This is a genomic window from Stenotrophomonas sp. 82F1, from assembly GCF_056861525.1.
The window spans coordinates 57106-98086 of record NZ_JBSPUD010000020.1; the positions used below are offsets into that span (position 1 = coordinate 57106).

Annotated in this window: 37 protein-coding genes; 14 read left to right on the forward strand and 23 right to left on the reverse strand. The window is 67.4% G+C overall.

Features of this window, described 5'->3' with window-relative positions:
• Positions 1–92: 92 nt before the first annotated feature.
• Positions 93–359, reverse strand: a complete 267-nt coding sequence (locus tag AC13GI_RS17120) for a DksA/TraR family C4-type zinc finger protein (protein WP_025879161.1) — start codon at positions 357–359, stop codon at positions 93–95.
• A 106-nt stretch (positions 360–465) separates the two neighbouring features.
• Positions 466–1023, reverse strand: a complete 558-nt coding sequence (locus tag AC13GI_RS17125) for a DUF2058 domain-containing protein (protein ID WP_375069744.1) — start codon at positions 1021–1023, stop codon at positions 466–468.
• A gap of 61 nt (positions 1024–1084) precedes the next feature.
• Here AC13GI_RS17125 and AC13GI_RS17130 point away from each other — a divergent pair, with 61 nt between their 5' ends.
• The 3 genes from AC13GI_RS17130 to AC13GI_RS17140 all read left to right on the forward strand — a co-directional run bounded on the left by AC13GI_RS17130 (position 1085) and on the right by AC13GI_RS17140 (position 3980).
• Positions 1085–1585, forward strand: a complete 501-nt coding sequence (locus AC13GI_RS17130; RefSeq protein ID WP_059064772.1) for a M48 family metallopeptidase — start codon at positions 1085–1087, stop codon at positions 1583–1585.
• Positions 1586–1631: 46 nt separating this feature from the next.
• Positions 1632–2330, forward strand: coding sequence for an RNA pseudouridine synthase (locus AC13GI_RS17135; protein ID WP_025879164.1), 699 nt, complete (start codon positions 1632–1634; stop codon positions 2328–2330).
• Positions 2331–2411: 81 nt separating this feature from the next.
• Positions 2412–3980: a phospholipase D family protein gene (locus AC13GI_RS17140; RefSeq protein WP_482996908.1), complete on the forward strand. Its 1569-nt coding sequence runs from the start codon at positions 2412–2414 to the stop codon at positions 3978–3980.
• A 3-nt stretch (positions 3981–3983) separates the two neighbouring features.
• On the opposite strand, the gene AC13GI_RS17145 is transcribed toward AC13GI_RS17140, so the two are convergent.
• The gene (locus AC13GI_RS17145) at positions 3984–5063 is read right to left on the reverse strand and encodes an HDOD domain-containing protein (RefSeq protein WP_099818952.1); all 1080 of its coding nucleotides are present in this window, start codon (positions 5061–5063) and stop codon (positions 3984–3986) included.
• 269 nt (positions 5064–5332) lie between these two features.
• On the opposite strand from AC13GI_RS17145, the gene AC13GI_RS17150 reads away from it, so the two are divergent.
• Positions 5333–6430, forward strand: coding sequence for a Glu/Leu/Phe/Val dehydrogenase dimerization domain-containing protein (locus tag AC13GI_RS17150; RefSeq protein ID WP_099818951.1), 1098 nt, complete (start codon positions 5333–5335; stop codon positions 6428–6430).
• An 82-nt stretch (positions 6431–6512) separates the two neighbouring features.
• On the opposite strand, the gene AC13GI_RS17155 is transcribed toward AC13GI_RS17150, so the two are convergent.
• Entirely contained in the window at positions 6513–9350 is a 2838-nt protein-coding gene (locus tag AC13GI_RS17155) for a S8 family serine peptidase (RefSeq protein WP_482996909.1), read from the reverse strand.
• Positions 9351–9531: 181 nt separating this feature from the next.
• Between AC13GI_RS17155 and AC13GI_RS17160 the strand changes: the two genes are divergently transcribed.
• The 3 genes from AC13GI_RS17160 (at position 9532) to AC13GI_RS17170 (ending at position 11733) form a co-directional block, all read left to right on the forward strand.
• Positions 9532–10707, forward strand: coding sequence for a thiolase family protein (locus tag AC13GI_RS17160; RefSeq protein WP_099818949.1), 1176 nt, complete (start codon positions 9532–9534; stop codon positions 10705–10707).
• A gap of 124 nt (positions 10708–10831) precedes the next feature.
• The gene (locus tag AC13GI_RS17165; RefSeq protein WP_089236409.1) at positions 10832–11173 is read left to right on the forward strand and encodes a hypothetical protein; all 342 of its coding nucleotides are present in this window, start codon (positions 10832–10834) and stop codon (positions 11171–11173) included.
• 149 nt (positions 11174–11322) lie between these two features.
• Positions 11323–11733 (forward strand): hypothetical protein, encoded by a 411-nt coding sequence (locus AC13GI_RS17170; protein ID WP_380658205.1) that lies wholly within the window; start codon positions 11323–11325, stop codon positions 11731–11733.
• 321 nt (positions 11734–12054) lie between these two features.
• On the opposite strand, the gene AC13GI_RS17175 is transcribed toward AC13GI_RS17170, so the two are convergent.
• Complete coding sequence (locus AC13GI_RS17175; protein ID WP_482996910.1) at positions 12055–13692, reverse strand: acyl-CoA dehydrogenase family protein; 1638 nt, start codon at positions 13690–13692, stop codon at positions 12055–12057.
• 114 nt (positions 13693–13806) lie between these two features.
• Here AC13GI_RS17175 and AC13GI_RS17180 point away from each other — a divergent pair, with 114 nt between their 5' ends.
• The 4 genes from AC13GI_RS17180 to pdeM are packed head-to-tail and all read left to right on the forward strand — an operon-like array spanning position 13807 to position 19496.
• Positions 13807–14805 carry a ligase-associated DNA damage response exonuclease gene (locus AC13GI_RS17180; protein WP_099818946.1) on the forward strand — a complete coding sequence of 333 codons (999 nt, stop codon included), beginning with the start codon at positions 13807–13809 and terminating at the stop codon, positions 14803–14805.
• A complete protein-coding gene (locus tag AC13GI_RS17185; protein ID WP_482996911.1) occupies positions 14802–16409 on the forward strand; it encodes an ATP-dependent DNA ligase in 1608 nt (535 codons plus the stop codon). The genes AC13GI_RS17180 and AC13GI_RS17185 overlap by 4 nt, the downstream gene beginning before the upstream one ends.
• Entirely contained in the window at positions 16406–18865 is a 2460-nt protein-coding gene (locus AC13GI_RS17190) for a ligase-associated DNA damage response DEXH box helicase (RefSeq protein ID WP_482996912.1), read from the forward strand. Before AC13GI_RS17185 ends, AC13GI_RS17190 begins: the two co-directional genes overlap by 4 nt.
• Complete coding sequence (gene pdeM, locus AC13GI_RS17195; RefSeq protein WP_482996913.1) at positions 18855–19496, forward strand: ligase-associated DNA damage response endonuclease PdeM; 642 nt, start codon at positions 18855–18857, stop codon at positions 19494–19496. The genes AC13GI_RS17190 and pdeM overlap by 11 nt, the downstream gene beginning before the upstream one ends.
• A gap of 33 nt (positions 19497–19529) precedes the next feature.
• Here the strand turns inward: pdeM and AC13GI_RS17200 are convergent, their stop codons facing one another.
• The 8 genes from AC13GI_RS17200 to AC13GI_RS17235 form a co-directional block, all read right to left on the reverse strand.
• A complete protein-coding gene (locus tag AC13GI_RS17200; protein WP_099819111.1) occupies positions 19530–19799 on the reverse strand; it encodes a hypothetical protein in 270 nt (89 codons plus the stop codon).
• 174 nt (positions 19800–19973) lie between these two features.
• Positions 19974–21242 (reverse strand): FAD-dependent oxidoreductase, encoded by a 1269-nt coding sequence (locus AC13GI_RS17205; RefSeq protein ID WP_099819110.1) that lies wholly within the window; start codon positions 21240–21242, stop codon positions 19974–19976.
• Between the two features lie 378 nt (positions 21243–21620).
• Positions 21621–21827: a transcription antiterminator/RNA stability regulator CspE gene (gene cspE, locus AC13GI_RS17210; RefSeq protein ID WP_019183439.1), complete on the reverse strand. Its 207-nt coding sequence runs from the start codon at positions 21825–21827 to the stop codon at positions 21621–21623.
• 88 nt (positions 21828–21915) lie between these two features.
• The gene (locus AC13GI_RS17215) at positions 21916–22662 is read right to left on the reverse strand and encodes an S-methyl-5'-thioinosine phosphorylase (RefSeq protein ID WP_099818943.1); all 747 of its coding nucleotides are present in this window, start codon (positions 22660–22662) and stop codon (positions 21916–21918) included.
• 81 nt (positions 22663–22743) lie between these two features.
• Complete coding sequence (locus AC13GI_RS17220; RefSeq protein ID WP_025879180.1) at positions 22744–23298, reverse strand: hypoxanthine-guanine phosphoribosyltransferase; 555 nt, start codon at positions 23296–23298, stop codon at positions 22744–22746.
• Positions 23298–24305, reverse strand: a complete 1008-nt coding sequence (gene nagZ / locus AC13GI_RS17225) for a beta-N-acetylhexosaminidase (RefSeq protein WP_099818942.1) — start codon at positions 24303–24305, stop codon at positions 23298–23300. The genes AC13GI_RS17220 and nagZ overlap by 1 nt, the downstream gene beginning before the upstream one ends.
• A 162-nt stretch (positions 24306–24467) precedes the next feature.
• Positions 24468–25175 (reverse strand): DsbA family oxidoreductase, encoded by a 708-nt coding sequence (locus AC13GI_RS17230; RefSeq protein WP_482996914.1) that lies wholly within the window; start codon positions 25173–25175, stop codon positions 24468–24470.
• A gap of 84 nt (positions 25176–25259) precedes the next feature.
• Positions 25260–25745: a CYTH domain-containing protein gene (locus tag AC13GI_RS17235; RefSeq protein ID WP_099818940.1), complete on the reverse strand. Its 486-nt coding sequence runs from the start codon at positions 25743–25745 to the stop codon at positions 25260–25262.
• A gap of 93 nt (positions 25746–25838) precedes the next feature.
• Between AC13GI_RS17235 and AC13GI_RS17240 the strand changes: the two genes are divergently transcribed.
• Positions 25839–26459 carry a hypothetical protein gene (locus AC13GI_RS17240; RefSeq protein ID WP_482996915.1) on the forward strand — a complete coding sequence of 207 codons (621 nt, stop codon included), beginning with the start codon at positions 25839–25841 and terminating at the stop codon, positions 26457–26459.
• Between the two features lie 60 nt (positions 26460–26519).
• On the opposite strand, the gene rlmD is transcribed toward AC13GI_RS17240, so the two are convergent.
• Positions 26520–27854 (reverse strand): 23S rRNA (uracil(1939)-C(5))-methyltransferase RlmD, encoded by a 1335-nt coding sequence (rlmD, locus tag AC13GI_RS17245; RefSeq protein WP_099818938.1) that lies wholly within the window; start codon positions 27852–27854, stop codon positions 26520–26522.
• Positions 27855–27982: 128 nt separating this feature from the next.
• Here rlmD and AC13GI_RS17250 point away from each other — a divergent pair, with 128 nt between their 5' ends.
• Positions 27983–28705 (forward strand): Hpt domain-containing response regulator, encoded by a 723-nt coding sequence (locus tag AC13GI_RS17250; RefSeq protein ID WP_099819109.1) that lies wholly within the window; start codon positions 27983–27985, stop codon positions 28703–28705.
• Positions 28706–29845: 1140 nt separating this feature from the next.
• Here AC13GI_RS17250 and recO read toward each other — a convergent pair.
• From recO to rpoE, 9 genes are all read right to left on the reverse strand, one after another.
• Complete coding sequence (gene recO, locus AC13GI_RS17255) at positions 29846–30565, reverse strand: DNA repair protein RecO (RefSeq protein ID WP_099818937.1); 720 nt, start codon at positions 30563–30565, stop codon at positions 29846–29848.
• A gap of 18 nt (positions 30566–30583) precedes the next feature.
• The gene (era, locus tag AC13GI_RS17260) at positions 30584–31480 is read right to left on the reverse strand and encodes a GTPase Era (RefSeq protein ID WP_025877117.1); all 897 of its coding nucleotides are present in this window, start codon (positions 31478–31480) and stop codon (positions 30584–30586) included.
• Positions 31477–32157 (reverse strand): ribonuclease III, encoded by a 681-nt coding sequence (gene rnc / locus AC13GI_RS17265; RefSeq protein ID WP_099818936.1) that lies wholly within the window; start codon positions 32155–32157, stop codon positions 31477–31479. Before rnc ends, era begins: the two co-directional genes overlap by 4 nt.
• On the reverse strand, positions 32147–32530 hold the full coding sequence (locus AC13GI_RS17270) for a DUF4845 domain-containing protein (RefSeq protein ID WP_025877113.1): 384 nt from the start codon (positions 32528–32530) through the stop codon (positions 32147–32149). Before AC13GI_RS17270 ends, rnc begins: the two co-directional genes overlap by 11 nt.
• Positions 32531–32564: 34 nt before the next feature.
• The gene (gene lepB / locus AC13GI_RS17275; protein WP_059064781.1) at positions 32565–33359 is read right to left on the reverse strand and encodes a signal peptidase I; all 795 of its coding nucleotides are present in this window, start codon (positions 33357–33359) and stop codon (positions 32565–32567) included.
• Between the two features lie 54 nt (positions 33360–33413).
• A complete protein-coding gene (gene lepA / locus AC13GI_RS17280) occupies positions 33414–35207 on the reverse strand; it encodes a translation elongation factor 4 (protein WP_162291979.1) in 1794 nt (597 codons plus the stop codon).
• 185 nt (positions 35208–35392) lie between these two features.
• A complete protein-coding gene (locus AC13GI_RS17285; protein ID WP_482996916.1) occupies positions 35393–36931 on the reverse strand; it encodes a DegQ family serine endoprotease in 1539 nt (512 codons plus the stop codon).
• Between the two features lie 76 nt (positions 36932–37007).
• Positions 37008–37886 carry a sigma-E factor negative regulatory protein gene (locus AC13GI_RS17290; protein ID WP_482996917.1) on the reverse strand — a complete coding sequence of 293 codons (879 nt, stop codon included), beginning with the start codon at positions 37884–37886 and terminating at the stop codon, positions 37008–37010.
• Complete coding sequence (gene rpoE, locus AC13GI_RS17295; RefSeq protein ID WP_025877103.1) at positions 37883–38503, reverse strand: RNA polymerase sigma factor RpoE; 621 nt, start codon at positions 38501–38503, stop codon at positions 37883–37885. The genes AC13GI_RS17290 and rpoE overlap by 4 nt, the downstream gene beginning before the upstream one ends.
• Before the next feature lie 235 nt (positions 38504–38738).
• Here rpoE and AC13GI_RS17300 point away from each other — a divergent pair, with 235 nt between their 5' ends.
• On the forward strand, positions 38739–40802 hold the full coding sequence (locus AC13GI_RS17300) for a 3-hydroxyacyl-CoA dehydrogenase NAD-binding domain-containing protein (RefSeq protein WP_482996918.1): 2064 nt from the start codon (positions 38739–38741) through the stop codon (positions 40800–40802).
• Positions 40803–40981 lie beyond the last annotated feature (179 nt).

Below are 40981 nucleotides of genomic sequence, written 5' to 3' on the forward strand. Positions count from 1 at the left end.
CCCCACCACCCCACGGAATGCCAGCTTTTGCTGTTGCCTTTGCCTTGGCTTGAAGCATCTGCAGGTGCAGGGCGCAGCCCTGCCGAACCCCCTTACCGCAACTGGCTGTCCTTGCTGCCGCGCCGGTTGTAGCCACTCTGCGCCTGTTCCTCTTCGTCGTGCGCTTGCTGGCAGTTCACGCACAGCCGAACCCCAGGCACTGCCTGACGCCGCGCCAACGGAATCGGCGCGTCGCATTCCTCACAGTGTTCCAGACCTGGGCCCTGGCGCAGCTGGCGCCGCGCGCGGGCAATCGCATCGTCGACGGTGGCGTCGATCTGGTCCTGGACCGCGCCATCTCCGGCCCAACCGGTAGCCATGGCCATCCTCCGCAGGGGTGTCGCCTGATATGGGGACAATACACCCCGCCGCAATCGGCAGCGCCGGGCCATGCCCGGCGGACGCTGCGGCCGGTTCAGCGCCGCCTTACCAGACCAGGTCGTCGGGAACCTGGAACTGGGCGTAGTAGGCGTCGTCCTCGGCGTTGCCGGTGGAAATCTCGGCGCTGGAGCCGGGCGTTCCATGGTCGACAACAATCGCTTCCGGGGCGCGCTCACGCACTTTTTCAGCCGCCGCGCGCGGCAGCACCGCGTAGCCGTCGCCGTGGGCCACGATGACCAGCACGCCCACCGACAGCGCCTTGCGCAGCTTGGTATCGATCAACAGGGTGCGGATCACCGCGCCATCGCTGAAGCGGTACTCGTCCTCGCCTTTGTGCGGCACGGCGTGGGCCGCGATGATCTGTTTCGCCTGCGCCTTCTGTTCAGCCAGCTTGGCCTGCGCGTTGCGTTCGGCGGCCAGCGCGCGGTCGCGCTCGACCTTCTCGGCGCGAGCGCGTTCAGCTTCACGCTGGACTTCCGCCGACGTCGATTCGGCCTTGCCCTGGCGGGCCTTGGCCTGTTCACGCGCGGCGGCGCTGGCCTGCGACTTCTTGGCCAGGCCGGCCTTGAGCAATTGTTCCTGCAGCGCGTTGGGCTTTGCCATGGTCGATACGTACCGCGTGTAATCTGGATGCCCCATTCTACCGACGCGCCGACGCCCCTGCATGGCTGTACTGAAGTACCTCACCGGCTACCCCGAACCCCTGGTCGCCCAGGTCAGCGACCTGCTGGCACAGGGCAAGCTCGGCCCGTGGCTGCAGCAGCGCTACCCCGACCCGCATGAGGTGCGCAGCGACCGCCAGCTGTACGACTACACCCAGGACATGAAGGACCGCTACCTGCGCAAGTCGGTACCGCTCAACAAGGTCTGCTACGACAACACGCTGGAGGTCATCAAGCACGCCCTGGGCACCCACACCGCCATTTCCCGGGTGCACGGTGGCCGGCTCAAGGCCAGCCGCGAGATCCGCATCGCTACCGTGTTCCGGCAGGCGCCAGCCGCCTTCCTGCGCATGATCGTGGTGCATGAACTGGCCCATCTGAAGGAGGCCGACCACAACAAGGCCTTCTACCAGCTGTGCCAGCACATGGAGCCCGATTACCTGCAGCTGGAGTTCGATACCCGGCTGTACCTGACCGAGCTGGCCAACCGTGGCCAGCGCTGAGCCGGCGTAGCGGCTACACTGCGCGCCCCCTGCCCGACCTTTCGCCATGGAACCGACCCGACTCGACAAACGCCTGTCCGCCCTGCTCGGCATCCCGCGTGGTGAAGCGCGGCGCTATATCGAGGGCGGCTGGGTCAGCGTCGATGGCGAGGTGGTGGAACAGCCGCAACGCCCGGTGGACGAGAGCGCCAGCATCGTGGTGGCCGAGCAGGCCAGCGACAGCAAGGCCGAGCGCGCCAGCATGCTGCTGCACAAACCGGCAGGCGTACCGGCCGACGCCCTGTGCGCGCTGATCCGCACCGAGACCCGCAGCGAGCTGGACGCCAGTGACATCCGTCCGCTGCAGCGGCACTTCCATGGCCTGCAGCTGGCCTCCTCGCTGCCGGCCGACGACAACGGGCTGGTGGTGGTCAGCCAGGATCCGGCGGTGCTCGCGCACCTGCAGCGCAACCTGGGCCGCACCGAACAGGAGTATCTGGTCGAAGTGGCTGAAGGCGGCCCGGAACGTGGCCCATGGCTGATGGCCCGGCTGCAGCATGAAGCCGGCGGCCCCAAGGTCAGCTGGCAGAGCGAGCAGCGCCTGCGCTTTGCAGGCAAGGGGCTGACTGCGAAGGGGCTGAGGACTGCGGTGACGGCTGCCGGCCTGCAGGTTGTGGCGGTGCGCCGCCTGCGCATTGGCCGTGTGGCGCTGGGTCCGCTGGCCGTGGGCCAGTGGCGCTACCTGGGCAGCGACGAGCGGTTCTGAGTCACGGCGCTTCATCCACGCATGGCGTGGATCTACTGATGGTGTTTCATCCACGCATGGCGTGGATCTACCATCGACGTCATGAGTCTGCGCAAACCCCTATGGCGACGCCTGCTGCGCGTCGCCGCGATCATCATCGCCGCCCTGCTTCTGCTGGTCCTGTCCGGCCTGCTGCTGGCCGACCACCTGACCCCACAGGCGCGCGGTGAAGCGTCGCAGGTCCTGCCACTGCAGCCTGCGCAGACGCCCATCGATCGACAGATCATGCCGCTGCAGGCTGCCCATCCGGGGCAGTCGGGCGTGGCCTTCCTCAGCGATGGCATGGATGCGTTCGCCGCCCGCGCGATGATCACCGAACATGCCGGCCGCAGCCTGGACCTGCAGTACTACATCTGGCACGACGACCTGATCGGCCACCTGATGGCCAAGGCGCTGTACGACGCTGCCGAACGTGGCGTGCGCGTGCGCATCCTGCTCGATGACATGAACGCCAAGGACAAGGATGCGCTGATGATGGCGCTCGATGCGCATCCCAACATCGAGCTTCGCCTGTACAACCCGTTCCGCAACCGCAGCGGCATCGCCCGCACGCTGGAGCTGGTGCAGCGCGCCTTCAGCGTGAACCACCGCATGCACAACAAGAGCTGGATCGCCGATGGACGCATCGCCATCGTGGGGGGCCGCAACATCGGTGAGGAATATTTCAGCGCGCGCAGCGACGTGAATTTCCAGGACCTGGACCTGGTGGTGGCCGGCCCGGCCGTGCAGCAGGCCAACCAGATCTTCGACGACTACTGGAACAGCGACGCGGCGATTCCGATCTCGGCGCTGGCGACCTACACCGATGCGCAGCTGCGCCAGCTGGTACGCCAGTCCGATCTGGACGCGCTGCATGCGCAGGCGCAACCGTACCTGCAGCGCGTGGCCGAGTCGCGCCAGCGCCAGCGCGCCAGCCCCGAGCCGCTGCACTGGAGCACGCAGGTACGGATCGTGTCCGATCCGCCGATGAAGCACCACGGCGATGCGCACGACGACTGGCTGGTCACCGAGCTGGTCCGGCAGCTGCAGTCGACGCGCTACAAGGCCCTGTTGATCTCGCCGTACTTCGTGCCGGGCAGCGAAGGGGTGGACGGCCTTTCGGCGATGGCCGGCCGTGGCGCCCAGGTCGGCGTGGTGACCAACTCACTGGCGGCCAACGATGTGGCCGCCGTGCACGGTGGCTACATGGGCTACCGGGTGCCGCTGCTGAAGGCCGGCGTGCAGCTGTACGAACTGAAGGCGAGCGGCCAGAGCGGTGACGGCAGCCTGTTCGGCAGCAGTGGCGCCAGCCTGCACACCAAGGCATTGCTGGTCGACGACCAACGCGGCTTCGTCGGATCGTTCAACCTCGATCCGCGGTCGGCCTATCTCAACACCGAGATGGGCGTGTTGTTCGACGACCCGGTACTGGGTGCGCAGCTGCGCGCGGAATACCTGCGCCTGGCCAGCCCGGAACACAGCTGGTGGCTGGCACTGGGCGCTGATGACGAACTGCGCTGGCTGCAGCGCGAGCCACCACCGCACTGGGTCGAAGCCGAGCCCGGCAGCAGCCTCGGCAAGCGCTGGACGGCGCGGGTGATCAGTTGGTTGCCGCTGGAATCCCAGCTGTAACGATCAGCGGGCGGGCCCTTCGCCATCGCCGTGCAGGCTCTCGTCCAGGGTCTCCACATTGCGCCCGTGCAGGCGCCGCCAGATCCAGCGCAGCGCGTGCGGCGGCGCTGCCGGCAACTGCTCCAGCAAGGCCAGCATGCGGCCTTGGCTGGCATGCCCGTGCCGGCACAGCAGGCTGGCCGCCGCAGCGGCACTGGCCAGGCGCAGGCTGTCGGCCAGCGCACCGTCAGCGTCAGGCGCCAGGGCCTGATGCACCGGTTCGGGCAGTTCCCAGGCGGCAGCCACCCGCTGTGCCAGCGGTAGTGACCATTGCTGCAGCAACTGCAGGGCCAGCGCGGGCTCCACCTCTTCGCCGCGCGCCTGCGCTTCCTGCAGCAGTTGCCGCATCACCAGCGCCGCGCCCAGGCCCTGCACCAGGCCCAGCCATTGCGCAGCGAAGGCATCGCCGAAGGTGACCGTGCGCGCGTGGTCGGCGGCCGCGCGCGAAGCCAGCAGCGCGTGCTCCCAGATGATCGAACTGAACTGCGGGAACACCTCGCACTGCACCTGCATCACCGGCTGCACCAGCACTGCGCTGATGATCTGCCGCACGCCTTCGGTGCCGACCAGGGTCACCGCCCGCTGCAGGCTTTCCACGGGCCGCTCGTGCACCTTGTAGGCCGGGCTGTTGGCGATCCGCAGCAGGTTGCCGGTCAGCACCGGATCCTGGCCGATGATCGCCGCCATCACCCGCGCCGATGCAACGTCGTCATTGACCGTCTGGATCAGCTGCGGCAGCAGTTGCGGGCGCCGTGGCAGCTGCCGGGTGGCCCAGTCGCGGTCCTGCAGCGCGCGGTCCACCGCCTCGGCCAGACCCGATGCGCTGACCTCGGCGGGCTCGCCGGCCAAGCGCGGATACAGGGCCAGCGCATGCAGTCCGCGCTGCAGGTGAGCGGCAACCTCGGCCGCGGGCAAGGCGTCACCCTGCAGGCTGGCCGCCGCCGCAGCCACGGCCTGGCGGGGGGCTGCGGCCAGGCGTGCCGGGGCCTGCCCGCTCAGCCGCGACAGCCAACGGAGCACGGATCGCCACCACGCTGCGGTCATCGCCGCCCATCCTGTCGTTGTCCTGCTGCTGCCACTGCCTGCGCCTTCATCACATCCGGCCACCTGCCGTCGTCGCAGCATCGGCCGCACTTTCATCTTCTTTAACCCGGGCGCCTCCGGTGTCGACGGCATATCCCGGGCGAATGGACTAGAATGGCGCCGCGCGACCCGTCCCCCTGTACCGACGACGTCGCTTTTTTTGTTTTCGGACCCTACCGTTCATTGGCAGTTCGCCGCAGTTCACCGCAGATCGCGCCATCGGAGACCCCATGCTATTCGAAACCCTCGCAACCACCGGCCACGAACAGGTGGTGTTCTGCCACAACCAGGATGCCGGCCTGCGGGCGATCATCGCCATCCACAACACCACCCTGGGCCCCGCCCTGGGCGGGGTGCGCATGCGCCCCTACGCCAGCACCGACGATGCGCTGGCCGATGTGCTGCGGCTGAGCCGCACGATGACCTACAAGAATGCGCTGGCCGGTCTCAATGTCGGTGGCGGCAAGGCGGTGATCATCGGCGACCCCAAGGTCGACAAGACCGAAGTGCTGTTCCGCGCCTTCGGCCGCTATGTCGATTCGCTGGGCGGTCGCTACATCACCGCCGAGGATGTCGGTACCGACGTCAACGACATGGAGAACATCTACCTGGAGAGCCAGTTCGTCACCGGCGTGCACCAGGTCCATGGCGGCTCGGGAGATCCGGCCCCGTTCACCGCCTATGGCGCGCTGCAGGCGCTGATGGCCTCGATGCGCTTCAAGTTCGGCCATGAGGAAGTGGGCAAGACCAGCATCGCGGTGCAGGGTCTGGGCCATATCGGCATGGAACTGGTGAAGCTGCTGCGCGACCGTGGCGCCAAGCTGTATGTCACCGATCTGGACAGCGCGCTGGTGGATCGTGCGGTCAGCGATTTCGGCGCCGAGGCCGTCAAGCCGGACGAGATCCACGAAGTGAACGCCGATGTGTTCGCGCCGTGCGCGCTGGAAGGCGCGATCAACGCCGACACCCTGCCGCGGATCAAGGCGAAGATCATCTGTGGCACCGCCAACAACCAGCTGTCCAGCCTGGAGATCGGCGACGAGCTGCATGCGCGCGGCATCCTGTATGCGCCGGACTACGCGGTCAACGCCGGTGGCGTGATGAACGTGTCGCTGGAAATCGACGGTTACAACCGCGAGCGCGCGATGCGGCTGATCCGCAGCATCTACCACAACCTGACGCGCATCTTCGAACTGTCGCAGCGCGAGAACATCGCCCCGCAGCGCGCCGCCGACCGGATCGCCGAAGCGCGCATCCTGTCGATCGGCAAGCTGAAGATGCCACTGGGCCGCAGCACGCCGCGCCTGGGCAATCTGCGCGGCGGCTGATCGCCGCCCTGGCGGACCGGGCGCGTGCCGACCGTGGGTCGGCACCGCCGGATAGACGCGCCGGGCAAGCCCGGCGCCATGATCAGAAGCCCGTGCTGTAGCGCAGCGCCGCCTGCCGGGCATCATTGCCACCCACGCGCTGGTCGATACCCAGGCTCAGGCGGCCATTGCGGCCCCACCACGATTCCAGCGCCAGGCCGAACAAGGCACTGCCACGCGGCGCGTCGACACCGGCCAACGGCGCCCAGGCATCAACGCCGACGAAGCTTGCCTGCCAGCCCTGCTCACTGCCATCCAGCCGTTGCTGCCATTCGGCATGGCCGCGCAGGGTCCAACGCCCCCACTGCCGCTCGCCACGCAGGCCCGCCAGCATCTGGCTGCGCTGTGCACGTGACGCCTCCCCGCGCAGGCCGAAGCCGAAGCCCCCCTGCTCGCTGAAGCCGTCGGTATCCAGGCGCGTGCTGCTGGCCCCCAGGTACGGGGTGAACGATGCACGGATGCGGCCGAAACGATAGCCGCCTTCGACGCTGGCACTGCTGAAACGCCCGCCGTAGCGCGCGGACACACCGTAGGCACCGGCGCCCAGCAGCAACTGGCGGTCCAGCTCACGGGTGAACTGGCCGGTACCGAACTGGGCCAGGGCATAGCCACGTCCCAGGTTCCAGCCCGCATACAGCTGCGCCTGCGTCTGGCGATCGCGGCCACGATCACCGCTGAAGTTGCTGCCACCGTTGCTGCGCGTTTCGCCGAAGGCCATGCCGAGCAGACCGTTGCTGCCCAGTGCCACGTCCTGGCCGGCCATCCAGCCCTGGCTGTCGGCGGCGTTGCCGGCAAAGCTGCCCTGCCCGGCTTCGCCCAGCGCGCTCTGCCAGGCGCCACGCAGCTTCGGCGCCGCCTGCACGCGGTCGAAGCGCTCGGCAACCGCACGGCGCGACATGTCCACGCTGTCGAAGGTCGAGGCTTCGGCACGCGCATGCGCCTGTCCGGACAGGCTCTCCAGGCTCGCCGACAGGCCATCGGTGCCGCCCGCCGTACGCTGCAGCGCGCCGGCGGCCGCGCCGAATGCCGAACCCTGCAGATCCGCATTGCGGTCCAGCGCGGTGAATGCCGACGCCACCCGCAGTGCCGACGCCTGCGCATTGGCGCCCAAGCCCGACGCGGCAGCGGAAACGTTGACCTGGGTCAGGTCCATCCACGCATCGTTGCTGCCATAGCCGTATTGTGCCTGCAGCAGGGTGAGGCCGTTGGCCCCGGTGTTGGCCACCGGCGTGGTGAACGTACCGTTGATACCGCCGTTGGCATGGATCAGGCCCTGGCGGCTGCCAACCTGCGGCACGTAACCGGAAACGATGCCATCGACCACCACGCCACCGGCCAGGCGTGCAGTGCCGGTCACCTGCAGCGGGTTCACACCCAACGCGACGATCAGCTGTGCATCCGGCCGCTGGGCGTAATTGCCTTCGATGGTTGCGGTGGTATTGGCGTTGACCAGCACCACGCTGGCGCCGTTGTCGACGTTGCCGATCACCCGCGGCGTGCCCGGCATGAACTGCAGGCCGGCCATCGAAGCACCGCCGGCACCAGAGATGCTGACGTTGGAACGGATCACTGCCCCGCCGCGCAGGGCCAGGCTGCCGCGCTCGATGCGGGTGGCGTCGCTGTAGCTGTTGTTGCCGCTCAGTTCCAGCCGGCCATCGCCGCGCTTGACCAGGCCGCCAGCGCCGGCGATGTCGTTGCTCCAGATCGAGCCAGAGGAAGCCGCATCGACATTGACGGTGACATCGCCCCAGTCGAAGCGGCCGGGACCGTTCACCGCCTTGCCGACATTGAGCATGCCGTAGCCGTAGATCGGATCGACGCCCGGCGCCCCGATGTCGGTGGCGGTGCCTAGCAGGGTCTGCCGCACCAGGTCGTTGTCGAAGTACGGGTAGCGCTGCCAGACCAGCGCCGCGGCACCGGAGATCAGCGGCGCGGCGAAGGACGTGCCGTAGTTCCACAGGTATTTGCCGGTACCCGGCTCCGGGAACACCGCGCTGCCGGGAGCGGTCAGGCAATAGCGTGCGGCGTCGCCACAGGCATTGGCCCACGGTGCACGCTCACCGGGCTTGTTCGGATCGATCGCGGTGGCCACCAGCCAGCCCTTCTCCAGGTCGGCTGCCGGCAGCGATCCGCCGACGCCTCGCTGGCTGGGCAGCGCGGCCACGCTGCTGGGCTGGTCGCGCCCCTCGTTGCCGGCGGCGAACACCACCAGGCCACCGTGATTGATGATGAAGGGGCGGTATTCGCCAGCGACCTGCGCGGTGGTGCCGAGGTCGGTCCAGTACAGGCCGCCCCAGGAATTGTTCATCACCTTCACGCCGTAGTTGATCAGGTCCTGGTGGACCCCGGCCACGCCCAGCGTGCCGCTGAAGGAATTGCCCTTGCCACTGCCGTCATCCTTGGGCGTGGTGTCGGAAATGATCCGTGCCGAGACGATCTCCGCCCCCGGTGCGATGCCGCCCGGCCAGACGCCCACCGATGCACCGGCAGCCAGGCTGGCGACGGCCGTGCCATGGCCAAGCACGTCATCGACGTTGAGATTGTTGCGGCTCGGGTCGATGTAGTTGAGGTTGGCCACCACCCGCCCGTTCAGCGCCTCGGCACTGCGCAGCACGCCCGAATCGACGATGCCGATGCGCACGCCACGGCCGGTCGCGCCCGTGGCCAATGCGGCACGCGCGTTGGTCTGTGCCAGATGCGCATCCACAGCCGGCTCCAGCGGCCTGGCAGCGGGAGGCGGGGTGACCGGTGGGGTGACCGGCGGCGTGGTCGGAGGCGGGTCGATGCGCACGTTGCTGCCGCCGCCTCCACCGCCACACGCCGACAGCGCCACCGCCAGCGCCGATGCCAGGACCGACCTTCCCATCGTCTTACGTTCCATCGTTTCCTTCCCATGAACGTTGGCCTGCCGCCATCCGGGCAGGCATCCAGTACTGCCCAGCGGCAGTCTTTGCCGACCCTCTATACTGGGCCGACCCCCACGCAGTCTGCCGGGAAACGGCGCCGTATCCAACGCCCGTCGTCTCCTTTCCGAACATTGCTCACGCATCAACGAGATTGCCATGTCCAACATCGTCATCGCCGCCGCCAAGCGCACCGCCATCGGCTCCTTCCTCGGCCAGTTCAACGGCGTTCCGACCCCGACCCTCGGCGCGGCCGCCATCGCCGCCGCGCTGGAACAGTCGGGCGTGCCTGCCAGCGACGTCTCCGAAGTCCTGATGGGCTGCGTGCTGCCGGCCAACCTCGGCCAGGCCCCTGCCCGCCAGGCGGCGATCGCCGCCGGCATTCCGCTGTCGGTCGGCGCCACCACCCTCAACAAGGTCTGCGGTTCGGGCATGAAGGCCATCATGCTCGGCCATGACCTGATCAAGGCCGGCTCGGCCAAGGTCGTGGTCGCCGGCGGCATGGAATCGATGTCCAACGCCCCGCACCTGCTGCCCAACTCGCGCACCGGCAACCGTTTCGGCAACTTCCAGGCCGTGGACCACATGGCCCACGACGGCCTGGTCAATGCCTACGACGGCAAGGCCATGGGCGAATTCGCCGAATGTGCCGTGGACAAGTACCAGTTCACCCGCGAAGAGCAGGACGCCTACTCCATCGAATCGGTCAAGCGCGCACAGGCGGCCCAGGCCAACGGCGCCTTCGCCGACGAAATCGTTGCGGTGAAGGTCGCCACCCGCAAGGGTGATGTCGAGGTCGCCAGCGACGAACAACCCGGCCGCTCGGACATTGCCAAGATCCCGACCCTGCGCCCGGCCTTCAAGAAGGACGGCAGCGTGACCGCCGCCAGCTCCTCCAGCATTTCCGATGGCGCTGCCGCCGTGGTCCTGCTGACCGAAGAAGATGCGGCCGCACGCGGCCTGCAGCCGCTGGCCCGCATCGTCGGCCATGCCACCCATTCGCAGGAACCGGAGTGGTTCACCACCGCCCCGATCGGCGCCATCCACACCCTGCTGGCGAAGACCGGCTGGTCGCTGGACCAGGTCGATCTGTTCGAAATCAACGAGGCCTTTGCCGTGGTGGCGATGGCACCCATGCGCGAACTGGGCATCCCGCACGACAAGCTCAACGTGAATGGCGGTGCCTGCGCGCTGGGCCATCCGATCGGTGCCTCCGGCGCACGTCTGGTGGTCACCCTGGTCAACGCATTGCGCACGCGCGGCGGCAAGCGCGGCATTGCCACCCTGTGCATCGGCGGCGGCGAAGCGACGGCTATCGCCATCGAGTTGATCTGAAAGGGTTTAACGTCTATTTCGCAAAAATGAATGCGGGATCGCTTGACACCCAATCTTGGCTTGTCATCATGTTGTCGGCGCGCAGCATGCGCGTTGCCTAATTCTAACGACGAGGATTTACACAATGAGCATCAACAAGCTGCTGGTCGCGATGTCCCTGGCTCTGGCCCTGGCCGCCTGCTCGAAGCAGGAAGCTGCCCAGGACGCCGCTGCTTCGGCCAACCAGGCCGCCACCGAAGCCCAGGCTGCTGCCGACCAGGCCGCCGCTGCTGGCGCCCAGACCGCCGACGCTGCCCAGCAGGCCGCTGACACCGCCGCCACCGCTGCTGACGCTTCGGTTGACGCCGCTGCCCAGGCTGCTGGCGCTGCCACCGACGCTGCTGCCGGCGCTGCTGCCGACGCTGCCAAGGCTGCTGAAGGCACCGCCGAGAAGGCCAAGGACGCTGCTGAAGAAGCCAAGAAGTAATAACTTCTTTCTTCAAGCTGTTCTGAAGAAGCCGCTGGTTCGCCAGCGGCTTTTTCTTTGCACGCCATTCCGCGCGCAGGTCACCACCACGTCTTCACAACGGTATGAATAGGCTGGCGTCCCCATCCATTGCAGTACCGGAGACCGCCATGAAGATTCGCCCGCTGACCACCACCCTGCTGGCCGCCTCCCTGCTGCTCGCACTGGCTGCCTGCAAGGGCCCGGAAGCCGAACAGGCCAAGCAGGATGCCGCGCAGGCCGCCGACAGCGCCGGTGTTGCCGCACGCGATGCCGTCGACAAGGCTGCCGCAGCCACCCGTGACGCCGCCGACAAGACCGCCGCCGCCTCCGAGCAGGCTGCCGCCGACACCCAGCAGGCGCTGGACAGCGCTGCCGCCGCGACCGCCAACGCGGCTGACAAGGCCAAGGTCGCAGCGACCGATGCCGCCGCGCACGCCAGCGACGCCACTGCCGATGCCGCGCAGAAGGTTGCCGACAAGGCTCGCGACGTGGCCGACGATGCCAAGGCCACTGCCGCCAAGGAAGAAGCCAAGCACTAAGGCCTACGCGTTCGCCGGGCATGGCCCGGCGCTACCGGAAAAGCCGAGCACGGGCTCGGCTCTACAGGAAAAGCCGCGGCATCGCCGCGGCTTTTCTGCTTTCTGCTTTCCGCTTTTCGCTTCTTCTGTGATTCCGTGCTGGACGCGCACGGAAACCGTCCAAGGCCGCGCGGGTGGGCTGCGCAGGGGCGTAAGCGCCATGGATGGCGCGCCCGAGCCTACATGGACGTATTTACGGCGCCCCCTGCGCAGCCCACCCGCGCGGCCCTGCCCATTCCTCCTGCATCACCCAGCGCGAGGGGCTCCGCCGTTGGCCGTCACCTACGGCAGCGCGCGCGCCAGCATCCCCGCCACATCCAACCCCGCCGGCAGCGTGCCGAATGCCAACCCATGTTCGCCCTGCAGCCGGCTGCGGATGAACGCTTCGGCCATCGGGCTTCGTGCACGCAGCAACAACGCCGCCTGCAGCAGCAGGGCCGTGCGTTCGCAGAACACCCTCGCCTGTGCCTCCTCCGGTGCCGCCGCATCGTGCCAACGCTGCAGCGCCGCCGCATAGCGCGCATCACGGTCGGCCACCGCCTCCAGCTCACCCTGCAGTGCCGCCAGCACCTCCGGTTCGCGCGCCAGCGCACGCAGCACATCCAGGCACTGGATGTTGCCGCTGCCCTCCCAGATCGAATTCAACGGCGCCTGCCGGTACAGCCGCGGCAACATCGATTCCTCCACGTAGCCAGCACCGCCCAGGCATTCCTGCGCTTCGTTGACGAACGCAGGCGCACGCTTGCATATCCAGTACTTGCCCAATGCCGTCCCCAGCCGCGCGAGCGCGGCCTCGACCGGATCGCTGCCGGCCTGATCGACCGCGCGCGCGATACGCATCGCCAGCACCGTGGCGGCTTCCGATTCCAGCGCCAGATCGGCCAGCACGTTGCCCATCAGCGGATGGTCCATCAATGGCTTTCCGAAGGTGCGACGATGCCGCGCGTGGTGCAGCGCCTGCGCCAGCGCCATGCGCATTTCCGCCGCAGCGCCCAGCATGCAGTCCAGCCGGGTCATCATCACCATGCCGATGATGGTGGCGACGCCGCGCCCCTCCTCGCCCACCCGCCAAGCCTGGGCACCGCAGAACTCCACTTCGCTGGAGGCGTTGGCCCAGTCGCCCAACTTGTCCTTCAGGCGCATCAGGCGGAACGCATTGCGATCGCCATCGGCCAGCCGCCGTGGCATCAGCAGGCAGGTCAATCCGGCCGGCGCCTGCGCCAGTACCAGGAAGCCATCGCACATGGGCGCAGAGAAGAACCATTTGTGCCCGATCAACCGATAGCGCTCGCCATCGATGGGTTCGGCGCGGGTGGTGTTGGCGCGCACGTCCGAGCCGCCCTGCTTCTCGGTCATGCCCATGCCCAGGGTGATGCCTGCCTTGTCGGCCACCGGCACATCACGCGGGTCGTATACCGGTGCGGCGGCCTTGCGCGACCACTCGCCCAGATGCGGCTGCCCGCGCAGCACGGCCACTGCGGCATGGGTCATGGTCAGCGGGCAGCTGGTGCCGGCTTCGGCCTGGTGGTGCAGGTAGCTCAGCGCAGCGCGCGCGACATGGGCGCCGGGCTGTGGCTCGTGCCAGGACAGCCCGGCAACGCCGTGCTCCTTCGCCGTCTGCATCAGCTGGTGGTACGCCGGATGGAATTCCACGGTATCGATGCGATGGCCCTGCGCATCATGGGTGCGCAGGCGTGGGCGGTCGCGGTTGGCGTCGAAGCCGATGCGGTACAGCTCGTCGCCGGCCAGTCCTCCATACACCGCCAGGCGTGGCGCGAAGGCTGCCGCACCCTCGCGCTGCACGGCCTCCATCAGCGCGATGTCGTCGGTCCACAACTGGCGACCGGCGAACGGTGGCGGCTGGTTGAGCACCACGTGGGTTTCGTAGGGAGCGCTGCTGTTGAAGCTCGGTCCACTCATCGGTTCCTTCCCCGCCGGCAAGAGGTGTGCGGCCCGATTGTGCCGTATCGCCCGGCAACCCCGCGTTCAGGCCGATTCTCGCCGCGTGCACGACCGCCACGCCACAGTGACGGCATGGCAGGCAATGACGATCTGGTGGTACTGCGGCCGGAAGGGCTGTACTGCGCGGCAGGCGATTTCCATATCGATCCCTGGCGGCCGGTGCCGCGTGCGGTCATCACCCATGGCCATGGCGACCATGCGCGACCCGGCATGGGCGAATACCACTGCAGCACCGGCAGCGTGCCGATCCTGCGCTGGCGCCTGGGCGATGTGCCGCTGCACGCGCATGCCGAGGGCGTGCCGTTTGCCTTGGGCCGGGTGCAGGTATCGCTGCATCCGGCCGGGCACGTGCTCGGCTCGTCGCAGGTGCGCATCGACGACGGTGAGCAGGTCTGGGTGGCGTCTGGCGACTACAAGCGCCAGCCCGACCCCACCTGCACCCCGTTCGAAGTGGTGCCCTGCGATACCTTCATCACTGAAGCCACATTCGCGCTGCCGATCTATCGCTGGCCCGATACCCGCGCCGTGGCGGCCGAGATCGCCGCCTGGCGTCGCGAGTGCGCGCAACGCGGGGAAGCGGCCGTGCTGCTCTGCTACGCGCTGGGCAAAGCGCAACGCGTGTTGGCCGAGCTGCGCGCGGTGGATGACCAGCCTGCCTGGCTGCACGGTGCCATCGCCAATGGCGTTGCCGTCTATCGCCAGGCCGGTGTGCCGATGCTCGATACGCTCACCGTTGCCGAACAGGGACGTCAGCCCGATGCCGCAGGCCAGCTGATCCTGGCGCCGCCCTCGGCCGCCGGCACGCCCTGGCTGCGCCGGTTCGGCCGCCACCAGCTTGGTTTCGCCTCGGGCTGGATGCAGTTGCGCGGCAATCGCCGCCGACGCAATGTCGACCGCGGCTTCGTGATCTCCGACCATGCCGATTGGCCAGCACTGCTGCAGACCATCACGCAGACCGGCGCACGCAGGATCATCGCCACCCACGGCAACACCGATGCGCTGATTCCGTACCTGCGCGAACGCGGCATTGCCGCCGAAGCCTTCCGCACCGATTTCGGAGGCGAGGAATGAAGGCCTTCGCCGCGCTGTACCAGCGGCTGGATCGCAGCACCGCGACGCTGGACAAGCGCGCGGCGCTGATCGACTACTTCCAGCACGCACGTCCGCACGACGCGGCGTGGGCGCTGTACCTGCTCAGCGGTGGCAAGGTGGGCGGCGCGCGCCGCAAGATCGCAGGCAGTGGCGAACTGCGGGCGTGGATCGCCGAAGAATCCGGACTGCCGCCATGGCTGGTCGAGGACAGCTACGCGCAGGTCGGCGACCTTGCGGAGACGCTCACGCTGCTGCTGGATGATCCCGCCAGCGAAGGCGAGGATCGCGCCCTGGCCGACTGGATCGAACAGCACCTGCTTGCCGTCGCCAACCAGCCAGAGCCCGTGCGTCGTGCCGCTGTAGTCGAGGGCTGGCGACAGCTTGCATCGGCCGAACGCCTGGTCTTCAACAAGCTGCTGACCGGCGCACTGCGCGTTGGCGTATCGCAGCGCGTGGTGCAGCAGGCATTGGCCGAGTGGTCCGGGCTGGACATCGCCCGCATCGCCCAGCGCATGCTCGGCGATTGGGTGCCCTCCCCCGGCCTGCTGGCCACGCTGCTGTCTGCCGAAGAACTGCCGACCGATCGCCAGCAGCCCTATCCGTTCTTCCTGGCCTCGCCGCTGGAAGGTGAGCCCACCGAGCGGCTGGGCGACATCGGCAACTGGCTGCTGGAATGGAAGTGGGATGGCATCCGCCTGCAGTTGCTGCGGCGCCAGGGTGAGGTGGCGTTGTGGTCGCGCGGCGAAGAACGGCTGGACGGTCGCTTCCCGGAGATCGAACTGGCCGCCGCCTCGCTGCCCGACGGCTGCGTGCTGGATGGCGAGCTGCTGGCATGGGATGACGCCGACAATCTGCCGCGTGCATTCACCGCGCTGCAGACCCGCATCCAGCGCCGCAAACCCGGCGCCGCCACCCTGCGCAACACGCCGGTGCGCGTGCTCGCCTACGATCTGCTGGAACGCGACGGTGAGGACCTGCGTGCGCTGCCGCTGCAGCAACGTCGCGCGCAGTTGGCCGAGGTGGTCGGCGCGCTCGGCGATCCGCGCATCCAGCTGTCGCCGGAGGTGCCCGCCGACGATTGGCAGCATGCCGCGCAGCTGCGCGAAGCATCGCGCGAGCGCGGCGTGGAAGGGCTGATGCTGAAGCGCCGCGATTCGATCTACCAGTCCGGGCGCCGTCGTGGCGACTGGTGGAAGTGGAAGGTCGAACCGCTCACCATCGATGCCGTACTGCTGTATGCGCAGGCGGGTCATGGCCGGCGCAGCACGCTGTACACCGATTACACCTTCGGGGTCTGGGACGGCGACACGCTGGTTCCCGTGGCCAAGGCCTATTCCGGGCTGGACGACAAGGAAATCCTCGCCCTCGACCGCTGGATCCGCGCGCATACCCGCGAGCGCTTCGGCCCGGTGCGCAGCGTCAGCGCCGAGCAGGTGTTCGAACTCGGTTTCGAAGCCGTCAACCGCAGCGCGCGGCACAAGTCCGGCATTGCCGTGCGCTTTCCACGCATCCTGCGCTGGCGCCACGACAAACCGGCTGACGAAGCCGACCATCTGGCCCAGTTGCAGGCGCTGGCGCGATGAAGCGCAGCGATGCGCTGCAGCGCCTGAACGACTGGTTCGGCAGCCGCGGTTGGCGCCCCCTGCCCTTCCAGCGCGCGATGTGGCGCCACTATCTGGCCGGAGAATCCGGCCTGCTGCACACCCCCACCGGCAGCGGCAAAACTCTGGCCATGTTCGGCGGCCCCTTGCTGCAGGCGATGCTCGACCCGCCCCCCGCACCGCGTCGCGCCAGCGCGGTACGCCCGCTGCAGGTGCTGTGGGTGACACCGCTGCGGGCGCTGGCCAGCGATACCGCACGCGCGCTGCAGGCGCCGATCGATGGCCTTGGCCTGGGCTGGCGCGTGGGGCTGCGCAGCGGCGATGCCAGCAACCGCGACAGGCGCCTGGCGCGCGAAGGTCGCATCGATGTGCTGGTGACCACACCGGAGTCGCTGGCGCTGCTGCTCAGCTATCCCGACACTCTTGAGCGCATGCGCCAGTTGCGCTGCGTGGTGGTGGACGAATGGCACGAACTGCTGGGCAACAAGCGCGGCGTGCTGCTGCAGTTGAACCTGGCGCTGCTGCGTGCGGCGGCGCCCGCGATGCAGCTGTGGGGGCTGTCGGCAACATTGGGCAACCTGCCGCAGGCACGCGACGTACTGCTGCCGCACCGGCCACAGTCACCGATCGTGGAAGGTGCACGGCAACGTCCGGTGACGATCCGCAGCCTGCTGCCCGAACCCGGCGAACGCTTTCCATGGGCCGGGCATCTTGGCCTGGCGCAACTGCCGCGCGTGCTCGATGCAGTGTTCCGCGCACGCAGCAGCCTGCTCTTTACCAATACCCGTGCACAGGCGGAACTGTGGCACCAGGCCCTCGCGGCGGTGTGGCCGGAAGATGCCGGCACGCTCGCCCTGCACCACGGCTCATTGGATCCTACGCTGCGCCAGCAGGTGGAAGACGGACTGCGTGCCGGCACGCTGCGGTGCGTGGTGGCCACGTCCAGCCTGGATCTGGGCGTGGACTTTCCGGAAGTGGACCAGGTGCTGCAGCTGGGCAGTCCGAAGGGCGTAGCCCGCCTGCGGCAGCGGGCCGGGCGTGCGCGCCATCGGCCCGGTGCCAGCGGTGAAATACTGTGCATTCCCAGCCATGCGCTGGAACTGGCCGAGTACGCGGCGGCCCGACGCGCGCTGCATGACGGGGTGATCGAAGCACGCCGTCCTCCCACCTTGTCACTGGATGTATTGGCCCAGCACGCAGTGAGCCGCGCGCTGGGTGGCGGCTTCGATGCCGATGCACTGCTGCAGCAGGTTCGTGGCACGCATGCCTTCGCCGCGCTGGAGGACGGGCAGTGGAATGCCGTGCTCGACTTCATCGTGCAGGGCGGACGTGCGCTGTCCCGGTATCCGGAGTTCCACAAGGTGGTACGCGATGCCGAGGGCATCTACCGCATGCCCGATCGCCGCCAGGCGCTGCGCCATCGGCTGTCGATCGGCACCATCAGCAGCGACGGCAGCGTGCGCGTGCAGTTCCTGCGTGGCGGCAGCCTGGGCGCGGTGGAAGAGCAGTTCGCCAGCCGCCTGCGCCGGGGCGACCGCTTCCAGTTTGCAGGACGCCTGCTGGAGCTGGTGCAGCTGCGCGACATGACCGCGTTCGTGCGCGTGGCACGCGGCGGTGGTGATGGCGTGGTGCCGCGCTGGCAGGGCGGGCAGCTGCCGTTGTCGATGCCACTGGGACGCGAACTGGAAAAGGTGCTGTCAGGCGCCGACCAGAGCGCGGAGTCGCGCTGGCTTGCGCCGCTGCTGGCGTTGCAGTCGCAGCTGTCTGCGCCGCCATCACCTGGCCACCTGCTGGTGGAAGATGTGCGTCGGCGCGAGGGCCAGTTCCTGTTCGTCTATCCCTTTGCGGGCCGCCATGTGCATGAAGCGCTGGCCGCGCTGCTGGCCCTGCGCTGCACCCGGCAACAGCGCAACAGCATCGGCTATGCGGTGAACGACCATGGCCTGGTGCTCGCTCCGGCGACGCCGGTTCAACTGCAGGAACAGGACTGGCGGGCGATGCTGGATGCTGACGGCCTGCTGCAGGACCTGCGCGAAGCGGTGAACCTGGGCGAATTGGCGCGCCGTCAGTTCCGCGGCATCGCGCGCGTGGCGGGCCTGCTGGTGCCCAGCCTGCCTGGTGGCATGCCACGCTCGCTGCGCCAGCTGCAGGCTTCCGCCGGTCTGCTGCATGACGTGCTGCGCGAGCATGATCCGGAGCATCTGCTGTTGGCATTGGCCGAGCATGAGGTGCTGCACGACAGCCTGGATCTTCCCGGACTGCTGCAGGTGCTGGCAGGCATCGCCACACGTTCGTTGTCGCTGCAGCAGCCATCGTCGCTGACACCACTGGCGTTTCCGCTATGGGCCGAGCGTCTGCGCGGGCAGTTCAGCAATGAAGACTGGCGCACGCGCGTGCAGCGTGCCGCGCAACAGCTGGAGCGCCGCCATGGCCGCTGATCTGCCGCTGCAGCTGGGCGGTGAGTCGATGCTGCTGCTGGGCGGACGGGCGCTGCTGTGGCCGGCGCGTCGCGCGTTGTTGATCGCCGACCTGCACCTTGGCAAGGCGGACGTGTTCCGCCGCGCGGGAATCGCCCTGCCGGCCGGCGGTACCGGCGATGACCTGCAGCGCCTGCAGGACCTGGTGGCCACGCACCACTGCCAGCAACTGTGGATTCTCGGCGACGTCCTGCATGGTCCGGCGCATCGCGCGGCCTGGTACCAGCAATGGCTTGGTTGGCGCGAGCAGCATGCTGCGCTGGACATCCACGTGGTACGCGGCAATCACGACCGTGATCTGCCGAAGGCAGCGCTGCAGGTGCAAATTCATGACGACGCGCGCTTGGGACCGTTCCTGCTGCGGCACGAGCCGCTGGCCGATGCCTCCGCGCACGTGCTGGCGGGCCATGTGCATCCGCAGGTGGCGTTGCCGGCACTGCGTCGGCGCTTCCCCGCGTTCTGGCTGCGCCAGGGCATCACCATCCTGCCGGCGTTCTCGGCATTCACCGCCGGTGTCGTGCCTGTACTGGCACCGGGCGAACAGCTGCTCGCCTGTGTGGAAGACAGCGTGGTGCCGCTGCCGGTTCGCTGACTAGTTGAGGCCTGCGTCGAGGCCTGCCCTGCATTACGACGGGCGCGCGACGATCCCGGGCATCAGGCTGAAATCCGGCGCTTCCTCGTCGGCGTGGCGCGGCAATGCCTGTATCGCCACCAGCATCTCGTGGGCGCAGGCGCGGATATGGTCGTGGTTTTCCGGTGATGCGTGGCTGATCAAACTGCCGACATGGAACTCGAACACATCTTCCAGTACGTCGGGCTGGTCCTCGTGCAGCATCCGCAGCAGACCGCGCAGCTTGCAGATTTCCGATTCCAGCTTCTCGACCGCGAACAACATGGCGTCCTCCTCGTGCATCGTGCGGCGCATCCGGGCCGCAGCAGGCAGCGACGGCGGCGCCACCCGGGCCACGCGATGATCGATCACGAAAAGGAAAGCGGGCGACGCGGCTGTCGCGTGCTCATCTCTTGTCGCATATACGGGGTGAGGTAATCGTTAAGCCGATGAATGGCTTCACGCAGTGGCGGGCATCGCCACGCCCTGTACCGGCATGGGCGCAGCGGCGAGCGCTTCGATGAATGCCGGATCGAGCGGCAACGCGCCCAGCCACCCGTGCTGGGTACCGCTGAGCACGCGCAGCATGTGCCCGCGCCCGCCAGGCAGTCGTCCCATCGGCCCCAGCAGCACGTCGCGGGCTTTTGCCCACGCATCGCGATCGGACTGGAACAGCGGCGTCAGCCAGCGACTCCAGCGCTGATAGACCGCCACGTGCGCACGCCGTTGCGCTTGGTAAGCCTGCAATGCAGGTTCGCCTGCACCGTGGGTGCGCAACGCATCGCGCAGTGCCAGCGCATCCAGCAGCGCCATGTTCACGCCCTGCCCCAGCTGCGGGCTCATCGCATGCGCCGCATCACCGACCAGTACCAGCCGGCCCTGGTGCCAACGCTTCATTACTGCATCGCGGTACACCGCGCGCGCCAGTTGCCCGGCGTCCTGCAGATGGGCGAAGCGCGCGCCTGCCTGTGGCCACAGCGCATGCAGTTCTTCCAGCCAGGGCGCCATGCCGTCGCCCTGCCAACGCTCGAAATCCGCACGCGGCAGGCTCCAGAAGAAGCTCAGGCGAGGCGTATCGTCACCCGGTCGGGTACCCACCGGCAGCAGGCCGATCATCTTGCGCGCGGCGACGTAGCGCTGCCGCAGCTGCTGCATGTGCGGCCAGTCTTCGGCCGGCAACAGGCACCACAGCGCGCCCCACGGGTACACCCGATCCAGTGCCGCGCCACCGTCGATGCCGTTGCGCAGCGTGGACGCAGCGCCGTCGGCGGCAACCACCAGATCGAACGGTCCATGCGTGCGGCCGTCGCTGTCGCGCAGCCGCCCCTGCTGGTGGTCGACCTCGACGATGGTCGTACCCACATGCAGTTCGCCGGCGCCTTCACGCGCTTTGTCCAGCACCGAGAACAACGCCCCGCGCTGCATGCCTAGACCGTGCAGGCGCGCATCCAGGCCGTCATAGCCCATGTCCATCACCGCGCGCTCGCACGGCGTGTCGCCATACAGCCGGCGCACCGGCATGGCGTAGCTGCGCACGGCATCGAGCAGGCCCATCTGCCACAGCACCTGCAGTCCGCTGGGTTGCAGCAGGAACCCTGCGCCCACCGGCCCTGGCGTCGGCACGCGTTCGAAGATCTCCACCTCGTGGCCATCACGGGTGAGCAGGATGGCCAAGGCCTGGCCAGCGGTGCCGTATCCAATTACGGCGATGCGCAGTCGTTCCGTCATGCCCGCATTGTGCCATCGGCGCAGGGGTGGTACATCGACCGCCTCCTCTTCCGAGCAGATTTGCATCGGGCTCCGCCACCACTGCCGGCTCTCCTGCGAATGTCCCCCGGCAGCCTCTGCGCGGCTGCCTCCTCCTTTACTTCGCAGGAGAGCCGGCAGTGGTGGCGGCGCTCAGCTTTCATGGCCTCTGTTGGCGCGCGCGCGATTCCGCAACGGGAGCGCCTGTCCTTGCGTGCGAAGTAAAGGAGGAGGCGATGGCCGCAGGCCAGCGCCGGGGGACATTCGCACGCAAGGACAGGCGCTCCCGCAGCAAGGGCATCTTCACGGCCCGAAAAAAAACCCCGCCGAAGCGGGGTTTTCAACGCACTATCGAGTGGATCACTCGGCCGGAACGATGTTCGAGGCCTGGGCGCCCTTCGGGCCCTGGGTCACGTCGTAGGTGACCTTCTGGCCTTCCTGCAGACTGCGGAAGCCCTTGGAGTTGATCGCGGAGAAGTGCGCGAAGACGTCGGCGCTGCCGTCCTCCGGCGAGATGAAGCCAAATCCCTTGGCGTCGTTGAACCACTTGACGGTACCGTTCGGCATGGTGATGCGTGACCTTATGCAATGAATGGGTGGTGTACGCTGAACCCGCGCACAAGCTGAGTATGCAAAGCTTGTTACGCGAAGACAATCACCCCCGCGCCAATTCGCCGACCAGTTCCGGAAGTCCGTTGCTGGCGGCCTGCACATTGGCCAGTACTTCGGCCATGGTGATTTCCTCGCCGTCACCGCACCCGGCGGCCCAGTTGGCAACGATCGCCAGGCAGGCATAATCCAGCCCCAGCTCGCGTGCCAGCGCCGCTTCGGGCATGCCGGTCATGCCCACCAGGTCGCAGCCATCGCGGCGCATGCGCGCGATTTCAGCGATGGTTTCCAGTCGCGGGCCCTGCGTCGCGCCATAGCAACCGCCGTCGTGGACCTTCACACCGGTTACCTTCGCTGCCGCCAGGATCTTGCTGCGCAGCATCGGCGTGTACGGATGGCCAAAGTCGACGTGCACCACGTCGGTGCCCTCTTCCTCGCAGATCGTGCTGATCCGGCCCCAGGTGTAATCGATTACCTGATCCGGACAGGCCAGCACACGCGGTCCGAAGTCGTCACCGATGCCACCCACGGTATTCAGAGCCAATACCCGTTGCGCGCCGATCTGCTGCAGCGCGGCCAGGTTGGCGCGGTAGTTGATCTTGTGCGGCGGCAGCGAATGACCTTCACCGTGGCGCGCCAGGAAAGCCACGCGATGACCGAGCAATGTCCCGACCCGCACCGGGCCGGACGGCTGTCCGAAACGGGTCGAGACTTCGTGGGTCTGCACGTCGTCAAGCTTGGCCAGGTTGTAGACACCGGTGCCGCCAATCACGGCCAGGGCGATCTGTTGCATGAAAAGCACTCCAGAGAAAAAAGAACGCCGGCACCCGAGGATGCCGGCGGCAGGAAACGCAGGCCGCAGGCGGCCGCGTTGTTATTCCTTCATCGCGTAGATGGCCGGCACGCAGCGCAGGGTTTCGTTGACGTCCATGCCGAAACCGAACACGTAGCGGTCCGGCAGCTCGATGCCGGCGTAGTCGGCGGTGACGTCCGGCAGCGCGCGGTCGTGCTTCTTCACGGTCATCGCGGCAATGCGCACGTCGGTCGCGCCCTGCTCCAGGCACCAGGTGCGCACGCCCTGCAGGGTGTAACCCTCGTCGAGGATGTCGTCGACCAGCAGCACGCGACGGCCGAACAGCGCGGTGGCCGGCTTGTGCTTCCACACCAGGTCACCGCCGGTGGTCTCGCCGCGGTAACGGGTGGCGTGCAGGTAATCGAACTGCACGTCCTGGCCACGCGCGCCAAGTTCCAGTGCCAGCTGGCCTGCGAACGGCAGCGCACCATGCATGATCGACAGGAACAGCGGCACCTCGCCCTGGTAATCGCGCGCAATGGCGTCGGCGATGCCGGCAATGGCCTTGTCGATGGTGGGACGATCGACCAGCAGGTCGGCTTGGGCCAGGGCCTGGGAAATGGTGAGGTTCGGCATCAGACGGTTCTTCCAAGGGTTTGAAGCAGACGGGATTGGGTGTCGCCATGGCGGGCATCGGCCAGCAGGCCATCCCAGCCAAGCGCGCCGCGGCCGAGCAGGCCCAGCAGCGCAGCGGTATTGAGGGAGCGTCCCTGCACCGCGTGCAGGGCTTCATCGACCAGTTCCGGGTGGCAGACCAGCACCACGTCGCAGCCGGCATCCAGGTGCGCGTGCACGCGCGCCGGCACGCCACCGGCGCTGTGCGAGGCGGCCATGCCGATGTCATCGGAGAACACCACGCCGCGGAAGCCGAGTTCGTCACGCAGGATCTGCTGGATCCAGCGCGGCGAGTAGCCAGCCGGTTCCGGCGCAACCTGCGGATAGATCACGTGCGCCATCATCACCGCATCGGCGCCGGCGGCGATACCGGCCGCGAACGGGACCAGATCCTGTGCGCGCAGTTCGTCCAGCGCGCGCGGATCGATCGCGGTATCCACATGGGTGTCTTCCAGCACGGTGCCATGGCCGGGGAAATGCTTGAGGGTCGCGGCCATGCCGACCGCGTGCATGCCACGCACATAGGCGGCGGTGAACGCGGCCACGACCTGCGGGTCTGCACTGAAGGCACGGTTGCCGATGGCGCGATTGCCACGGCCAAGGTCGACCACCGGCGCGAAGCTCAGGTCCACACCGCTGGCACGCACTTCACTGGCCATCAGCCAGGCGTGCTGCTCGGCAAGTGCCAGCGCAGCGTCGGGATCCCTGGCGTACTGGACACCAATGTCCTGCAGCGGCGGCAGCTCGCTGAAGCCCTCGCGGAAGCGCTGCACGCGCCCCCCTTCCTGGTCCACGCAGATCAACTGCGGACGCGGAGCGGCAGCGCGGATCGCCGCCGACAGTTCGGTCACCTGCTGCCGCGAAGCGAAGTTGCGCTTGAACAGCACCACCCCGGCCACAGCATCGTGCTGCAGCCAGTCACGTTCCTGGGCGGTCAGTTCAGTACCGGCAACGCCGATCAGCAGCATGGTCGATCTCCACAACGGGCGCCCGCATGGCGCAGTGCCGCATTGTCGCAGAACCGGCCAACAGGCGCAGTGGTCAAAAAAGGGGACGGAGGGGATTAACGCGCAATCGGCCCACTGGTGCCGAATACGACTTGATCCCCCCCGTCCCCTGTTGCGGTCCGGTCAGACCTTGCAGCCGTCCGCGCCGCAGGCGTCGTCGCTGCCATCCGCGGCACCCTGCGCGCCCTGCCCTGCCGCCTGCTCGGCGGCAATCTGGCGCAGCGCGTTGGCGAAGGCTTCCGGCGGCTGGGCGCCGGATACAGCCCAGCGACCGTCGATGACGAAGGTGGGCACCGAGGAGATACCCAGCGCATGGGCCTGCGCCAGGCCCGCTTCCACTTCGGCCAGGCCACGATCGCCGGCCAGCATCTGCTGGATCTCGTCTGCAGCCAGGCCACCCGCAGCGCCAGCCTCGACCAGCACTGCCGGGTCGGCCAGATTCTGTCCATGCTCGAAGTGGGCGCGGAACAGCGCCTCGCCGACCGCCTCCTGCACGCCGTGCTGGCCCGCCAGCCACAGCAGGCGATGCGCCGGCAGCGTGGTTACCCGCACCTGGCCCTGGCTGAAGTCCATCGGCAGGCCCTCGGCCCGCGCGGTGGTCTGGGTCTGGCCAAGAATCTGCTCGGTGCGCTCAGCGCCACCGAACTTGCGCACATAGGCCTCGCGCAGCGGCACCGGGGTGGCGTCCGCATCCGGATCGAGCTGGAACGGCTGCCAGTGGATCTCGAGTTCGGGCGCGTCGGCGCCCAGCAACTGCACACCCTGCTGGAAGCGATGCTTGCCGATCCAGCACCAGGGGCAGACCACGTCGGAGTAGATGTCGATTCTCATCCCTGCGACATGTGGCCTGCTCGCGCCGAAAAAAGGGGGACGGAGGGAATCAAGTCGCTATTCCGTTCGCGCCGCTTCAGGATTTCACCACTGTGAATAGGGATTGTTGGCCAGCGCCACGTTGTAGTAGCGCGCGTCGTCGGTGACTTCGGCGCCGACCCAGTCCGGCAGGTCGATGGCCTGGTCAGCGCTGTCGAGTTCAACTTCGGCGACCACCAGGCCGGCGTTGTCACCCAGGAACTCGTCCACTTCCCAGGTCAGGCCGGCGTACGCGACCAGATGCCGGCGCTTGTCGATCAGGCCGCCGACGCACAGCGCCAGCAGGTCGCGCGCATCCTGCACCGGGATCGGGTAGTCGAACTCCTGCCGGGTATGGCCCAGCGTTCGCGACTTCAGGTTCAGCGCGGCCTTCTCGCCTTCGATGCGGACCCGCACCGAGGCGTTCTGGGTGCCGCGGTCGAGCGCGCCCAGATCGTTGATATAGCCCTGCGCCATCGGGATGACCCGGTGCGCGGCGGTGCGCCACCCATCATGGGTGACGAGGAATTTGCGTTCGATTTCAATGCCCATGGGCACAGTATGCGGCTCACGCCAGATGCTGCCTATCAGCGCGGCGGCAGGCACGACTACACTGCGCAGCCCCCAACCAAGGAAGGGGCGCCCATGGCACTTTCCCGTCGTCTTCGTCGCTGTCTTGCCCTGTCGGCACTGCTGCCGTGCGCTGTCGCAGGTGCCGCATCAACGGCGATGCCATCGCTGCAGCAGGCACAGGCCGCGATGGACCGGATGTTCGATCAGGCCATTGCCGATCGCCCCGCCAGCGACAGCAGCCGCCTGGTCGCCGAGACCTTCCGGCCCCGCCTGCAGGCCCTGGACAGCTGCGCACCCGCCGAGGCCGGCGATGCGGTCGACTGCATCGCCACCGCCAGTGCAGGCATCAATTCGCGACCGCAGCTGCTGCGGCTGGCCCTGGTGGTCGGCGTGTGGACCCTGCCTGACCAGCGCGATGTCCCGGTTCCGGCGCCGCCGAAGGATCGGGTGCAGGCCCTGCTGCGGGAACGGATCGCCGCACAGGCGCAGCAGCAGGCCGACCCCGCCCTGCGCACGCGCTACGCGCAGGCGGCCGGCACCCTGCAGGTGCAGGACGTGAGGAACTGCGACGTCGCCAGCGACAGGGCCGTCATCGAATGCACGGTGCGCGCCGGCGACGGCAACGAGCACGGCGAGCAGTCGATGGCCTTCGTGCGCGTGGATGGTCAGTGGCAGAACGCCCCGGCCGACTGAGCGCGTTGCCCGCGTGCAGGCAGCAAGGCAGGCGCCGGGTAGACCCCGGCGCCGCAGGCATCAACGCTTTTCGAACACCGCGATGCTTTCCACGTGCGCGGTATGCGGGAACATGTCCATCGCACCGGCGCTGACCAGGGTGAAGCCCTGTTCGTTGACCAGGTAGCCGGCATCGCGGGCCAGCGAGCCCGGATGGCAGCTGACATAGACGATGCGCTTGAACTGCTTCAACGGCAGCTGCTGCAGCACTTCGATGGCGCCGGAACGCGGCGGATCCAGCAGCAGCTTGTCGAAGCCCTGGCGCATCCACGGCGTGCTGCGCTGGTCCTGGGTCAGGTCGGCGCTGTAGAACTGCGCGTTGGCCAGTCCGTTGCGCTCGGCGTTCTCGCGCGCACGCGCCACCAGCCCGGCATCGCCTTCCACACCCACCACTTCACGCACCTTGCGCGCCAGCGGCAGGGTGAAGTTGCCCAGGCCACAGAACAGGTCCAGCACGCGCTCGTCGGCACCCGGCTCAAGCAGGTCCAGCGCGTGGGCGATCATCTTCTCGTTGAGCTTGGCATTGACCTGGATGAAATCCAGCGGACGGAACGCCAGTTCGACATCCCACGGCGCCAGCCGGAACGACAGCGCCACGCCCTGCCCGTCCAGCGGCTGCACGGTGTCCACGCCGCCCGACTGCAGGTAGATGACAAAGCCCTGCTGCTGGCCAAAGGCCGCCCAGGCCGCGCGATCGGCGTCACTCAGCGGCTGCAGGTGGCGCACGGTCAGTACCACCGCCTGGTCACCGGCGATGAATTCGATCTGCGGAATGTCGCGTTTGCCGTCCAGCGATTCGATGAAAGTCGACAGCACTTCCACCTTGGTGCCGATCTCCGGGATCACGGTCAGGCACTGCTGCAGGTCCGCGACGAAACGCGGATCCTGTTCACGGAAGCCGACCAGGGTCTTGTCCTTCTTCTCGACCCGGCGCACCGAGAACCGGCCCTTGCGGCGATAGCCCCAGCTGTCGCCGACCAGCGGCGGCAGCACGGTGCCCGGCTTCACATGGCCGATGCGCTCCAGGTTGTCCATCAGCACGCGCTGCTTGGCGACGATCTGCTGGTCTTCATCCAGGTGCTGCAGCACGCAGCCGGCGCAGGTTCCGAAATGCGGGCACTTGGGGGTCACCCGCTGCGGCGAGGCCTGCAGCACCTGCACCGTGCGCGCCTCATCGAAGTGGCGGCTGCGGGCGGTCTGTTCGGCCATCACCACTTCGCCCGGCAGGGCGCCGCTGATGAAGGTGACCTTGCCGCCCTCGCCTTCACGGCGGGCAACACCGCGGCCATCATGGCTGAGGTCGAGGATCTCGGTCTGGAAGGGAGTACGGTCGATGCGGGAGCGGGATCGGGCCACGTGGCAACAGGCTGCGGGCAAAAGTGGGGCGGTATTGTCGCAGATCCTGACCGGCGGGGCCGCTGGCCGCTTGCGCCCGCCGCCGCCGTGCTTGATGATTGACCCCAGCTGACATGGAGGCAGCCCTGATGCAGATGACCCCGCGGGCCAGTCGACCCCGCTTCCTGCTTGTCGAGGACGACATCATCAGCCGCGGTTTTTTCAAAGCGGCGTTGGAAACGTTACCAGCGGATGTGGACACCGCCGACTCACTGGCCAGCGCCTTGGCGCGCGCCGAGCCCGGTGCCCACGATCTGTGGCTGATCGACGTCAACCTGCCCGATGGCAATGGTGCCCAGCTGTTGCACCAGCTGCGCCGCTCGCACCCGGACACCCCGGCGCTGGCGCACACCGCCGACGGCGATGCCGCCATTCACGCACGCCTGCGCGAGGCCGGCTTCAGCGACACCCTGGTCAAGCCGCTGGGCCGCGACCAGCTGCTGAAGGCGGTCCGCCGTGCGCTGGTCAACAGCCCTGCCGGTTCCACGGTGCCGCCGGCGGCGGTCGAGCTGGCGCTGGAGGACTGGGACGAAACCGCCGCCCTGGCCGCGCTCAATGGCCAGCGCAACCACCTGATCGCCCTGCGCGAACTGTTCCTGGCCGAACTGCCGGGGGTGCGCGACGCGGTCGAACAAGCCGTGGACCAGCACGACGAGCGCCAGCTGCGCAGCCAGTTGCACCGGTTGCAGGCCAGCTGCGGGTTCGTGGGTGCCGCGCGACTGGCGCGTGCGGTGCGGCAGCTGCATCACATGCCCGAATCGGGGCAGGCACAAGCGGGGTTCCGCGCCGCCGTAGCGGCCCTGCTGCACTGAGGGGTTCGGCCGGGCTGCGCCCGGCACCCGCAGGGGCTTTCAAGCAACAGCCGAAGCAACGGCAACAGCGAAAGCGCCTTCCTGCGGGATGGCGGGGCGGCATGGGCTGGCAGGACACGCCGTAAACCCGTCCCTGGGGGCTCGATGGCGCCATCCATGGCGCCAACGGTCCTGCCAGCCCATGCCGCCCCACCCCTGACAGTTTCCCGGTGGCTGGTAGATCCACGCCATGCGTGGATGAATCTCCATCTAAATCGAATATTTCGACAATTGAACGAAGAGCATCCACGCATGGCGTGGATCTACGTGTCGACCAAGGTCGACACCCACCAAGAGCAGCAGAAAACTGTCGACGCCGTGACCCCATCCACGCGGGCGTGGTCGCCGCCTCGACAGTGTCCAGATGGCTGGTAGATCCACGCCATGCGTGGATGAATCTCCAACGAAATCGAAGATTTCGACAATTGAACGAAGAGCATCCACGCATGGCGTGGATCTACGTGTCGACGAAGGTCGACACCTACCAACAGCAGCAGAAAACTGTCGACGCCGTGACCCCATCCACGCGGGCTTGGTCGCCGCCTCGACAGTGTCCCGGTGGCTGGTAGATCCACGCCATGCGTGGATGAATCTCCATCTAAATCGAATATTTCGACAATGAACGAAGAGCATCCACGCATGGCGTGGATCTACGTGTCGACGAAGGTCGACACCTACCAACAGCAGCAGAAAACTGTCGACGCCGTGCCCCCATCCACGTGGGCTTGGTCGCCGCCTCGACAGTGTCCCGATGGCTGGTAGATCCACGCCATGCGTGGATGAATCTCCATCTAAATCGAATATTTCGACAATTGAACGAAGATCATCCAGGCATGGCGTGGATCTACGTGTCGCCCAAGGTCGACACCCACCAAGAGCAGGCCATGCCATCCCGACAGCTCGCGGACAATTGTCGAAGGCGGGGTGGGTCCGGTGGCAGGGGCGTGAGCCGCATGGATGCGGCGACCGAGCCTACAGGGACGTATTTACGGCGTCCCCTGCCACCGGACCCACCCCGCCTACCCACGGATAGCCAGCTCTTGCCGTTGACGTTGACGTTGATTCGGCAGGTGCAGGGCTGCAAGCCGTGCCGAACACCCCTCAGCGTCTGGGCGCCAGCTGCTCCAGCATCTCCCACGACTTCAAGCCGCGCGCGCCAAGATGATGAGCCAGCACCCGCCGCATCGGCAGGCGCAGGCTGGCCAGATCGGCTGCGTCGGGTTCGTCGTCGGCTGCCAGCGCCAACAGCGCCGAGCCGGTAGCCGCCGCCCGACGCTCGCCGCCACGCTCACTGAGCAGGCGCTGCGGCCCTTCCTGCGGGTCCAGTTCATAGCGCGCCGCCGGGTCGATCGGCTGGCCATCGCTGGCGGTCTCCAGATCGAAGCCCACGCCCAGCGCTGCCAGCAGCTCGCGCTCGAAACGACGCAGGGTCCAGGCCAATCCGGCACCCACAGCCAAGCGCGCACGCGCTTCGCCGTAGGCCAGGTACAACTCCGGCAACGGATCCTGGCGTGGCGCCAGCCGCAGGGTCAGTTCACTCAGATAGAACCCGGCCAGCATGGCCTGGCCAAGCAGGCGCGGCGCCACATCCAGCGCTTCAGCACCGCGCAGCTGGGCCAGTTCGCCACGCTGCAGCGCGCTGAAGCGGATCCACTGCAGGGGCTGCAGGGCCGCTCGCAGCACCTGGCCCTTGGCAGTGGAAACGCCACGCGCAAGCAGGCCGATACGGCCGTGCTCGGCGCTCAATACCTCGACCAGCAGGCTGGTCTCGCGATAGGCCCGCGCATGCAGCACGAAGCCGGTGTCGTCCTCGATCAGCATCGAAGCGACCGTCGCGGCTTATTCGTAGCCGAAGGCCTTCAGCGCGGCCTCGTCATCGGACCAGCCCTCACGCACGCGCACCCAGGTTTCCAGGAACACCTTGGCACCGAACAGACGCTCCATCTGCAGGCGGGACTTGGCCCCGATCTCCTTCAGGCGGGTGCCGCCCTTGCCGATCACGATCGCCTTCTGGCCTTCGCGCTCGACCCAGATCACCGCACCGATGCGCAGCAGGTTGCCGTCCTCGGTGAAGCGCTCGATCTCCACCGTGGTGGCGTACGGCAGTTCTTCGCCGAGCTGGCGCATCAGCTGTTCACGCACCAGTTCGCCGGCCAGGAAACGCTGGCTGCGGTCGGTGATTTCGTCTTCGCCGAACATCGGCGGGGCTTCCGGCAACAGTGCCAGCACGTCGCGGACCAGGGCTTCCAGGCCGTTGCGCTTCTGCGCAGAAATCGGATGCACCGACGAGAAGTCACGGCCGGCGGTCACTTCCTGCAGGAACGGCAGCAGCGCGCCCTTGTCCTTCATGCGGTCGATCTTGTTGACCACCAGCACCACCGGGATACCGGCGTCGCGCAGCACGTTGAAGGCCAGGCTGTCCTCTTCGTCCCAGCGTCCGGCTTCGATCACCAGCAGGCCGGCGTCGACGCCTTCCAGCGAACCGCGCGCGGCGCGGTTCATGACCCGGTTCATCGCACGCTTCTGCACCTTGTGCAGGCCGGGCGTGTCGACCAGCACCAGCTGCCCTTCCGGGTAGGTGGCGATGCCCAGCAGGCGGTGACGGGTGGTCTGCGGCCGGTTGGACACGATGCTGACCTTGGCCCCGACCAGGGCATTGGTCAGGGTCGATTTGCCCACGTTCGGGCGGCCGATGACGGCCACGCTGCCGCAATGATGGGGAGTTTGTTCGCTCACTTGGAATCCAGTTGTTCAAGGACGGCCGCAGCCGCTTGTTGTTCGGCAATCCGCCGCGAGGAGCCTTCGCCCTCGGTGCTGGCGGCGGGGTCGGCTACGTTGCAGCGTACCCGGAAGTGTTTGGCGTGGTCGTCACCGGATTCTGACACCAGTTCGTACTGGGGCAACGCCTTCTGTCGGCCCTGCAGCCATTCCTGCAGGCGCGTCTTGGGGTCCTTCTCCGGTCGCCCGGTGGCCGGCAGCGCCTCCATCGAGGCGGCAAACCAGGGCAGGACCATCGCCCGGCAGGCTTCAAAGCCGGCATCCAGGTAGATCGCCGCGACCACGGCCTCGAATGCATCGGCCAGGGTCGAGTCGCGCCGATGGCCGCCGGACTTCATCTCGCCGGGCCCCATGGTCAGCCGGTCACCCAGCTGCAGGGTGCGCGCGATCACCGCCAGTGCACCCTCGCGCACCAGCTCGGCGCGGGCGCGGGTCATCGCGCCTTCGTCCGCCTTGGGCCAGCGCAGGTACAACGCCTCGGCGACCATCATGTTGACGATGCTGTCGCCAAGGAACTCCAGCCGCTCGTTATGCGGCGCGCCGGCACTGCGATGGGTCAGCGCCTGCTTGAGCAGGCCTGGATCGCGGAAGGCGTGACCGATCAGGTCTTCACGTTGGAAAGATTTATTCGGCACCGCTACGGGTCAGGTCCTGGGAAGAATCGAATTTGCCAACCACATCCAGGTTGCCGACCAGTTGGCGGCGCACTTCGTAGTTGACCTTGAGGGTCCAGCCATTGTCGCGACGGTCGAACTTGACGTTGGCCGGCTTCACGTTGTCCGAGTAGTTGATGTACAGCCGCTTGAAGAACAGCTCCTGGATGTTGGCCGGCGCCATGCTGCCGATGCCGGGTTCCTTGGCCAGGCTCTTCATCGCCGAGCGCACCGCGTAGTACTCCTGGTACATCGGGAACAGCTTCATGCCGATGTAGAGGAAGAAGCCAACCACGATCAGGACCGTCAGGAACGAGGTCAGGGTCATGCCGCGCTGCGTGTTCATCGTCTTCATTGCGTTCTCCCCAGATACGCGAGTGGATGTGAAGTCAGTTGATGCTCGAGCCGATCCGCGACGGTTCGAAGCCGTCCTTGCAGAACCAGCCCTGGCAGTTCAGCCAGATCAGGAATGCCTTGCCGCGCAGGTTCTCTTCCGGCAGCAGGCCCCAGAAACGGCCGTCGTCGCTGTTGTCGCGATTGTCGCCCATCACCAGGTACTTGCCGGCCGGCACGGTCCACTGGCCCTGGCCACGCGGATAGTCGGTCTCCAGCACGGTATGGGTACGGCCCGGCAGGTGCTCGACCAACAGGTTGGCGCCCTCGCCCTGGCCCTTATGGCCGGCGTAGATGCCCTTGTTGTCGTACTTCAGCGGTTCGCCGTTGAGGATCACGCCGTCGCCTTCGAACACGATGGTGTCGCCCGGCACGCCGATCACGCGCTTGATGAAGTTCTCGCCCTTGGCCGGGTCGTTGTCGCCATGGCCGGGGAAGTGGAACACCACCACGTCGCCGCGGGCCGGATCGCCGACCGGCACGAAGCGGGTATTGGTGATCGGCAGGCGCAGGCCATAGGAGAACTTGTTGACCAGGATGAAATCGCCGATCAGCAGGTTCGGCATCATCGAGCTGGACGGGATCTTGTACGGCTCGGCGATGAAGCTGCGCACGATCAGCACGATCGCCAGCACCGGGAAGAACGCACGCGAGTAGTCCACCAGCACCGGCTCGGTGTCGAGCAGGCCGGCGCGCTGGGCGCGCCGCTTGGCCAGGTACAGCTTGTCGGCCAGCAGGATCAGGCCGGAGGCCAGGGTCAGCACGACCAGGAGGATCTCAAACAGTTTCATTCAGGGTCCTTTGCAACGTCACCGGACGATCGGCCCGAAGGCCGGTTTCGGGGCTTATTTGTTGTCCATCTGCAGCACGGCCAGGAAGGCTTCCTGCGGAATTTCCACGCGGCCGACCTGCTTCATGCGCTTCTTGCCTTCCTTCTGCTTTTCCAGAAGCTTCTTCTTGCGCGAAACGTCGCCACCATAGCACTTGGCCAGAACGTTCTTGCGCATGGCCTTGACCGTGGTGCGCGAGATGATCTGCGATCCGACGGCGGCCTGGATGGCCACGTCGAACTGCTGGCGCGGGATCAGGTCCTTCATCTTCTCGCACAGCTCGCGACCACGACGATCGGCATGGCTGCGGTGCACGATCAGCGACAGCGCATCGACCTTGTCGCCATTGATCAGCACGTCCACGCGCACGAACGGACCGGCATCGAAGCGCACGAAGTGGTAGTCCAGCGAAGCATAGCCACGGCTGACCGACTTCAGCTTGTCGAAGAAGTCCAGCACCACTTCGGCCATCGGCAGCTCGTAGCTGATCTGCACCTGGCTGCCCAGGTAGTTGATGCCGAGCTGGCTGCCGCGCTTTTCTTCGCACAGCTTGATGATGTTGCCGATGTACTCCTCGGGGGTGAGCACGTTGGCGCGGATGATCGGCTCGCGGATCTCCTGCACATGGTTCACCGGCGGCAGCTTGGCCGGGTTGTCCATGTTGATGATCGTGCCGTCGGTCTTCAGGACTTCATACACCACCGTCGGCGCGGTGCTGATCAGGTCCAGGTTGTATTCGCGTTCCAGGCGTTCCTGCACGATTTCCATGTGCAGCATGCCGAGGAAGCCGCAGCGGAAACCAAAGCCCATCGCTTCGGAGCTTTCCGGCTCGAAGCGCAGCGCGGCATCGTTCAGGCGCAGCTTGTCCAGCGCTTCGCGCAGGTCCGGGTAATCCTCGGCATCGACCGGGAACAGGCCGGCGAACACGCGCGGCTGCATTTCCTGGAAGCCCGGCAGCGGCTTCGGCGCCGGGTCGGCAGCGAGGGTGAGGGTGTCACCGACGGGCGCGCCATGCACGTCCTTGATGCTGGCGGTGACCCAGCCCACTTCGCCCGCGCGCAGTGCCGGCAGCACCTTGCGCTTGGGGGTGAACACACCGACGTTGTCGACCTGGTGGTTGCGGCCGGTGGACATCACCTGCAGCTTGTCGCCGGCCTTGATCTCGCCCTGCATCACGCGCACCAGCGAGACCACGCCCAGGTAGTTGTCGAACCACGAGTCGATGATCAGCGCCTGCAGCTTGTCGGTATCACGCGGCACCGGCGGCGGAATGCGATGCACGATCGCTTCCAGCACGTCGACCACGTTCAGGCCGGTCTTGGCACTGACCGGGACCGCGTCGCTGGCATCGATGCCGATCACGGCCTCGATCTCGGCCTTGGCGCGCTCGATATCGGCGGTGGGCAGGTCGATCTTGTTGATCACCGGCACCACTTCCAGCCCCTGCTCCACCGCGGTGTAGCAGTTGGCCACCGACTGCGCCTCCACACCCTGCGCCGCATCGACCACCAGCAGCGCGCCCTCGCAGGCGGCCAGCGAGCGGCTGACTTCATAGGAGAAGTCGACGTGGCCGGGGGTGTCGATGAAGTTCAGATGGTAGGTCTGGCCGTCCTTCGCCACGTACGGCAGCGACACCGACTGCGCCTTGATGGTGATGCCACGCTCGCGCTCGATCGGGTTGGAGTCGAGCACCTGCGCTTCCATCTCGCGGGCCTGGAGGCCGCCACAGAGCTGGATGATGCGGTCGGCCAGCGTGGACTTGCCGTGGTCGACGTGGGCGATGATGGAGAAGTTGCGGATGTTCCGCATCGAATCAGAGGACATAGAGAGGTGGCGGCGGCGCGCGGCGTCGTCAGGGTAACGGTCGATTATCGCATGCCCGGAGGGTGACCGCGTGGTCGGCCTGTCCGGGCAAGCCCCGGAATGGCCGAAGCCCCGCCGGGGCGGGGCTTCGGGGACACCACAGGGGCCGCCGTGAAGGCGGCCATCTGTTCTTACGGGCCGGCCTTGACCGCCACGAAGGCGCTGTTGCCGCTGCCGGTACGGACCAGCAGCATGACCACGTCACCCTTCTTGTACCCGGAAAGTGCACGGTTCAGGGTTTCCACGCTGCCGACCGGGGTGCTGGCCACCTGCAGGATCACCATGCCGCCGGACAGGCCGGCATCCCGGGCACCCTCGCCCTTCACTGCGGTGATGCGGACGCCTTCGCCCGTCTCCAGGCCCAGCTGCTTGCGCTGCGGCGCAGTCAGGTCGGCAACCTCCAACCCCAGCAGGGCATTGGCGCCGGTCTGAGGGGTTGCCGTGTCATTGCCTGCGGACGGGCTGCGGGCGTTGCCCTGCGCATCCTCGGCCAGGGCCGTCAGGGTCGCGCTCAGGTCACGCGGCTTGCCGTCGCGGATCACGCCCAGGGTGACCCGGCTGCCCGGCGCCATCGCACCGATCAGTGGCGGCAGATCGGACCAGCTGTTGACCGGCGCGCCGTTCACCGTGCGGATCACGTCACCGATCTTGACCCCGGCCTTGGCCGCAGCGCTGTCCGGCACGATCTGGTTGACCAGCGCGCCGCGGCTGTCGGGCAGTCCCATCGCCTGTGCCTTCAGGCCGTCGATTTCCTGGACCACCGCGCCGAGCTGGCCACGGGTGACCTTGCCGGTCTTCTTGATCTGCTCGACCGCGCTCATCGCCAGATCGATCGGGATCGCGAAGCTGATGCCCATGTAGCCGCCCGATGCCGAGAAAATCTGCGAGTTGATGCCGACCACTTCACCCCGGGTATTCAGCAGCGGGCCGCCGGAATTGCCCTGGTTGATCGCCACGTCGGTCTGGATGAACGGTACATAGCGCTGGTCCGGCCCACCGGTGTTGCGGCCGAGGGCACTGACCACGCCAGCGGTAACCGAGTGGTCGAGGCCGAACGGCGAGCCGATCGCGACAACCCACTGACCGGGCTTCAGGCTGTTGGAATCCCCCACACGCACGGTGGGCAGGTTCTTGCCGTCGATCTTCAGCAGGGCCACGTCGTACTGCTGGTCGCTGCCGACCACCTTGGCGGTGAACTCGCGACGATCGCCGAGCTTGACCTTCACTTCGCTGGCGTCGGCGACCACGTGGTAATTGGTCAGCACGTAGCCGTCAGGCGAAATGATGAAGCCCGAGCCCATCCCGCGGCCCTTGATGCTGGGCCGGCCGTCCTGGCCGCCGGGCCCCTGCCCGGGCATCGGGAAATCCGGGCCGAAGAAGCGGCGGAAGAATTCGGGCATCTCGTCATCACCCGGGCCCATGCCGCCGCGTGCCTGTCGGTTGCTGCGGACAATGGTGGTGTCGACGTTGACCACGCCGGGGCCAACCTGTTCCACCAGATTGGTGAAGTCAGGCAGACCGCTGACCAGCGGTTGCGCCGGTGCGCGCGGCGCCGCAGCAGCGGCGGCGGCCTGCGGTGGGGCGGTCGGCGGCGCCGGTTGGGCGCAGGCCACCAGCGGCAGGGTCAGGGCGAACAGGCCAATGGCCTGTGTGCGGAGTCGGGGAGTCATCGGACGGCAACCTCCGGGTCGGATGGAAAGGGAAAGAAGCGCCCCGCTGGCGGCGGGGCATGTGACGTTACCCGGCTCAGTCGCGCGGGCGCTGCGGCGCCGGCAGATCATCCTGCAGGCGCGGCTCGAACGGATAGAACGCGGCGCCACCGGCATGCGCCGCCGGGAAGCTGGCATTGAGGGCGCCACCGGCGGCGGGCGCCAGGCTGGAGCGCGGCCACGGCCGCGCCTGCAGGCTGCCGACCTCGCCAAATGGCAGGTTGCGCGCGCTGCCGGCCGGCACGGTCGGGGTCAGCGGCGCCTGGCTGGCGACCGCGCGCAACGGGGTGTCATCGCGCTGGGCCACGCGTGCGGCCTGCTGGCTGCGGGTGGCGCTGGCGCGGCGCACGTCCTGGCGACGGCTGGCGGCGGCCATGGCCACCGCCGGCACGCTGGCCACGGCCATCGCGGCGGTGTCCACCGACGCCTCGGTGACAGCCGCAGGCTGCGCGGATGCCGTCGGCAACTGCGCCTGGCTGGCGATCACCTGCGGTGCGGAGACATCGACGGGCGGCGCCTCCTGCAGTTTTTCGCGGCCGACGAACAGCGCCACGGCAGCAACCGAAGCCGCCAGTGCGCCGCCACCCCAGGCACGCCAACCACTACGCCGGGCCTGACGCTTCGGCTCGGCCAGCGGCGCAGGCTCGGCGGCGATGGCGGCAGCCACGGCGGCACTGAAACCGGCCGGTGCCAGCAGTGACGCCTGGCCACGCATGACGTCACCCAGCAGCTGCCAGCGTTCCTGGCAGCCGGCCAGCTCCGGATCATGTTCCATGCGGCGCACCAGGAAGCGCGCCTCGTCTGCCCCCAGCTCGCCGTCAACCAGCGCCGACAGCTGCTGGCGATGGCGTTCGTCCAGGCGTTGCCCGGCGGGAGACTGGTGGTTGTGCGATTCGTTGTTCGGAATGCGGGTCATATACGGCTCTTCTCGCGGGTGGCGCTGCCGATGTCCAACAGCGGCCGGAGTTCGGTGTCGATCGCCTCGCGCGCCCGGAAGATCCGGGAACGCACGGTGCCGATCGGGCACCCCATCTTCTGCGCGATTTCCTCGTAGCTCAGGCCTTCCACCTCGCGCAGGGTGATCGCTGACCGGAGTTCTTCCGGCAGCGCGTTGACGGCCTTCATCACCGTCTGTTCCAGCTCCTGGCGCATCAACTCGCGCTCGGGCGTGTCGGTGTCGCGCAGGCGTGTGCCACTGTCGAACTGCTCGGCGTCTCCGATGTCGATGTCATCGGTCGGCGGGCGGCGATTGTGCGAAGCCAGATGATTTTTGGCGGTATTCACGGCGATCCGATGCAACCAGGTTGAGAACTGGGCGTCGCCACGGAAGCTTCCAATCGCACGGTAGGCACGGATGAAAGTGTCCTGGGCCACGTCCTGACATTCACTCCAGTCGGCGATGTAGCGACCGACCAGGGCCACGACCCGATGCTGGTACTTGCGCACCAGGACATCGAAGGCGGCACTCTCGCCGTGCTGCACGCGCCGGACCAGTTCCAGATCCAGCTCCTGTGGTGTATCAACATCGGCCATGAGGGGCCGCACTCCTGTCAGCCCAACCGACGTCGGGCAATGAGACTGCCAATCCCGGGAAAAGTTCAGTCGCCGATCACCTGGCGCCGCACCAGCTTTTAACCACCGTTCCGTTAACGTTCCGGTCCAAGGCCTGCGATCCGGGGCGCCACACCCCTGCTATTGGGATTTGACGCGGGGGAAACAACCTCTGGATCATAGCCCCCTTCTCCATACACAACCGGATGGAACGTCCATGCTCTCAAGCTTCGATGGTCTCCGCTTCAGCCACTGGCACCCCGAGATCCGCGACGATGGCGTGGTGGTCCTCTCCCTTGATCGTCAGGACAGCAGTGTCAACGCAATGTCGCAGGATGTCCTGCTGGAGCTGGGCGATCTGCTTGAGCGCATCGCCATGGACCCGCCCAAGGGCGTGGTGATCCAGTCGATCAAGAAGGCAGGCTTCATCGCCGGTGCCGACCTGAAGGAATTCCAGGAATTCGATCGCCGCGGCACGGTCAACGATGCCATCCGTCGTGGCCAGTCGACCTACCAGAAGCTGGCAGAACTGCCCTGCCCGACCGTGGCCGCCATCCATGGCCATTGCCTGGGCGGCGGCACCGAGCTGGCCCTGGCCTGCCGCTATCGCGTCGCGTCCAATGACAGTTCCACCCGCATCGGCCTGCCGGAAACCCAGCTGGGCATCTTCCCGGGCTGGGGTGGCAGCGCGCGCCTGCCGCAGCTGGTCGGCGCACCCGCGGCGATGGACATGATGCTGACCGGACGCACGTTGTCGGCCTCGGCCGCACGCGGCATCGGCCTGGTCGACAAGGTGGTGGCACCGGCGGTCGTGCTCGATACCGCGGTAGCGCTGGCCTTGTCCGGCACCACCCGCCCGTTCAAGCAGCGCGCGACGGCGTGGGCGACCAATACCTGGCTTGCACGCCAGCTGCTGGCACCGCAGATGGTCAAGCAGGTCGCGCGCAAGGCGAAGAAGGACCAGTACCCGGCACCGTATGCGTTGATCAGCACCTGGCAGCGCAGCGGCGGCAAGCCGGTGCAGGCACGCCTGGATGCCGAACGGCGCGCGGTGGTGAAGCTGGCCAGCACGCCGACCGCGCGCAACCTGATCCGCATCTTCTTCCTCACCGAACGCCTGAAGGGCCTCGGTGGTGGAGATTCCGGCATCCGCCACGTGCACGTGGTCGGTGCCGGCGTGATGGGCGGTGACATCGCAGCGTGGGCCGCCTACAAGGGCTTCGACGTGACCCTGCAGGACCGCGAGCAGCGTTTCATCGACCCCGCCATGGAACGCGCGCAGGCACTGTTTTCCAAGAAGGTGCGTGACGAGAGCAAGCGCCCGGCCGTAGCCGCGCGTCTGCGTGCGGACCTGGAAGGCAACGGCGTGGCCCAGGCCGATCTGGTGATCGAAGCGATCATCGAGAACCCGGAAGCCAAGCGTGCGCTGTACCAGACGCTGGAGCCGAAGATGAAGCTCGACGCGCTGCTGACCACCAACACCTCGTCGATTCCGCTGGTGGAGCTGCGCGATCACATCCAGCGTCCCGCGCAGTTCGCCGGCCTGCATTACTTCAATCCGGTGGCACAGATGCCGCTGGTGGAGATCATCCATCACGACGGCATGGCCGCTGAGACCGAGCGTCGCCTGGCGGCCTTCTGCAAGGCGCTGGGCAAGTTCCCGGTGCCGGTGGCCGGCACCCCCGGCTTCCTGGTCAACCGCGTGCTGTTCCCGTACATGCTGGAAGCGGCCACCGCGTATGCCGAAGGCATTCCGGGTCCGGTGATCGACAAGGCGGCGGTGAAGTTCGGCATGCCGATGGGCCCGATCGAACTGATCGACACCGTGGGCCTGGACGTGGCCGCTGGCGTGGGCAAGGAACTGGCACCGTTCCTGGGCCTGCAGATTCCTGCGGCGCTGCAGACGGTGGAACCGGACAAGCGCGGCAAGAAGGATGGCCAGGGCATCTACACCTGGGAGAACGGCCGGGCCAAGAAGCCGGACGTGGCGCGCGACTACCAGGCGCCTGCCGATCTGGAAGATCGCCTGATCCTGCCGCTGTTGAACGAGGCAGTGGCGTGCCTGCACGAGGGCGTGGTGGCCGATGCGGACCTGCTGGATGCGGGCGTGATCTTCGGTACCGGTTTCGCACCGTTCCGCGGCGGTCCGATCCAGCACATCCGCGCAGTCGGTGCCGATGCACTGGTGGAACGCCTGAAGGCGTTGCAGCAGCGTCACGGCGACCGCTTCGCCCCACGCCCGGGCTGGGACAACCCGGTCCTGCGCGAACCGGTGGTTTAACGGCCGGGCCTGCGGCCCGGCACCCGCAGAGGCAACAACAACAGCTACAGCAGAAGCCAGAGCCAAAGCGGCTCTGGCTTTTCTGTTTGTTGGGTGGGGCGATGTGGGTTGGCAGGACACGCCGTAAACCCATCCCTGGGGGCTCGATGGCGCCATCCATGGCGCCAACGGTCCTGCCA

What these genes read in the sequence shown, in the direction of transcription:
- AC13GI_RS17125 (WP_375069744.1), bottom strand. Translation starts at nt 1,023, where the DNA reads ATGGCAAAGCCCAACGCGCTGCAGGAACAATTGCTCAAGGCCGGCCTG.
- recO (WP_099818937.1), bottom strand. Translation starts at nt 30,565, where the DNA reads ATGCTGATCGAGGACGACACCGGCTTCGTGCTGCATGCGCGGGCCTAT.
- lepA (WP_162291979.1), bottom strand. Translation starts at nt 35,207, where the DNA reads ATGCGGAACATCCGCAACTTCTCCATCATCGCCCACGTCGACCACGGC.
- AC13GI_RS17170 (WP_380658205.1), top strand. Translation starts at nt 11,323, where the DNA reads ATGAAGATTCGCCCGCTGACCACCACCCTGCTGGCCGCCTCCCTGCTG.
- AC13GI_RS17215 (WP_099818943.1), bottom strand. Translation starts at nt 22,662, where the DNA reads ATGCAACAGATCGCCCTGGCCGTGATTGGCGGCACCGGTGTCTACAAC.
- AC13GI_RS17155 (WP_482996909.1), bottom strand. Translation starts at nt 9,350, where the DNA reads ATGGAACGTAAGACGATGGGAAGGTCGGTCCTGGCATCGGCGCTGGCG.
- AC13GI_RS17205 (WP_099819110.1), bottom strand. Translation starts at nt 21,242, where the DNA reads ATGACGGAACGACTGCGCATCGCCGTAATTGGATACGGCACCGCTGGC.
- AC13GI_RS17270 (WP_025877113.1), bottom strand. Translation starts at nt 32,530, where the DNA reads ATGAAGACGATGAACACGCAGCGCGGCATGACCCTGACCTCGTTCCTG.
- AC13GI_RS17300 (WP_482996918.1), top strand. Translation starts at nt 38,739, where the DNA reads ATGCTCTCAAGCTTCGATGGTCTCCGCTTCAGCCACTGGCACCCCGAG.
- AC13GI_RS17185 (WP_482996911.1), top strand. Translation starts at nt 14,802, where the DNA reads ATGAAGGCCTTCGCCGCGCTGTACCAGCGGCTGGATCGCAGCACCGCG.
- AC13GI_RS17130 (WP_059064772.1), top strand. Translation starts at nt 1,085, where the DNA reads ATGGCTGTACTGAAGTACCTCACCGGCTACCCCGAACCCCTGGTCGCC.
- AC13GI_RS17150 (WP_099818951.1), top strand. Translation starts at nt 5,333, where the DNA reads ATGCTATTCGAAACCCTCGCAACCACCGGCCACGAACAGGTGGTGTTC.
- AC13GI_RS17240 (WP_482996915.1), top strand. Translation starts at nt 25,839, where the DNA reads ATGGCACTTTCCCGTCGTCTTCGTCGCTGTCTTGCCCTGTCGGCACTG.
- AC13GI_RS17160 (WP_099818949.1), top strand. Translation starts at nt 9,532, where the DNA reads ATGTCCAACATCGTCATCGCCGCCGCCAAGCGCACCGCCATCGGCTCC.
- AC13GI_RS17200 (WP_099819111.1), bottom strand. Translation starts at nt 19,799, where the DNA reads ATGTTGTTCGCGGTCGAGAAGCTGGAATCGGAAATCTGCAAGCTGCGC.
- AC13GI_RS17120 (WP_025879161.1), bottom strand. Translation starts at nt 359, where the DNA reads ATGGCTACCGGTTGGGCCGGAGATGGCGCGGTCCAGGACCAGATCGAC.
- lepB (WP_059064781.1), bottom strand. Translation starts at nt 33,359, where the DNA reads ATGAAACTGTTTGAGATCCTCCTGGTCGTGCTGACCCTGGCCTCCGGC.
- AC13GI_RS17190 (WP_482996912.1), top strand. Translation starts at nt 16,406, where the DNA reads ATGAAGCGCAGCGATGCGCTGCAGCGCCTGAACGACTGGTTCGGCAGC.
- AC13GI_RS17165 (WP_089236409.1), top strand. Translation starts at nt 10,832, where the DNA reads ATGAGCATCAACAAGCTGCTGGTCGCGATGTCCCTGGCTCTGGCCCTG.
- AC13GI_RS17230 (WP_482996914.1), bottom strand. Translation starts at nt 25,175, where the DNA reads ATGAGAATCGACATCTACTCCGACGTGGTCTGCCCCTGGTGCTGGATC.
- nagZ (WP_099818942.1), bottom strand. Translation starts at nt 24,305, where the DNA reads ATGCTGCTGATCGGCGTTGCCGGTACTGAACTGACCGCCCAGGAACGT.
- AC13GI_RS17235 (WP_099818940.1), bottom strand. Translation starts at nt 25,745, where the DNA reads ATGGGCATTGAAATCGAACGCAAATTCCTCGTCACCCATGATGGGTGG.
- cspE (WP_019183439.1), bottom strand. Translation starts at nt 21,827, where the DNA reads ATGCCGAACGGTACCGTCAAGTGGTTCAACGACGCCAAGGGATTTGGC.
- AC13GI_RS17285 (WP_482996916.1), bottom strand. Translation starts at nt 36,931, where the DNA reads ATGACTCCCCGACTCCGCACACAGGCCATTGGCCTGTTCGCCCTGACC.
- AC13GI_RS17140 (WP_482996908.1), top strand. Translation starts at nt 2,412, where the DNA reads ATGAGTCTGCGCAAACCCCTATGGCGACGCCTGCTGCGCGTCGCCGCG.
- AC13GI_RS17145 (WP_099818952.1), bottom strand. Translation starts at nt 5,063, where the DNA reads ATGACCGCAGCGTGGTGGCGATCCGTGCTCCGTTGGCTGTCGCGGCTG.
- AC13GI_RS17290 (WP_482996917.1), bottom strand. Translation starts at nt 37,886, where the DNA reads ATGACCCGCATTCCGAACAACGAATCGCACAACCACCAGTCTCCCGCC.
- AC13GI_RS17220 (WP_025879180.1), bottom strand. Translation starts at nt 23,298, where the DNA reads ATGCCGAACCTCACCATTTCCCAGGCCCTGGCCCAAGCCGACCTGCTG.
- AC13GI_RS17250 (WP_099819109.1), top strand. Translation starts at nt 27,983, where the DNA reads ATGCAGATGACCCCGCGGGCCAGTCGACCCCGCTTCCTGCTTGTCGAG.
- rpoE (WP_025877103.1), bottom strand. Translation starts at nt 38,503, where the DNA reads ATGGCCGATGTTGATACACCACAGGAGCTGGATCTGGAACTGGTCCGG.
- AC13GI_RS17180 (WP_099818946.1), top strand. Translation starts at nt 13,807, where the DNA reads ATGGCAGGCAATGACGATCTGGTGGTACTGCGGCCGGAAGGGCTGTAC.
- AC13GI_RS17175 (WP_482996910.1), bottom strand. Translation starts at nt 13,692, where the DNA reads ATGAGTGGACCGAGCTTCAACAGCAGCGCTCCCTACGAAACCCACGTG.
- pdeM (WP_482996913.1), top strand. Translation starts at nt 18,855, where the DNA reads ATGGCCGCTGATCTGCCGCTGCAGCTGGGCGGTGAGTCGATGCTGCTG.
- AC13GI_RS17135 (WP_025879164.1), top strand. Translation starts at nt 1,632, where the DNA reads ATGGAACCGACCCGACTCGACAAACGCCTGTCCGCCCTGCTCGGCATC.